At 49.2% G+C, this 57671-nt stretch carries 52 protein-coding genes (2 of these 52 running past the window's edge); 48 read left to right on the plus strand and 4 right to left on the minus strand.

Features of this window, described 5'->3' with window-relative positions; all coding sequences use genetic code 11:
• The 3 genes from ACFQ3J_RS04900 to ACFQ3J_RS04910 all read left to right on the plus strand — a co-directional run.
• Window positions 1–25: the end of a class I SAM-dependent methyltransferase gene (locus ACFQ3J_RS04900; protein ID WP_251581457.1), read on the plus strand. The gene continues 707 nt to the left of window position 1, outside the view; 25 of the gene's 732 nt are visible here — the last part of the coding sequence; the start codon falls outside the window, past its left edge; its stop codon occupies window positions 23–25.
• 293 nt (window positions 26–318) lie between these two features.
• On the plus strand, window positions 319–501 hold the full coding sequence (locus tag ACFQ3J_RS04905; RefSeq protein WP_091157000.1) for a hypothetical protein: 183 nt from the start codon (window positions 319–321) through the stop codon (window positions 499–501).
• Entirely contained in the window at window positions 489–785 is a 297-nt protein-coding gene (locus ACFQ3J_RS04910; RefSeq protein ID WP_251581458.1) for a type II toxin-antitoxin system RelE/ParE family toxin, read from the plus strand. Before ACFQ3J_RS04905 ends, ACFQ3J_RS04910 begins: the two co-directional genes overlap by 13 nt.
• A gap of 690 nt (window positions 786–1475) precedes the next feature.
• Here ACFQ3J_RS04910 and ACFQ3J_RS04915 read toward each other — a convergent pair.
• On the minus strand, window positions 1476–2285 hold the full coding sequence (locus ACFQ3J_RS04915; RefSeq protein ID WP_248551615.1) for a hypothetical protein: 810 nt from the start codon (window positions 2283–2285) through the stop codon (window positions 1476–1478).
• 454 nt (window positions 2286–2739) lie between these two features.
• Here ACFQ3J_RS04915 and ACFQ3J_RS04920 point away from each other — a divergent pair, with 454 nt between their 5' ends.
• The 35 genes from ACFQ3J_RS04920 to ACFQ3J_RS05100 all read left to right on the plus strand — a co-directional run bounded on the left by ACFQ3J_RS04920 (window position 2740) and on the right by ACFQ3J_RS05100 (window position 46835).
• A complete protein-coding gene (locus ACFQ3J_RS04920; protein ID WP_260067518.1) occupies window positions 2740–5226 on the plus strand; it encodes a hypothetical protein in 2487 nt (828 codons plus the stop codon).
• 62 nt (window positions 5227–5288) lie between these two features.
• Window positions 5289–5999 (plus strand): hypothetical protein, encoded by a 711-nt coding sequence (locus tag ACFQ3J_RS04925; RefSeq protein WP_260067519.1) that lies wholly within the window; start codon window positions 5289–5291, stop codon window positions 5997–5999.
• A gap of 835 nt (window positions 6000–6834) precedes the next feature.
• Window positions 6835–7662 (plus strand): ParA family protein, encoded by an 828-nt coding sequence (locus tag ACFQ3J_RS04930; RefSeq protein WP_169284793.1) that lies wholly within the window; start codon window positions 6835–6837, stop codon window positions 7660–7662.
• Window positions 7610–8554 (plus strand): ParB/RepB/Spo0J family partition protein, encoded by a 945-nt coding sequence (locus ACFQ3J_RS04935; protein WP_240908720.1) that lies wholly within the window; start codon window positions 7610–7612, stop codon window positions 8552–8554. The genes ACFQ3J_RS04930 and ACFQ3J_RS04935 overlap by 53 nt, the downstream gene beginning before the upstream one ends.
• 83 nt (window positions 8555–8637) lie before the next feature.
• On the plus strand, window positions 8638–8808 hold the full coding sequence (locus ACFQ3J_RS04940) for a hypothetical protein (RefSeq protein ID WP_169284792.1): 171 nt from the start codon (window positions 8638–8640) through the stop codon (window positions 8806–8808).
• A 2-nt stretch (window positions 8809–8810) separates the two neighbouring features.
• Complete coding sequence (locus ACFQ3J_RS04945; RefSeq protein WP_169284791.1) at window positions 8811–9422, plus strand: hypothetical protein; 612 nt, start codon at window positions 8811–8813, stop codon at window positions 9420–9422.
• 47 nt (window positions 9423–9469) lie between these two features.
• Complete coding sequence (locus ACFQ3J_RS04950; RefSeq protein WP_169284790.1) at window positions 9470–10591, plus strand: SAF domain-containing protein; 1122 nt, start codon at window positions 9470–9472, stop codon at window positions 10589–10591.
• Window positions 10592–10602: 11 nt separating this feature from the next.
• Window positions 10603–11310: a hypothetical protein gene (locus ACFQ3J_RS04955; protein ID WP_169284789.1), complete on the plus strand. Its 708-nt coding sequence runs from the start codon at window positions 10603–10605 to the stop codon at window positions 11308–11310.
• A complete protein-coding gene (locus ACFQ3J_RS04960; protein WP_379292286.1) occupies window positions 11304–12164 on the plus strand; it encodes a hypothetical protein in 861 nt (286 codons plus the stop codon). The genes ACFQ3J_RS04955 and ACFQ3J_RS04960 overlap by 7 nt, the downstream gene beginning before the upstream one ends.
• On the plus strand, window positions 12161–14023 hold the full coding sequence (locus tag ACFQ3J_RS04965) for a Flp pilus assembly complex ATPase component TadA (RefSeq protein WP_169284787.1): 1863 nt from the start codon (window positions 12161–12163) through the stop codon (window positions 14021–14023). Before ACFQ3J_RS04960 ends, ACFQ3J_RS04965 begins: the two co-directional genes overlap by 4 nt.
• Window positions 14020–16089 (plus strand): hypothetical protein, encoded by a 2070-nt coding sequence (locus ACFQ3J_RS04970; RefSeq protein ID WP_169284786.1) that lies wholly within the window; start codon window positions 14020–14022, stop codon window positions 16087–16089. Before ACFQ3J_RS04965 ends, ACFQ3J_RS04970 begins: the two co-directional genes overlap by 4 nt.
• Before the next feature lie 73 nt (window positions 16090–16162).
• Entirely contained in the window at window positions 16163–16642 is a 480-nt protein-coding gene (locus tag ACFQ3J_RS04975) for a hypothetical protein (protein WP_028598712.1), read from the plus strand.
• A gap of 67 nt (window positions 16643–16709) precedes the next feature.
• Window positions 16710–17102 carry a hypothetical protein gene (locus ACFQ3J_RS04980; protein ID WP_169284785.1) on the plus strand — a complete coding sequence of 131 codons (393 nt, stop codon included), beginning with the start codon at window positions 16710–16712 and terminating at the stop codon, window positions 17100–17102.
• On the plus strand, window positions 17099–17647 hold the full coding sequence (locus ACFQ3J_RS04985) for a hypothetical protein (protein ID WP_169284784.1): 549 nt from the start codon (window positions 17099–17101) through the stop codon (window positions 17645–17647). Before ACFQ3J_RS04980 ends, ACFQ3J_RS04985 begins: the two co-directional genes overlap by 4 nt.
• Window positions 17634–18617, plus strand: coding sequence for a hypothetical protein (locus tag ACFQ3J_RS04990; RefSeq protein ID WP_169284783.1), 984 nt, complete (start codon window positions 17634–17636; stop codon window positions 18615–18617). The genes ACFQ3J_RS04985 and ACFQ3J_RS04990 overlap by 14 nt, the downstream gene beginning before the upstream one ends.
• 185 nt (window positions 18618–18802) lie before the next feature.
• A complete protein-coding gene (locus tag ACFQ3J_RS04995) occupies window positions 18803–19657 on the plus strand; it encodes a hypothetical protein (protein ID WP_379292287.1) in 855 nt (284 codons plus the stop codon).
• 183 nt (window positions 19658–19840) lie between these two features.
• Window positions 19841–20896: a copper amine oxidase N-terminal domain-containing protein gene (locus tag ACFQ3J_RS05000; protein WP_248551616.1), complete on the plus strand. Its 1056-nt coding sequence runs from the start codon at window positions 19841–19843 to the stop codon at window positions 20894–20896.
• Window positions 20897–24730 (plus strand): DUF5704 domain-containing protein, encoded by a 3834-nt coding sequence (locus tag ACFQ3J_RS05005; protein ID WP_248551617.1) that lies wholly within the window; start codon window positions 20897–20899, stop codon window positions 24728–24730.
• A gap of 30 nt (window positions 24731–24760) precedes the next feature.
• The gene (locus tag ACFQ3J_RS05010) at window positions 24761–25249 is read left to right on the plus strand and encodes a hypothetical protein (protein ID WP_169284780.1); all 489 of its coding nucleotides are present in this window, start codon (window positions 24761–24763) and stop codon (window positions 25247–25249) included.
• A 14-nt stretch (window positions 25250–25263) separates the two neighbouring features.
• Window positions 25264–25530: a helix-turn-helix domain-containing protein gene (locus tag ACFQ3J_RS05015; RefSeq protein ID WP_084781212.1), complete on the plus strand. Its 267-nt coding sequence runs from the start codon at window positions 25264–25266 to the stop codon at window positions 25528–25530.
• 13 nt (window positions 25531–25543) lie between these two features.
• Window positions 25544–31762 (plus strand): N-6 DNA methylase, encoded by a 6219-nt coding sequence (locus ACFQ3J_RS27065; RefSeq protein ID WP_427411133.1) that lies wholly within the window; start codon window positions 25544–25546, stop codon window positions 31760–31762.
• Between the two features lie 591 nt (window positions 31763–32353).
• Entirely contained in the window at window positions 32354–34168 is a 1815-nt protein-coding gene (locus ACFQ3J_RS05035; protein ID WP_260067520.1) for a reverse transcriptase/maturase family protein, read from the plus strand.
• A 75-nt stretch (window positions 34169–34243) separates the two neighbouring features.
• Window positions 34244–35296, plus strand: coding sequence for a hypothetical protein (locus tag ACFQ3J_RS05040; RefSeq protein WP_260067521.1), 1053 nt, complete (start codon window positions 34244–34246; stop codon window positions 35294–35296).
• Between the two features lie 78 nt (window positions 35297–35374).
• Entirely contained in the window at window positions 35375–35662 is a 288-nt protein-coding gene (locus ACFQ3J_RS05045) for a hypothetical protein (RefSeq protein ID WP_169284779.1), read from the plus strand.
• Window positions 35663–35762: 100 nt separating this feature from the next.
• Window positions 35763–36698, plus strand: coding sequence for a DUF3991 and TOPRIM domain-containing protein (locus ACFQ3J_RS05050; protein ID WP_169284778.1), 936 nt, complete (start codon window positions 35763–35765; stop codon window positions 36696–36698).
• A gap of 757 nt (window positions 36699–37455) precedes the next feature.
• On the plus strand, window positions 37456–37821 hold the full coding sequence (locus tag ACFQ3J_RS05055; RefSeq protein WP_248551620.1) for a plasmid mobilization protein: 366 nt from the start codon (window positions 37456–37458) through the stop codon (window positions 37819–37821).
• 14 nt (window positions 37822–37835) lie between these two features.
• Window positions 37836–39227, plus strand: a complete 1392-nt coding sequence (locus ACFQ3J_RS05060; protein ID WP_260067522.1) for a relaxase/mobilization nuclease domain-containing protein — start codon at window positions 37836–37838, stop codon at window positions 39225–39227.
• Complete coding sequence (locus ACFQ3J_RS05065; RefSeq protein WP_169284776.1) at window positions 39169–40131, plus strand: PcfB family protein; 963 nt, start codon at window positions 39169–39171, stop codon at window positions 40129–40131. The genes ACFQ3J_RS05060 and ACFQ3J_RS05065 overlap by 59 nt, the downstream gene beginning before the upstream one ends.
• Window positions 40128–41042, plus strand: coding sequence for a hypothetical protein (locus ACFQ3J_RS05070; RefSeq protein WP_049868196.1), 915 nt, complete (start codon window positions 40128–40130; stop codon window positions 41040–41042). Before ACFQ3J_RS05065 ends, ACFQ3J_RS05070 begins: the two co-directional genes overlap by 4 nt.
• Before the next feature lie 46 nt (window positions 41043–41088).
• Window positions 41089–41280 carry a hypothetical protein gene (locus ACFQ3J_RS05075; protein WP_021877380.1) on the plus strand — a complete coding sequence of 64 codons (192 nt, stop codon included), beginning with the start codon at window positions 41089–41091 and terminating at the stop codon, window positions 41278–41280.
• Window positions 41267–43036: a VirD4-like conjugal transfer protein, CD1115 family gene (locus tag ACFQ3J_RS05080; RefSeq protein ID WP_169284775.1), complete on the plus strand. Its 1770-nt coding sequence runs from the start codon at window positions 41267–41269 to the stop codon at window positions 43034–43036. The genes ACFQ3J_RS05075 and ACFQ3J_RS05080 overlap by 14 nt, the downstream gene beginning before the upstream one ends.
• A gap of 11 nt (window positions 43037–43047) precedes the next feature.
• The gene (locus ACFQ3J_RS05085; protein WP_248551689.1) at window positions 43048–43341 is read left to right on the plus strand and encodes a glutamyl-tRNA amidotransferase; all 294 of its coding nucleotides are present in this window, start codon (window positions 43048–43050) and stop codon (window positions 43339–43341) included.
• Between the two features lie 68 nt (window positions 43342–43409).
• Window positions 43410–44252: a hypothetical protein gene (locus ACFQ3J_RS05090; RefSeq protein ID WP_260067523.1), complete on the plus strand. Its 843-nt coding sequence runs from the start codon at window positions 43410–43412 to the stop codon at window positions 44250–44252.
• A gap of 564 nt (window positions 44253–44816) precedes the next feature.
• Entirely contained in the window at window positions 44817–46658 is a 1842-nt protein-coding gene (locus ACFQ3J_RS05095; RefSeq protein WP_260067524.1) for a reverse transcriptase/maturase family protein, read from the plus strand.
• 54 nt (window positions 46659–46712) lie between these two features.
• On the plus strand, window positions 46713–46835 hold the full coding sequence (locus ACFQ3J_RS05100) for a hypothetical protein (RefSeq protein ID WP_260067525.1): 123 nt from the start codon (window positions 46713–46715) through the stop codon (window positions 46833–46835).
• 21 nt (window positions 46836–46856) lie between these two features.
• Here ACFQ3J_RS05100 and ACFQ3J_RS05105 read toward each other — a convergent pair whose 3' ends face one another.
• The gene (locus ACFQ3J_RS05105) at window positions 46857–47192 is read right to left on the minus strand and encodes a helix-turn-helix domain-containing protein (RefSeq protein WP_094869229.1); all 336 of its coding nucleotides are present in this window, start codon (window positions 47190–47192) and stop codon (window positions 46857–46859) included.
• A 164-nt stretch (window positions 47193–47356) separates the two neighbouring features.
• On the opposite strand from ACFQ3J_RS05105, the gene ACFQ3J_RS05110 reads away from it, so the two are divergent.
• The 8 genes from ACFQ3J_RS05110 to ACFQ3J_RS05145 all read left to right on the plus strand — a co-directional run bounded on the left by ACFQ3J_RS05110 (window position 47357) and on the right by ACFQ3J_RS05145 (window position 54724).
• Complete coding sequence (locus ACFQ3J_RS05110) at window positions 47357–47542, plus strand: hypothetical protein (protein WP_094869228.1); 186 nt, start codon at window positions 47357–47359, stop codon at window positions 47540–47542.
• Between the two features lie 25 nt (window positions 47543–47567).
• On the plus strand, window positions 47568–47897 hold the full coding sequence (locus ACFQ3J_RS05115; RefSeq protein ID WP_094869227.1) for a hypothetical protein: 330 nt from the start codon (window positions 47568–47570) through the stop codon (window positions 47895–47897).
• 24 nt (window positions 47898–47921) lie between these two features.
• Window positions 47922–48287, plus strand: a complete 366-nt coding sequence (locus ACFQ3J_RS05120; protein WP_101808189.1) for a PrgI family protein — start codon at window positions 47922–47924, stop codon at window positions 48285–48287.
• On the plus strand, window positions 48280–50613 hold the full coding sequence (locus tag ACFQ3J_RS05125; protein WP_169284774.1) for a VirB4-like conjugal transfer ATPase, CD1110 family: 2334 nt from the start codon (window positions 48280–48282) through the stop codon (window positions 50611–50613). The genes ACFQ3J_RS05120 and ACFQ3J_RS05125 overlap by 8 nt, the downstream gene beginning before the upstream one ends.
• Before the next feature lie 144 nt (window positions 50614–50757).
• Entirely contained in the window at window positions 50758–51507 is a 750-nt protein-coding gene (locus ACFQ3J_RS05130; RefSeq protein WP_169284773.1) for a C40 family peptidase, read from the plus strand.
• A 276-nt stretch (window positions 51508–51783) separates the two neighbouring features.
• On the plus strand, window positions 51784–52731 hold the full coding sequence (gene lgt, locus ACFQ3J_RS05135; protein WP_169284772.1) for a prolipoprotein diacylglyceryl transferase: 948 nt from the start codon (window positions 51784–51786) through the stop codon (window positions 52729–52731).
• A 219-nt stretch (window positions 52732–52950) separates the two neighbouring features.
• Window positions 52951–53637, plus strand: coding sequence for a response regulator transcription factor (locus ACFQ3J_RS05140; protein WP_049868189.1), 687 nt, complete (start codon window positions 52951–52953; stop codon window positions 53635–53637).
• Entirely contained in the window at window positions 53624–54724 is a 1101-nt protein-coding gene (locus ACFQ3J_RS05145; protein ID WP_169284771.1) for a sensor histidine kinase, read from the plus strand. The genes ACFQ3J_RS05140 and ACFQ3J_RS05145 overlap by 14 nt, the downstream gene beginning before the upstream one ends.
• Before the next feature lie 37 nt (window positions 54725–54761).
• Here ACFQ3J_RS05145 and ACFQ3J_RS05150 read toward each other — a convergent pair whose 3' ends face one another.
• Window positions 54762–56195 carry a bifunctional metallophosphatase/5'-nucleotidase gene (locus tag ACFQ3J_RS05150; RefSeq protein WP_169284770.1) on the minus strand — a complete coding sequence of 478 codons (1434 nt, stop codon included), beginning with the start codon at window positions 56193–56195 and terminating at the stop codon, window positions 54762–54764.
• Window positions 56196–56331: 136 nt separating this feature from the next.
• On the opposite strand from ACFQ3J_RS05150, the gene ACFQ3J_RS05155 reads away from it, so the two are divergent.
• A complete protein-coding gene (locus ACFQ3J_RS05155; protein ID WP_169284769.1) occupies window positions 56332–56568 on the plus strand; it encodes a hypothetical protein in 237 nt (78 codons plus the stop codon).
• Window positions 56569–56586: 18 nt separating this feature from the next.
• On the opposite strand, the gene ACFQ3J_RS05160 is transcribed toward ACFQ3J_RS05155, so the two are convergent.
• A complete protein-coding gene (locus tag ACFQ3J_RS05160) occupies window positions 56587–57348 on the minus strand; it encodes a C40 family peptidase (RefSeq protein ID WP_248551621.1) in 762 nt (253 codons plus the stop codon).
• A 175-nt stretch (window positions 57349–57523) separates the two neighbouring features.
• On the opposite strand from ACFQ3J_RS05160, the gene ACFQ3J_RS05165 reads away from it, so the two are divergent.
• Window positions 57524–57671, plus strand: partial view of a hypothetical protein gene (locus tag ACFQ3J_RS05165; RefSeq protein WP_248551622.1) — the 5' portion only. 533 nt of this gene lie beyond the right edge of the window; the window shows 148 of its 681 coding nt (coding positions 1–148); its start codon is at window positions 57524–57526; its stop codon lies off the right edge, out of view.

Genomic DNA, 57671 nt, shown 5'->3' on the forward strand with positions numbered 1-57671 from the left:
AATTAAGGCAAAAAGAATTATGTAGGTAAATCAATGTAACATCATCTAACAAAATTTTCACGCTGCGGGCTAAAGCCCTTGGTCCGACCGAAGTTTTAAGGAGTGGATTCGTTAGAAGTATTTCAGTTGCATGGAAGATAATTAGTCGGACACATCCCTCACCCTAAGATAAGAGCTATCTAAGGGTAAGGGACGTCGTGAACACGGGAACGTTATGCGAAACATGAAGTAGGGCATAAGATCAATAAGCGTCTAACAACGAAATGATTTGTGTATTATAATAAGGAAAGGCATTAAGATCTAGAGAGGTGATCTAACGTGAGTGTAAAGGACGAAGTAATTAAATTGATTCAAGATCTTCCTGATAATGTAACAGTTGAAGACATCTTATATAAACTATATGCCCGAGCAAGAATTGAAGAGGGAATCAATGAATTAGATGCAGGGCGAGGGATATCTCATACAGAAGTAATGGAGAAAATAAAATCATGGCTGAATTAGTATGGTCACCAAGGTCATTAAAAGATCTTGAAATCATTTATGAGTACATTAAACAAAATTCAATTGAACAAGCCAGAGAGTTTGTTAATGAATTGATTTATGAAACGAGTACAATAATTGATTTTCCTTATAAGGGACGACTAGTACCTGAATTAAATAGAGACGAAGTAAGAGAAAAGATTTATAAGAGTTATCGAATTATTCATAGAATTACAGAAACCAATATCGAATTGGTTACTTTTTTACACCAATCAAGACGATTAATTAAACAAGAATATAAGTGACATCATGATTTATTAGTTTGTACTTCATGATGTCTTTTTTATCGAATGAATAGAGGGTTGGCTAATTCAAGTATGCTTCGTATAACAACATATTATACGAACCTTTTTTTGCCCCTTCAGAAATGCCCGAATCCCTTTCCCCGCAAGGCGTTCTCCACTTTTCCCACTTCGCTTTTGTCGCTTTGACTTCGCATAACTTGAATTTTCTCAGCTAAGATATACGAACCAGGCGCTGAAAAGATAAGCGAAAAACGAGATATACGCATCTGTTTTTTTCGAGATATACGAAGCTGATAATTACAATATATCTTGTATCAATGAGTCTTTCAAAGGTGTGGAATTGAAGCGGTATATTAATGTCATATGAAAATAAAGCTATAAACTGAGGGTGATGAGATTGAAAATCGTTAGTCTTCAAATTGTAAGTTTGAGACTGGAAAAATCAAACAGCGGTAGACCAAGACTTGAAAAATAAAATCTTAGACTGCCGCTGTTGTTATTGAACTAACGTTACTCGTTAGCGGAACGTTAGTTCAATAAATTTCAAATTCAAAGTATTTTTGTGCCCGCGAGTATACCTGATAACGTTGTATCTTCACGAATCCGAAAGACTGAGACAATTTAATTGCCTGATGGCTTCGCCATCTTGCCCTGCAAGATTTTCTGCCCGACTCTACTACTTCGAAAAACTTAGTTTAGTTCTTTCAAAGCAATTTTTGAAATGTATATAACATAAGATAAAATCCTATCAATAAAGTACCTTGATTCATCCAGTGTAATAGAACTTATATCGAAATCACCATGTCTAATATCTGTGTAGTCTTCATGAAATAACTTCCATAGCTTATGACCTTCTGTCACTATCACTTTGGGTCCCCATACTTCACGGTTGTTTACCATATGATTATTGGCTCCACTTACATCTTTTGTATCTGTTATCCGCTTCATAAGTGCTTCCATTGCTGATAAACAGTCTCTAATAGCATCTTTTCTTGCCCTTGGATTTTCAGATCTTTTTAATTGTTCTTTTGCTTGTTCTATATGATCAGCTGTTTGCTTACACAGCTTTCTTGTTAATTCTGCTACACTTTCAATTTCAATAGTTTTTGTAGTATTGTGATTGATACATATCCAAGGTTCTTCCAAATTGTCACTTAATCTATATCCGAAATTAACAAATTCGAATATCTCGTTAAGATCATCAACTATAAAGGCTTCAAGAAAATTAAACGTGATATCACTAACTGCATCCATAAATCTTGCAAATGGTACTTCTCCGAGCGAATCAATATTTCTCTCAAGATCGCGTATTAGATAATCCCAGCCCCAGTTTTTTGTTCTTTCAACGTAAGAATATTCTGCAATTTTATTCACTATTACTTCCATTACTGAATCATTAACAAGTCTTCCCGGTCCTGAGTAAGAGTCAATTTTCAAACGAGCTCCCTTTATCAAGATACTGGGCATGCTTGTTAACAGCTTATTAGGTACTTCATTCATTATGTATGTCTCGTTATCATACGACATATGGTCTGGGTAAGATTCTTTGAATTTTTTCATATTTACCTCGCTATCTTCATATTTCAAATACGCTTTAGTTAAGTACTTCACAAAATTCCATATCCGAAGTATTCGCGAAATCATAGTAAGACACCTGCCGCAGGTAGGAGAAATGGTATAAATTGAGCATAAGGAGGTAGCAGATCAGGTTTGGTTCTGCGCCTCCTTTTTGTTTGATATTTCCAATTGTGATTCGCCGTGTTAAAATTTATGGAATGGTGTATTTAGGTTACTTCTCTACTGAAATAAAAAAGTTATTAAAGCAAGAGCAGATGAAGTTTTTGATCCCGACTTCCCTTATGATGAAAAGTTTCCAGAGATTAAATTTCAATGAAGTCCAAAATAAAGAAATAATGTGCAAGAGAAAAGAAAATGTTTGGAGGTGAGCGATGTAATGAAAAAATCCATATCCCCATATGAGCTTTTAAAAGCTAAAAGACCTGAAAAATACTCCGACTCTACAATTATCCGTAAAGCAAATTTAAATAGAGAAATATTTGACTTTTATCTTGATAGCTTAACAAGCAGAGGACAAGAAAAGAATTTTGAGGTATTCTGCAGACGCATGGCAGAACATGAAATATGTCCAAACCTTCTACCTCAGACTGGACCAACCGGAGGAGGAGATAGTAAGGTGGATTCGGAAACATATCCGGTATCCGATGATTTATCTTTATCATGGTTTAGTGGTATAGGAAGAGAAGCATCTTCCGAAAGATGGGCTTTTGCGATAAGTGCAAAAAGGGACTGGAGATCCAAAATCAAATCAGATGTTAAGAATATCGTTTCCACATCCAGAGAATACAAAAAAATCTTTTTTATAAGCAATCAATATATTCCTGATAAGAAACGAGCAGCTATAGAAGACGAATTATCCAATCAATATAATATTGAAACTAGAGTGCTTGATAGATCATGGATATTGGATAAACTGTTTTCAAACCATCGTGAACAAATAGCGGTTGAGTCTTTTGGGCTTTCAGATTCATTTGCTGATGAACGGAAAGTAGGCCCATTAGATTATAAACGTCAGTCAGAGTTGGAGAAAATAGAAAAAGAGATAAGTCAATACATCGTTGAAGGAATAAACAGTATTGCTCTTGTAGAGAATGCAACACAAGCAGCAATATTAAGTAGGGAACTAGAACTGTCGTTTGATATTACAAAGGGACGTTTTGAGAGAGCTATTGCGCTTTCAGATAAATACGGAACGATCATTCAGCAAAAAGAATGTGCTTATCAATGGGCATGGACTTTGTATTGGTGGTATGAAAAGTTCGATCTGTTCTATGAAAAGTATTGTATATATGAAACTATTATTCTTGATGGTAATAATTTCTTTGACCTTGAACGATTAACAAATCTATGGATGAATCTATATACTATAACTGGAGGCAAGTTTGAAGTAAGCAAGTTTGAAGTACACACTAAAACGTTGATAGAAGAATACAGAAGATTTATTGACAATAAGACACGCCCTAATGCTGCTTTGGAAGCTAGGGCTAACTTTGTCTTTGTAAAATTAATGCTTGGGGATAATGTCGATGAGTTAGTTGATGAACTAACGCAGATCATTAATGATTGTGATGGGGTTCTTGATTTTAGCCTTGATACACTTTCTGAATTGATTATGAATGTTAGCCCAAATTTAAAGGATAGTCCCCAATATGATTCCTTATTTGATACAATAATTTCAGCTTCAAGCAGCAGAAAACAAGAATTAGTTTCTGCAAAATTACTCTTAAAACGAGGAGAGCAACTAATTGAATCAAAACCATATAGCGCTATACGTTATATTGGTCGTGCCCTCCAAAAATTATATAAAGATGAGAGTAAAAATGAGTACTTGTTGGCAATGACTTTAATGGCTCACGCTTGTGAAAAAGCTGGCTTATTGTGGGCGGGACGTGGTTATTACCTTAATGCTTTCTTTATCGCCTTTATTGATTACATGAAGTTTGGAAATGTCAGTCCCTTATTAGTTGGTTGTTCTACCGAACTAAAGATGATTGAACTTCGGCATGGGAGAATTCCTCATTCGCTAGAATGGTATAAGTTAGATCGACTGGTAAAAGGTCTCCTAATATCAAGTGGTTACGATGCAACGAGACTAAACGAAATCGATGATATCAACTTATACGATGCAATATTGGGAATGCTTCTTTTAAGAACATCTTTTGAGGATCTCCACTCACTTGCATCATTACCAGATGTATTAGATCATGAAGGTCTTCATATGGCTGCCATTGGATTGAAATATGCACTAGGCTATATAGATGAAGAGATTCAGAAATCTTACAACGATGATAAAAAGTCTATAGAAGAATTTATGCAGCAATGGTATAACCAACCAGCAAAAGAGCAAATACCGGATATACCGATATTTGTTATCGATGGCACCCAGTATTTTTCTTCAAAAATAATGGGATGTCTGATTAATATTGAATCAGATGCCAAATTTCCATGCATCGAATTAGCCGAAAGTATATTAGCTGCAATCGAAAGCTTCCTTGCAACGGCTATTTTAGATGGATTGGTAGGGATGATTCCCCGAGCAACGATTAAAGTTAAATATGTTGAGTCGGTAAAATACCATCTTGACTTCAAAAATGAACCCAGTGATATTGAACCTATATTCACTATTACTTGCTCTGATTTTGGTGAGGAAGAATTTTTTGAAGCGCAGCAACAAACTAAACAGTTTATTCTTAATTTCTTTGCGGCATTTATTGCTCAAATAATAATGTTTAGAAATACAGAGCAGCTTGAAAAACTGATAATTGAGGATCAAGCTTTCGAAAGATCATTGAATTTTACAAGCAGTATTTTTATCATTGCTGATTTATTCGGTAAGAATATGCTCTCTTTAATAAATGGCTAAATCCTGAGGGGAATAATTATCCGTTAATACGAGATAGCACAATTAGATTTCAGTTAGATAAGTTGGATGTAGGCCAGACAGATAAGAAAAAAATAAACCGTGGAAAGTCGGATAATAAGGAGAAGTTTGATACTGAATCAGTAAGTCAAAAAGACATTGAAATTACAAAAATAATAAATATACCATTATGGAACAGGGCACAGTGGAAAGGAATTTTCTTTGGTTGGACTAATGATAATGGGCCTCCTTTATTAGCTTTAGCATTTAATAATAAAGAAGCAGCTATTTCGATTTTCAAACAATGGCATACCTTAGTGGGTAAGGCTGATGAAAATGATAAAATACGAGTTGGAATAATAAAAGGAATTGATAATAAAAATCCCTTCTTTTATAAGGCGATATTAACCGCAAATCTTGAGAACTCATTAGATTCGCAAAAAGCTGGATTGATTACTGTTCTTTCAAGGTTTCATACAATGGATGTTGACAATGATTTTAATCTTAGAAATTTCGAAAGTGCCCTAAAAAAGGTAGAGTCAACATGGAAATACATTATACTTCCTGCTTATATAAATCCCAAGAACCAGAGGCCAGAATTGTTATTTGACTATCATATCCTGAAAAAACATATTAAAATAAAAAATGCATGGGAATTAGAAGAAGATGACTGGCTTACTTACGCTATTACTCCTGATGATAAGCCGATTATTCCGCCATTCGTTAAACATGCTCGGATTATGGATTATATTGAAAATTTAAAGCGAACCCATTAAGTCATATGAGTTGTTATATGAAAGGCCACCTTTGATAGGTGGTCTTTCACTTTCTTGGCTATGATCATCAATCACTTGCAATGGCAAGTGAACCCTCATTAACCCTTAGCTAAAGCTGCTGAAAATGTAGACTTAACCTAAATTTAGTTCTAACCTCAATTCAATTAAATTGCCCATTAATAAATTGTCGCAGCACCAAGCTCTATTTCGAGTTTGGTGCTGTTTTTTTTTATTTTCGATTTTTTTTTGAAAGAAGGGTCCGGTTTGACCTCAAAAATGAAAAGGATGGTAGAGGGACACGTCCTCGACCGTTCTTTGACAATAACATAACTTCTCATCCGGTACGTTCCCCGCATGCCTGAAAGGGAAAGCCATTTTGCAGGTACGCCACGACCATCCTTATTTATAGGGTGCTAGCGATCATTACCTAAGCAAAAATAAATGGTGGTATCATTTAGGCGATAATCCGTGCGGAGGGGATAATGATACATCCGTCTAGCCACAGTTATCGCAATGGGGGCGGCTTGCAGTGATCCTGGGAGAGGCGACAGCCTATGAGGACGGCTAACCACTGTCCGCCGGACGAGATTATTTTTGTTATGCAAACCCCTGTTTAAAAACATTGGCATTGTGACCATTGAAAAGTGATGAGAAGCAGATTTGGATTTCAACACTTTACGACGGTTTAAGACCTCCGCGAAACGACGACAAATTAAAATAGGAATATCCAAGAGAACGATTTTTTTGGCGTTCTCTTTTTACATAGATATTCTTTATAAGCCGGTTGCCCTGAATGCCAGAGCAACCGGCTTTATGCGTGAAAGGAGATTCTAACATGTCCAAAGTAATCGCCCTCGCCAATCAGAAGGGCGGCGTGGGCAAGACGACAACTGCAGTTAATTTGGGAATCGGGCTGGCTGCCGAGGGCAACAAGGTTCTGCTGTTGGATGCGGATGCGCAGGGCAACCTGACGGATTCGTTAGGCTTCCATGAACCGGATAGTCTGTCCATTTCACTCGCCACAATGCTAGTGAAAAGCATGACGGAGGAGCCGTATGAACCGAAGGAAGGCATTCTGCATCATCATGAAGGTATTGACCTGATGCCGGGAAACATCGAATTATCGGCAGTCGAAGTGGCACTCGTCAATACGATGAGCAGGGAAACGATTATGCGTTCGTACATTGATTCCGTAAAAGCAGATTACGATTTTATCCTGATCGACTGTATGCCGAGCTTGGGCATGATGACGATCAACGCATTGGCAGCGGCGGATAGCGTCATCATCCCGGTACAGGCACACTATCTGCCCGCCAAAGGCATGACGCAGCTTTTGCAGACGGTTGCCCGCGTTCGGCGTCAAATTAATCCGAAGCTGGCTGTGGACGGTGTGCTGCTCACGATGGTAGACAGCCGAACCAATTTCGCCAAAGACATTTCTTTAGTTTTGCGCCGAGATTATGGGGATAAGCTGCGTGTATTCAATACAGAAATCCCCCTGTCCATCAGAGCGGCGGAAACAAGTGCCAAAGGCAAAAGCATTTATGCCCACGATCCGAACGGACAGGTTGCTAAAGCCTACGCTGCACTTACGAAGGAGGTGCAGGATATTGGCAGCGAAAGAAGATCGGCTCGCCAGCATAAAACTGACCAAAGTCGATGATTTATTCTCGACAGAGGAAAGCCGCAACGATTCGCAACGGGAAAAGGTGATGGATATTCCATTGGCTGAAATTAGTGAATTTCCCGGTCATCCCTTTAAGGTAAGGGCGGATGAAGCGATGTTAGAAATGGCGGATAGTGTCAAGCAGTATGGTGTCCTTGTTCCCGGCTTAGTTCGGCCAAAGGTAGGCGGTGGATACGAGATGGTATCCGGACATCGTCGAAAGAAGGCAAGTGAATTGGCTGGTATGGAGACAATTCCATGTCTCGTTCGCGAGTTGGATGACGATCAGGCGACTATCATCATGGTGGATAGCAACCTGCAACGGGAGTATATTTCTCCGAGTGAAAAAGCTTTTGCCTACAAAATGAAATTGGAAGCTATGAACAGACAAGGACAACGAACAGATTTAACTCGTTCCCAAGTTGGGAACAAGTCTGCTGCAAAGAAATCAAGCGAGATATTAGCAGAACAGATGGGTGAAAGCAAAAACCAAATATTTAGATACGTTCGCCTAACCGAACTCACTCCTCACATTCTCGAAATGGTAGACGACAAACGGATTGCCTTTAATCCTGCCGTTGAGTTATCTTACTTGGCCGAGAAAGAACAGCAAGCCCTATTCGAGACCATGCAGGCCGAGGACTGCACGCCTTCACTTGCTCAGGCTCAGCGTATGAAAAAGATGAGTCAAGAAGGGAGGCTGAATACAGATGTCATTTACACCATACTGACGGAGGAAAAGCCGAATCAGAAAGAAAAAATGAGTATTCAGCGAGAACGAATCGACCGCTTTTTCCCACGAGATTTCTCGGAAAAACAAAAGGAAGACCTAATCGTGCAACTGCTGGAAAGCTGGTACAAAAGGCGGCAGAGGGAGCACGAACGGTAATTCCCCCGTTGCCGTCCTGTTCATGCGCCCTCTCCCCTGACGGAGAGCTTTTTTTATGCCCATTTTCGGGGAGGAGATCATCAATGGACTTTACGAAAGGAAAACGGCGTCAGTATGAACGTCTGATGAAAGAAAAGCCGGGTTTTGCGCGTAGTAGGCCATCCGAGGAGGAAGAAGCACAACTGCGCAAGCAGGCTCAGGAAGCCGAAGGCTGGCACAAGAAACGTGACCACAAAAAGAACCGGGAGGGCTGACGATGGAGCAAGAGAAACGAATGGCCGGTGACTACGAAGTCTATCAAGCGCTACCCATTGGCAGGGTGGAGGTTGTTTTAGGCATCGACATCACGAATACCGAAAAGCCCTATTTGGTTTGCTACTGCTCGCAGAATAATTTGTTTGGCATCGATCAGTATTACGGTGCAGAAGGATATGCGGATTACCTGGTCGCAATGCAGGAATTTACTAAGCTATTGCAATGGGAAATCGAGAAACTCCAGACCGAGCGCGCTACGATCACGGAGCCGATGCCTCCCATTCAACCCGACCAATGCCTGCCCATCAAAAGTGACGATGATCTCGGCGGCAGAATTGTTGTGACCCGTTTGGATTGGTTGCGACCGGAATTTCGCACGGCAGACCATCAGTTGATTTGGGTAACGGGAGGCTTCGGTGCCTCCGGGAACTCACGTGGGCGGGCGGTCTATGCGGAAACCCTCTATTCCGGCGATGAATACCGCTATAACCGGGAAGACCTGATGGGGTTCCTGAAGCCGGAGCATACGCCCACATGGGCGGCCGAGAAGCTGGCACAACGACAAGCGGATCAAGTCCCATCAAAGCCGCGTCCGCGAGGCGAAGCGCGTTAAGAGAAGCGCTAGGTATCTTCTATATAAATGAAAGGAGATCGTGAACGATGTCATGGACGTATCGACACCGCAAGACGCTCATCATGGGAGCCATCGCGATCAGCGTGGCGCTTCTGGTAGCAGCGGCCTTGTATATGCTGATGCAGCACACCGATCAGCAGCAAAAGCAGCAACAGATGAAAGAGGAGTATGAGCGGCAGATTCAGCAATTGAAAAAGGAGGAGCAGCAAAACAGCCGAAATGTCTGGACGACTGCAAAAACAATACCGGCAGGCGTCTCGCTCAAAGCGGATGACCTCAAGGCTGTTCCGATGCCCGTCAGTTTGGTTCCGCCGGGCGTCATCACCGACCGGGAAAGCATCATCGGCAAAAACGCCAAGATCGAGCTTGCATCAGGAACGCCGCTACTTTCCTCTTTATTGTACGAAGGGCAGCCCATTCCGAAGGATTTGCGCATACAGGAGTTTCAGGTCATTCAGCTTCCCTCTAATCTCAAACCTAACCAATATATAGACGTTCGAATCGGCTTTCCAACCGGCGAGGACTTTGTTCTCTTATCTAAAAAGAAGGTACAGGAGCTGTCCGGTACGGTTGTGTGGCTGGAACTGAATGAGATGGACATCCTCCAAACGTCCAGCGCAATTATTGATGCGTACTTGCAGGGAGCGCGGTTGTATGCCCTCCCGTACATCGAGCCGGGCTTACAGGAAGCGGCTGTGGTCAACTATCCGGCCAATCAGAAGGTATTGAACCTGATGGCGTTCGATCCCAATCTGCTCGAAACTGCAAAAATCGAACTTGCCCGCGCGCTGCGTCAAACGCTGGATGGCAATTTGAAGGCGGTCAGCGACTCGGACAAACTTCGCGTCACCAGCGGTAGTGTAACCGTGCAGCAGCAGTTGCAAAACGAACGGATGACGACGCGGCAGGGCAATGCCATGAGCGGAACACAGCCAGTAGGCACACCGCAGTCTGGAGAATCAGCAGTTTCGACGAATGGTCCCCAGCCTAGCGTGAGTGATGCTGCTGGTGCAGCAGCTACGCAATCTCCGAAAAATCAACAGACGCCCCCTCCTGCCGTTTCGCCGTCGCTGCCATCGAGTATGCCTCCTGCAACCGAAGCGCCTCCGGCAAGCGAAGATAAGTGGGAAAACATCTTCAATCAATGAGGAGTGCGGATATGAAAAAAATTGTTTTTATCGGCGTAGCGGACAAGACGCATGCTTTGTTGGTGCTTGGTCGCTTGTTTGTGGCATTGGGGAATAAAGTGCTGTTGGTGGATTCCACCGTCACGCAGTCGATTCGGGGTTATCTGCCGCACGCCTATGCCAATAGCGCCGTTCAGGATTATGAAGGTATGGATGTGGCCTACGGCTATCTCACTCCCGAACAGCTTGAACGAGGCTTGGCACAGGCAGGGACGACACCGGCATACGACATCATGCTGGTGGACACTGACCATACGGAATTTGTTTTCCACCACAACCTGTCCCAGTTTGATAAGCGGGTGTGGTGCTGGGATGGAAGGCGGTTATCGCTGGAGAAAAACGAGGAACTGATGCTTCGTCTCGGCTTACAGAACACGGAAGAGCCTATCTCTTTTTTCGAGTTGCTCTCCCCTGACATACCGGGAAAGTTGGCAGCGTGGCGAGCCGAAAAGCGGTTGCGGCATATCCAGTTGGAGGATACGGTGTTTCGCTTCCCTTTGGACGAACGCGATGCAGCCGTCGATTTGAACAATCAACACCACGGCCGCATCGACCTTCGCGGGCTGACCGGGGCGTTTCGCGAGATGCTGCTGACGATGCTGGAGCAGCTTGGCGATTGCGACCGCAAGACAGCGCGACGAGCCTGGGCAACCGCCCGTAAACGGGTGCGGGTGTGGTAGAAAGGAGAACGTTTATGGGAGCTACCGTTGTATTTTGGAGTCCTGTATCCGGTCAGGCCGGGACAACGACTAATCTGCTCGCCGCGGCGACGTGCATGGGTTTGGAATATTCGGCGCGATTGCTGTTGCTTGGGCATTTGCTAAGCAGCTACGCCGCTGTCGAACGAGCCTATTTTCGACCTGCCGGAAGAGAGGACATGCAAAACCCGGACACGGGAATTGATGCGCTCTTGCGTCTGCTGAAAAACCGCAAGCTGGAGCCTGTCATGCTGCGTGACTATGCCCATCCGTTACTGCGGGATCGCCTGGATATTTTGCCCGGCTCCATCAAGCAAGAGGATATTTTTATTGAAACGGCAAAGGAATGGCTCACACCGCTGCTTGCGGTTGCCCGCCGCGCTTACGATGTAGTGCTGTTGGATGGGGGGAGCGGCAGCGGGTCGGCTTGGGACGAAATGCTGCGGCAGCAGGCCGACGTATGGGTCGTCTGCCTGCCGCAAAACCGTCTCCTTCTAGAGCGATTTTTTCAATCGGCAGAAGCAGCGATGCTGCAAGGCCGAAGAACGCTGCTCGTGTTCGGACAGTACGACCCTTATTCGACGCTTACTTCTAAAAATCTCATGCGTCAATTCCGTATAGGACCGACCGTGTACCCTGTTGCACATAATACAGGCTGGATGGATGCGGCACAGCATGGCGAAGCGAATCCTTTCTGGTTTCGCAACAGGAAGATAGCAAGCGGTCATGAGAACCACCTGTTCGTGCAGCAGGTGCGACGATTGGCGCAGGCTGTGATCGAAAGCGCAGGCGCAAGGCAGCATCTTTTCGGAGGGAAGGAGGGCGACACGCCATGACGGCTATGCTCAATGCCTTCATCCTGATCGCGCTCTTGTTGCTTTCAATCTTCTTTCTTTATTTGCGCCTGAGCCGACGATTGCCGGAACGGACGGACGACACATCGGTATATACGCTGGAAGCGATGACCACTTTCGTAAAAGCAACGCTACACGAGTTAACCAGCAGCAACCTGGCCGACTTCGGTTTGTCGGAGGAAGAATACCGCCGCCGAAAAAGCAAACGGGCGGAGCTGAAAAAGGCGCTGCGGGGCTGCACCTCCGGTGATCTGCGGGACAAGGAATACGTCAAGGAGATCATTGCCGACCTGCTCGCGCAGCGCTATGAGTTGGACGATGCGCATTTGAACCTCCTGCTGCCTTTTCATCAGCCGGAGTCCCTCTCCGCGCAAGACCAGTTTGATATTCTGCTTTACACATATAAAAAGGAAGCCGGGCTTCATGCGCTCGACCGGCTCGTTCAAACCTATGAATGGGATCGGCAAAGACGAAACGAGGAAGGCCAGCTTGAAACGTACCGGATTACGGCGGAGGATATTCGTAGCGTCTTCGCCCGTGAAGCGCCGTGTTTGACGACGGACGATAAGCTCCAACTTGTCGTCCAGCGGATTTATCAGCATTACAAAGGATTCAGCGTCGTGGACGAGCTGCGCGACATGCGTGTGGACGGCGTATCCGGGGGTGTATCTGGTCTGCCGCCGCTCATGTGGGAGGGCGAATGGTCGCTGGAGGAGGACGCACAACTTCAGTCGCTGCCCCGTTCGCATGATAGCGTATGGCTGTTTTACAAAGGGAAGTCCATCCACCTGAGCTTCTTGTCCTTCGGCTCCGAGCAGGAACTGCGACGCGTTTGCCAGATCATCTATAAGCACAATTTTCCCGGCCAGTTGTCCGAGGCGAACGGATTTAAGGTCAATGAAATGGCAGACGGCTCCCGCGTCGTCGTGCTGCGCCCCCGATTCAGTGAATCGTGGGCTTTTTTTGTGCGCAAATTCGACGTGCAAAGCGCGACGCTAGAGCAGTTGATTCAGGACGAAGGCGCGGAATTGCCGATTGGCCTCATTCGTTACTTGGTATCGGGTGCGCGGATCACCGCGATTACCGGCGCTCAGGGCAGCGGCAAAACAACGTTGCTCATGGCGATGGTGCGTCATATTCCAGAAGTGCTGCCCATCCGGGTACAGGAAATGAGCTTCGAGCTTCAGTTGCGCAAAATTTACCCGGAACGCAACATCGTCAGCCTGCGCGAAACCGAGACGATTTCCGGTCAACAGGGGCTGGACATCCAGAAGAAGACGGACGGCTCCGTCAATATTTTGGGAGAGGTAGCGACCGATCCGGTCGCCGCTTGGATGGTTCAGATGGCACAGGTGGCATCATTATTCACCTTGTTCACGCATCACGCCAAAACCTTCCGTGACCTTGTGCTATCTCTCCGCAATTCCTTGTTGAAAACAAAGGTGTTTACGAACGAGCGTGTGGCAGAGCAGCAGGTCGTCAGCGTCGTCAACTTCGATATTCACCTTCGCCGCGACCTGGACGGACGACGGTATATCGAGCGCATTACGGAATGCGTCCCAGTGCCGCAGGAGACGGCGTACCCGGAAGCCTTTCGCGGGAAAATGACAAAGGACGAACGGATGGCAGCCTTTATGGAAACGACGCTCGAATACTTCCGCCGCTCGACGGATCGCCCGCTGTACACCGCCCAAAATCTCGTCGAATACCGCGACGGTCGTTACGTTGCCGTTCATCCCCTGTCCAAGCAAAGTCGCTGCGAGATTGCGGAATACCTGAGCGGCCCCGATCAGGCCGTCTTTGATGCGTTTCTAGCATCCCATTGGGGGGATGAGACATGATTCGGGAATGGCTCTCCCCTCTGCTTGGCATCGCAACCGTGCTCTTTTTTGCCGCTGTCGCGGCCTTCCTGTGGCTGTCCCGGCGTGATTCGGAGGTGGCGGCAGTCCGGCGCTACGAAGCGCTGCGTAAGCCGGGGCAAGCGCCTCGCAAGCAGGCGGTTTACAGTTTCATGCAGCGGCTATACAGCGTTTGCGAGCAGATGCCGGTTCTAAGGATGTACTTGCAGCACCTTCGCAGGCGATTGGTCATCCTGCGGCTCGGGGACGAATGGAAGCTGCGGCTTGAGGTGATGAAATCGGCGCTCTTGATGTGGCTTGTCCTGCTTTTGGCCGCGATTCCGCTTGTTTTGGCGGTGCGCGACCCTTACACGCTGGCGATGCTCGGCATTGGTCTTTGGGTCGGCCACGGCATCCTCTCGGATATGGGTGTTTATCGGCTCGAAATGAGGCTGCTGCGACAACTTCGTCTGTTTCTTGGGGATGTGAGACATCATTACCATCGTCACGGGATGGTGGATGAAGCCGTCTATGAATCGGCGGACAGCGCGCCGTATGAAATGGCACTGCACGGGCAAGAGCTGTACGACATGCTGACGGACAGCGACGCCGAAGATAAACTAGCGCAATATGTGGAGCATGCCCCAAATCGCTATTTGCAGGGCTTTGCGGGATTGTCGTATCTCATCAAGGAGCATGGCGATCAGCAAACGGAAAGCGGTTCGGTCTACCTCAAGGGACTGGAAAAGCTGTCCATCGAACTGAATCTGGAATTGCTGCGTCGCGAGCGTCTCAGCTTCTTATTACAGGGGCTGACCGTTATCGCGCTGCTGCCGCTGCTATTTACCCGTCCGATTGAAGCCTGGGCCAGCCACTTTTTTCCGGCAATGGACACGTTCTACGCCAGCGCTTTCGGTTGGGCCGTCAAACTCTGTCTGCTTGTCGTCGTGTGGCTATGCTACGTGCTGCTGCGCAACCTGTCGGAGCTGGGTGCGACCGCAAGGCCCACCAGCCGAAAAAGATGGGAGCAACGGGTCTATGGCTGGCCGTGGATGCGCTGGCTAGCCCACAGGCTGGGGCCGGTTCCCGGCTCGCGAGAAGCGGAACGGATAACCCAGCTGCTCAAGGATACAGCCTCTCCCTTACGTCTCGAATGGTTTTACGTGCAGCGGATCGTGGCCGGGTTCGCAGCCTTTTTGACGGTGCTGGGCTTGTTCGTGTCCTTGCATGCAGCGGAGCGGCATCAGGTGCTGTATGCACCAGTGAAGCCGGGAACACTTTTCGGGCAGTTGTCTCCGGAGGAGGAAACGAAGGCGCGGGAAGCCGCCGCTCTGGATCGCAGGATGCTCGATCAATTAAAGGAGGTGAGGCCGCGAAGCGAAAATAGCGTCATCAGTCTGCTGCGCAAGGACCCGGCTGCACAGATCAAGGAGGATCAGCTTCGAGAGGCGGCGCGGCGCATCCTGGGCAAGCTGGAGAAGCTGAATCAGCCTTTTCTGGCGTGGTGGGAAGCGTTTTTGGCGTTCGCCGCAGGATGGGGCGGGTACACGCTGCCAGTTGGTATTCGACTGTTCCAGCGGCGTATGCGGCAGATGGAGATGAAACACGAGGTGGATCAGTTGCAGGCCGTGATTGCCATGCTGGCCGGGATGGAACGGATGTCGGTTGAACAGCTTCTGCTATGGATGGAGCAGTTCGCGCAGGTCTTCAAGGAGCCACTGCAATCCTGCCTTCTTCATTTTGAACAGGGTGAGGAGCAGGCGCTTGCGCAGCTCAAAGAAGATGCACCGTTTCTGCCTTTTGTTCGGATCGTGGAAAAGCTGGAAATGGCTTCGCAGCATTTGACGATCCGGCAGGCATTCGACGATCTCGAAGCAGAGCAGGGGTTTGCGCGAGAGCAGCGCAAGCAGGAGTATGAACAGTTAATTGAACAAAAGGCAGGCTGGGGCCGCTGGATCGGGTTTGCCCCCTTGATGACGCTGATATTCGGGTATTTGGTCATTCCGCTTGTCGTCGTCAGCCTGCATCAGATGACCGTGTACTACGATCAGCTTCAACGCATCCAGTAACCCATACAGACGCTTTCCTTCATCAGCGGGAAGGCGTTTTTTTTATCCCCCCAATCAAAGGAGAGAATTGTACATGTCCAATGCGCAGAAGGCACTTGTCATGGCAGCAGGAATTTTCCTTGCCATCGCACTCATTACACTGGCTGTCGTGCTGTTTATTTCCGCCCAGGATTCGACCAAGGCGGCTCAAAGCAATTTCAGCAATATCCAGACGGAGCTTTCACAAACGGCGTTTACGGTGTATGACAATACGACGCTTTCGGGCAGTCAGGTTGTCAACGCGCTTCGCAAGTTCCGCGATCAGGACCAATTTGGCATCCAGATCGTTACCGGCAAAAACCCGACCGGTCAGTGGTACGGCAAGGTTGTCAATACCGGTGTGCCTCTGGATAGCGTCACCTACGGCGCAATCGTCGGAGCCGCACCCGGCCAGATTAGCCAGACCGTAGACGAAGCGGACATCAACTACGTTAATCCAAGCGGCAAGTTCCGCAGCACGCTGGTGCTGGACAGCAGCAATGTCATTCGCGGCATCATCTTCCGGCAGCAATAAGGTCGGATGAAGTTACGAAAGCGTCCGGCCCAGGTTGGACGCTTTCGTCATGAAGGAGGTGTAACGCATGAACTATGTGCCTAGAACGATGCTGGAGATGAGCGCAGCATTGCTCGTTTTCCTCATGGCCGCAGGAAGCGGTCTGATTTTGTTTCAGACCGGTGCCTCACTCAATTCGCTCGCCTATGTAACCGGCCAATCGCAGGATCGCAACTTGCAGCAAATCGCTGTACCGCTCTCGGGCGACGGTTCGGTATCCGGTGCGGAAGTGCTGCAAGCTATCGCTCGCCTAGATGAAGGAGATGCGGAAATGGTGGTAGACGGCATTCGATTCGCGCCGCCGCTGGAACGGGAGCAGCTTTCGTCCGCAGGCATACGTCTGAAGGGGCGATATCAGCCCGCCTATGAGCGGGACGCTTCCGGTCACTTGCAGCGCCTGACACTAAGGAGCCTGCCATGAACAGTTTGATCAAAATTTTCGCCGTATTGATCGCTATTCTGCTGCTCTACCTCTACCCGCTCTCTGCCGCCTTTGATCAGCAGGACGATATTTCGGAACTGGTTGCCTTGCGCGCGACGACAGCCTTCGTTGATGCGGTTCGGGACAAAGGCGGCATCACGCCAACGATGTATAACGAATTCATGACCGCACTTGCGGCGACCGGCAATAGCTTTGACGTTCAGATGGAGCATGACAGCAAGAAGTATGTACCGGTTTACGACGATCCGACACGGCCCGAAACCTTTAAGGGCAACTACGAGGTACAGTACGATGCGTTTTTCAATTCGCAGATCCTGCCGGTGCTGTTCCCTGACAATCGGGCAGCAAAGGATGACCCAAGCCGACGTTATCGGATGCGCGCGGGTGACAGCTTCACGGTGATTGTGCGCAATACGAACCGAACGGCAGGCACGCTGCTCTTCGATTTTCTGAATAATACCATCAGCCCAAATGAAAAAATCGTGATTCCGTATGGCGGGGTGGTGCGCAATGAAATGGATTGAATGGGCAATCGTCGGTGCGCTGTTGTTTCTCCCCCTCGCGATAGTCAACCGGAATGAGACAGATACCCTGCGACGGACGGTGCTGACAGAGATGAGATACGACGCTGCGCTGGATGCCGCGGTGGACGACGCCGCGAGGTTGCTCGTCGTTAACGCAAGCCAGCAGCAGGAAGCGCAATATGCCTCGGCCAAACATGTCGCGCTGAACAAGGAAGAAGCACTAGCGGCGTTCTACCGGACGCTGGACGCAGGCTTCGGCGCTGGGGATGATCCGGTGTCGCAAGGTGTCCTGCATCGCTACATTCCGGCTATCGTGATCATCGGGTACGACGGCTTTTACGTCTATTCCGAGCAAGAATGGACGGGGACTGACGGAAAAACCGTCATGAAACCGGCTTGGGGAACGAAGAAGCCTTATGCGTATTCCGATTCGGCGGGTAACAGCCTTTCCTTTACGCTCGACCAGCAGGTACTCGCTTACGATGCGGTCAGCCGAAGCTGGCATGAGGGCTTGCGTCAGGACATTCGGCAGCAAGCGACGATTCCGCTTTTGCAGGATGCTGCGCTCTTCGAGCAGGTACGACGAAGCACGATTGTCCGGGCGATCCAGGACGAGTTGGCCTACCGGATCAATCGATATAACGAAACGGTCTCTCGAAATGGCCTGTCCTACACGTTCACCCTGCCTCTGATCTCTGATGAGGACTGGCACAATACGGTGGATGATGTGGGCGTTTTGGCTTTTGTACAAGGTATCCCGATGGGAGCAAAGGTGTACAACAACTATGCGCTTGGCGGGAGCCGCATCGTGAAACGTCCAACGATCATCGGGGCCAGAAAAGGCAGTATGAAGGTGTACTACCGCAGTTCCTGCGGTTACACCTATCCGGCCGAAGAAACGTTTGCCAGCGGGCAAGCAGCCGCGCGCAAGGGATATATGCCCCTGCCTTGCCTCGGCTCGGCCTTCTAGCAGGAACGTAGCCTATTCGCTCATGTGAGCGATGGCAAGCGGAATAGAAGTAAAGGAGTTCATCAATCATGTGGATTCGACTGTTGCTGGCGGCAATCGTTTTTTGTATAGCCGCCGGATTTACAAACCCTATGGATGGGCAGCAACTGGTCATCAGCGGGGATTCCGACCGGATCAATCCGGAGTTGGGCGCATATGTCGAGGATATAGTACCCGGCGATAAGCGCGAGTACACGGTTCACGTCACGAATCCCACAGATGAGGAAATAACAGCGCTGCTCTATGCGGCCGATGCCATGCCCGCATTGGGCGGCGGTAAGGATTTTACTTTACCGAGCGATCCCGATACCGGTTCGGCTGCATGGTACAGGGCGCCGGATCGCAGTATAACCCTCAAGGCTGGCGAGACGCAAAGCTTTACAATGGAAATGCAGATACCTGATAGTGTGGAGCCGGGCCAGTACGTGTCCGTCATCGGCGTCTACGATCAAAGTATGAGGGAATCGGCGGCACGTAAAATCGGGTTGCGGGTCGTCCTCAACTACAAGTTGGACGAAGCGAAGCCTCCTGAGGCTGTCCCGCACGCAGCCGTATACACGCTGGAGAACGGAAAAGCGAGCTTGACGATTTTGCTGGTCAATGAAGGCGAAAGCTTGTCCGAACCGGAGATCGAGGTGCAGCTCAAACAGCAGGACGATGTCAGCGAGCTTTTGATTGAAAGGAAATCAACGGTTGATTCCATTTATGCAGGCACGGTCGCACAGTACATGGCGGAGCTAAACAGGCCGCTTTCTCCCGGTTCTTACACGGTGGAAGTGAAGACTACGCTGGGTAACCGTATAGAACAGAAGGAATTCCCTTTTGAAGTAACGGACGGTCGGACTATGCCATCAGGAACCGTGATTCAGGCTACTGGGGACGGTTCTCCGCTTCATGAAGGTTCATTTGGACTGCGCCCATCCTGCGTCTACGGGAGCTCGCTGCTGATTCTTGTCATCGTCGTTGTTGTTATAAGAAGAAGAGCTTCACGCACGGAATAACGAGCGGCTCCTGGTTCCTGCTGAGGAGAGGCTACCGGACAGTGGACAGGCAACAGAATCGGCACTATGATGTAGGCAACAGAAAGTTTTTCCAGTTTCGCACATTTTCTTTAGGGAGTGAGGCATTTGAAAAGAAGGTTAGTATCCCTCCTCATTGTGACACTTTTCGGAAGTATATTCAGTTTGACGGCAAGCGCAGCCAGTAAACCGCCAACCTTTGTCAGCGTCGTCATGGACGGCCAAAAAATCTGGTTTCCAGACGCGCAGGCGTTTATTGATGAGAACGGGCGAACGCTCGTCCCGGTACGCTTTGTCGCCGAATCGCTCGGAGCGAAAGTCGGCTGGGAATCGAAAACACAAACGGTTCCGATTACGAGTGACGATCAATCTATCGTTCTGACGATTGACCAAAATGTTGTGCAGGTAGATGGCAAAGCGGTCACTTTGGATACGAAAGCCATCCTGAGCGGCGGTCGAACGTTTGTGCCGCTCCGTTTCGTCAGCGAGGTATTGGGTGCGAAGGTGGATTGGGACAATCCGACAGACACCGTGTTTATCAAGGCCAGCGAAGATAGCACGGCGCAGACCGACCAATGGGGGCGCTTGATACGCACGACCGACTTACCGAAGAATGCGAGCGATTATCCATACATTCTTGCGGACGTTCCGAACGAAATGTACGAGATGGGCTATCCATTTTCGCATCCAACAGACAGCAAAGTTTCATCCGTCCTTTATTCGACGAAGCCGGAATTCAACAAGAAGAACGTGGATATTTGGATGGGAAGACTGAAAGCATTCGGTGTGCTTTGGCTGAATGTAAATTACAACACGATTGATGACGCGTGGGCGCAGGCGGTTTTTGCTACCAAAATGCAAAACTCTGATGCCGAACTGAAGCATATTCGCCGCTACGCAGAATGGGTCAAAGAGAACCAAATCCAGATGGAAGGCTATCTTGATCCCGAGCCATCCATGATTTATAAAGATGGGTTTGGCAACAACTTTGTGCGATCCAAGTTCAGGATTAAATTCGTCTCGTACAAGGCAAGCAATGACTTGCTTTACGATGAGTGGTTCCCGAAAAAACAAACGTTTGAGAAAGGTGTTTGGTACGAAGGCTACGCCGATATTTCTCTATCCACTAATGTAGGCGGCGATTGGGGAAATACGTTGAAGGTCGATCCGAATGCAAGTTTGTTCCGCAATCATATCATTAGAAAGGCGGACTCGAACTAGATGCGCAAACCTAAATTCATACGAATCACGTTGAGCATGCTGCTGGCATGCTCTTTTTTATTGTCGTGCTTTCCGTTTCTTACGAATGCCGCGACACCGGCTGTCCGGGTAGATGAGGGTAAGATCAAATTTGAAATCACTAGCACAGCAGCAACCTCGTCCATCCGCTACAGAACGGTAGGTTGGACGGTGCGTCGTGACCAACTCTGCACGAATACATCATCCAAACAGTGCAGTGATCCGCGTAACGGCAGTCACGCATCATTTGTCAATCAACAGGTGCGTCAAGTCGCGCAAAATCCGAACCCCCCAATTCCCGGAGAGCCGGTCACGACCTACTACGAAGTCAGTGAAGATTTAGTAACGGACGGCATGTGGCAAGCAGGCATGGGAGACATCAAGGACAACGACGACCTGTACTTGTACGCAATCATGGTTTCCGTCGATGGCAATGGAAACGTGCGCAAAGGCCCATTTTACACGTTAGAAGGAATCAAGAACGCTGAACCTTGGGCGCACCCGGATGATCTCGATGATTACTTTGGGATTCACGTCCCCTATCGCAGCGCGAATTTTCCTGTCGATGTCGTTGCGAAAACCGTGGGAGGAACGATCCTCAAGCAGCCTGAGGTCACGTTCCATAAGGGTGACTACAAAGTCGGCGAGACGATCAACCACGAGTTTCCTGCGACGATTGAGGATAACGGGAAAACGTACAGTATTGTCCGCTCCTACCTATCGCCGAAGAAGGACCTAACGCAGAAAAGCTGGTTACAGGAAAATCCGGATACAAATCCGAAGGTGCGAACGCGAAGCTTCACGGCGGCGCTTGGCGGAACGGACGCGATTGCCGAATACGCTGAAAATAACCCGGTAAAGGCGATCTATCAAAAGGAAGATGGTACGAAGCTCAAGGAAGTCGACAAAGGCGTCTACGAGACTGGAGAGGAAGTGAACTATACGTTTGATCCGCAGCTCACATCTGGCGGCCAGACCTATGAAATTGTTCGCACATATATCACAAACAACAAGAAGCCGGATGAGAAGCTATTCATACAAGAAAAAGGCGACGCGAAGCTGCTCGAACGCTCCATCTTGGTTGGCTCTGGCGGCTCCAATTTCGTCGGCATCTATAAAATTCCTTCCCCGATTACCGTGACCTCCCGTATCGACGCACCAGATAACGTCGAGGCTTCAGTTACCACGGTTGATGGGAATTTTGTATTTGAAGCGAAGTCACCCGTGCCGCTCAAAACGTATGAGATCACAAAAATAGAGAACGCAACATTCGTTACGCCTAACGATAAGTCCGGCTCACTCAGCGGGCTGACGGCAAGTAAATCGCTGCCGATCAAAATTCCATTCACATCCGGCTCCAGCATTACCGTCAAAATCACGGTCGTCGTGAAAGATGCTAATGGTAACAGCGGAGATTCCACCTCGGATCACACCGTACGCAAAGGCGACAGTGACGGCGGCGATACCTCGTTACCTGGCACGAGCCAGCAAGTCGAGGCGATGGATGCCACGGCATCGGCGATCATAAAGGCGGATTCTCGCGGCGCTGAACGATTTGACGTTTTAAAGGGAATACCGACCTCTGAAAGCCTTTATGTTAACGCGAGCGCCAAAGCGTATTTGTATCGCAACACGTTCACAGAAGTGAAAGGCTCGAAATCGTATCCGATTACAGTCAGTCGCACCTATACGCTGAGATGGACGGAATATGTTCCCGGCCCGCCGGATAGCGAAGGTCATTCGACCACGATTCCGGTATCCCGATCCGACACGCAAACGGTCACCCAAAGCTACAGTGTGGAACGAAAGTACAGCTATTGGCTGGTAGACCGTTTGGAAGTGTACGGCTTACAGAAGGCGACAGTCGCCAACTATGCCCTGCCCTCCGGTTCGGTAACGCTGCAAGCAAACGGGTATACCGCACCGTCTGTTTCCGCCACCCATGATGCAGCGGTCTCGTCCCATATTACGGACCCGGTGTATCGCAACGTTGTGCTTTCCGGTCAAACGGTTTACGGCGGCTCCAGTAGACCTTCGGTTCCAAGCGAGAACTGGAAGTCAGAGGCTGAAAATGCGGTCGGGAAAATCAAGGTCAAGAACGACACGGTCGTCTTTAATGGACAAACGATCATGGACAATCGGACGGTGGAGGAAACGGCTCCTGCTCCGGGGGCGATTCCCGCATCTCCCATGATCGGTCAGGATGTTTTATATGGTTCGGGATTTGTCATCGATGCGACTAAAACGAACAAGGGGAGCCAGCCAAGCACGGGGACGATTTATTATACGCTGGTCAAGGGCATCGGAGGCGGGTCGAACCAAAGCTTCCCGATCAACGGCATCAATCCGGTGACGGTGCATACCCCCGTCGTCAATCTGGCATCTGTAGCCGACGATCAGGCGCACAATCAGAAAACGGTGCCGACAGCCGATCGTTCGGCGCTTATTCTGGATCGCTCCTTTACCGTGACGATTCCTACCAGCGGGCCGCACCGAGACATTATCGGCTACGGCAATCGGGACTATGCCAAATATGTGCGAGACAAGCAGGTAAGGTTCCCATTCGATGTATACAAGGCTGACCACGCAACGTTGATTCCGAAGGACACCTGGACTTCGATTCCTGTCGGCCAGCTTACAACCACTTTTTACATGCCCGTTTGGGTAGATGAGGGAAATTATGATGTACTATTCCGAACGTTTGCCGAAAACAGTCCGGCTTCATTCACATCACAAAGTAATGCCAATTTGGACTTAACTAATCATGTGGCGACGCAAGTTGTGGCGGTTGAGGTTATTGGCCGTCTGTTCGACTTCCGAATTACCGATGTTGCCGACTACCAGTGGGAAAAGGTGTTCAGAACGGCGGCAGGCAGTGCGACGCCGACCGGAAATAGCTATTGGGTTGGTACAAAAGGTATCGACGGCGCGACGCGCGGCAATACGGCCCCTTACGTGCTGCCGATTCGGCCCGGCAGTCACCCGGAGAGCGGAAAGAAAAATGTTGTTGTAAAAACAGGCTATCACTTCAAATTTGAGGTCAAAACGCTCGGCAACATGTTCAGCGCGGGCGACGGGATTAAAATCACGCCTACCTTTTATTTCGTTGACAAGCAGGGCAAAAACCGACAACAGGTGGACTTGTACTATCATTCGGGAACCAAGCGGTTTATTCGGATCGGCTCCACGGAAGACACCGAGCAGCGGCTGGTGACGCTTGATACCCGTATGCGCAATGTGTCGCAGCAGGAGTTATCCAATACTGCCAGTTCACTTTGGAGGGTGAATGGTTCTTCTGGCAGTCAGACATCGTATGTACAGCAGTATTTGAAGGAAGCGGCGCAAAAGCGGATTTACGTCGGCGGCTACGACGGAATGTTACTTCCTTCGCAGCTTCGGATGTTTATCGGCAGTATGCAGGTGCCGTCCGGCATTGATACTGCACGAGCTAATGCCTCGGTGCAGCGCTGGTTTGGCGAGTATAGCCTTCCCGCTGCTCCCTATGCAGTGCCAGCAGGCATGAATCTGGCCGAGTACGGACGTACCCACCGGTTGGACGACAATGCGCCGATCTTCCTGCGTGACGGCTATTTTGTAGTCAATTTTGACATCGAAACCATTCGCAATAAGGACATTGCTCACCCGCATTTGCAGTATAAAAATGCGCCGCTGGACAACCAGTGGCAGATGGAAGGTTTTCAGCGCAGTTTTGTCGATCCTTACGGGGGGATGTTCTCTTTGCTAGACGGGGACGTTGTGTTTTATCACGCCGACTTGTCTAGCTACGACGATTTTGGTACGGGCGGCACCCATTAAAGACAGCATATCGTTTGGGAGGAAAAGAGCATGATTGAGAAGTTGAAGATTGCCACATCTGAGGATGAGGCTTATTTTTATTCCGCCTCCATCGAGAAGGATACAGAACGCGGTTGTATTGGGCATGTGCGCGGTGATTTCGGCAAAGATGGGGAGGCATTCTGGGCGACTTGGTTCGAACATATCTCTTCGTTGAAAACTCCTGATTTTCGGGAGGAGCTTGGAGCGGTCATTCAAGCGTTGACGGAACAGGGGCTGCTTCAAAACCGCAGTGGCATGCACGATTTTTGTATAAAACATCCAGAGGCCCGTCTACCAAGCGCACGGCACAGCGATGTCTATGGCTTTTGTTTACAGACGGCAAAGCATCGTTACTATCTGCGATGCTTTCCGCGTGCCGGCGACTATAACTTCTATTTATATTGCTTTGCCCGGCCGGAGCGAATGAATGAATTTTCGTCGCCCCTCCATTCCCCTTCATCGGCACCACTAAAGCAGAAGTCTGAACTGGAACGATAGGAGGATGCACTTCTATGAATGATCTTGCCCGTTACCGGTTGCTGACCGGAGCATCTATTCCCCCTGCAGCGAAGCTGCTGTACAGCTATTTGTTGGATCGTGCAGGCGGGCGAAACGGCGCGGTACTGCTTTCGTCCAGGCGACTTGCGTCAGAGGTGGGTCTTTCCACTTCTGCTGTGCGTCGCAACCTACATCGGCTTCAGCAAAATGGACTTATTCGGCTCACGCCAAGATATTCCGAGGAAGGCATTCGTCTGACGAACCAAATTACCTTCGTATAAGGAGGTGCGACCGGTGACAGCAAAGTTACAGCGAATCGCCGAGCTTGCCGCGAGTACGGCCCACGCGGTTTCAGATCATCCCGAGCGCTGGGCCGATTTTTTACGGACGGCAGCCTGGAACTACAAGTATCCGTTTCAGGATCAACTGTTGATCTACGCGCAGCGTCCAGATGCTACAGCCTGCGCGGCGATTGAAATCTGGAACAATCGGTTGAACCGGTGGGTAAAGCGCGGCGCAAAAGGCATCGCGTTGATCGAGGATCGGGGCAGTCATTTGGGGTTGCGTCATGTCTTCGATGTGTCAGATACGCAGAGCCGAAGCCGACAAACCGTCCCCCTGTGGCGCATGGAGGTGCCGGACACGGAGGCTGTCATTGAAACGCTGGAAAATGCGTTTGGCAGTGAATCGGGATCGGGGATGGAACTGGTTGACGCGCTGTTGTCCGCTGCCCGAAACGCGGTGGAGGATCATAGCGCCGATTACGTGCGGATGCTGCTCACCGAACGCGACAGCAGCCTGCTGGAAGAACTGGATGAGCCGCATGTAGAACTGCTGTTCAGGGAAGCCGCACAATACGCGGTCGCCTTTATGGCGCTGACACGCTGCGGTTTGGAACCCTCCCATTACATCAGCGTTGACGATCTGTCCGGCGTCGGCTATTTCAATACGCTCCCTGCGCTCTCTCATTTGGGCGCGGCGATCAGCGACGTAGCTGAAACCATGCTGCGTGAGATTGAATCCACCGTCCGGGCGATGCGCCGCGATGAGCAGCGAAAAAAAGAGCGTCAGGCCAGCCGTACCGTTGCAAGGCCAGAATCCTTGCCGCAAAATGAAGCTAAAGCACGCGAAAGGATGATGAAACATGGAACTGACCTACACGCCGAACGGGGATTACCTCCTGCCCGACCTGACGATGGCCGATCCGATGAGGTTCGGGAAATATGGGATGTTGCGCAAGACGTTTCTCAAGGACCAACGGAGGGGAACCTACGCCCATCTGATGCTGTCGGAGCAGTTGAATCAGCATCTGGCGGACATCGACCGGACAGCGCGGGAGCAGATCGACCTGACGATGCAGGAACTGATCCGGCAGTATCCAGCACCGGAGAAGGCGACCGACCCGATGGGCTGGATGGGTCACATGAACAGCCTGAAGCAACAGGCCGAGGAACTGATTCTCGCAGAGTTGATTTATCACTAAAATGGTACGACCGGGAAACGGAGGACAGAAGTCTTCCGTTTTTTCATGACCAGACGGTCATCAACGACATGCTCCGCGCTGCACCGCTTTCAGAGAGCAAGGCAGCTATAGAAGCATTTTACGGCATACATGAGGACAATCGGGAACGAACGCTGTATATACGCAACTTGTTCCCAGCAGGAATCACCGAGTTGACACTAGCCGACGGCACGCAAGCCGGATTTGAGCCGTACCTCAACGTGTTGCGTCTTTGGACAGGCACGGCAGAACGCAAGACGGCGCAGAGCTTTTACGATTGGTCGGTTATTGCCGGGCATATCGACAGCATGATCATCCTTAACGAGTTTGATCCTGCTCGAAAGTCGATGCCTTCTATTCAGCAACAGACCTTATGGGTGGAACAAGCGGAGAGCGATAAAGCCTCCGCTTTTTCACTTCCACAAGCTGCAATCGACACCGTTCTGCAAAACGGCAGCGGCATTGAGAACGGGAAACTTCGCGTTGCGCTCTTTTTCCAACAGTCGTTATCCGCGCAAGAAAACGCGGATTTTCTGAAACGGGAATATGGCACTGGCGGACGCCTTTCTGCCTTGATCGGCACGGATATTCATGAAAATCACGATAGTAAGGGGATTACGCTGACACGCGGTTCCATTATGAACCCGAATGTACGGGTTGTGTTGCCGTGGATCAAGGTACAGAAGCGTATCGGTGAGTTGCTGGCAGCAGGTCGCTACCTGAACCGTCAGGAAGAAGAGCGATTGCCTGCTTATGCCGAGCAACAGGAGGAGCAGCGCAGGCAACGAATATCGGAAACAACGGAACACATCCAACCGCTATCCGAATGGCAATCGAATGAATCACAGCAAATACAAACACCCAATCGGGTTCATGCGCATTATGCCTATGCCGAGGGCAGCAAAGTCTTTATCGGTGCGGATGAATTCGAAATTGCGCAACTGGAGCCGCGAAAGGTTGTGCTGCAGAACGTTCAATTTCCGTTATTCATGCAGGAAATGAACCGCCGGGATTTCGAACGCATGCTGCGCGAGAATCCACTGAACGATCATCTAATTTCCGGCCAGCAGGAATTGGATTCGGAACATGCGGAATGGGATATGGAACCGGTGGACGAACCGGAGCAAGCGACACAAGCAGACGAGGACAGGATATCTCTCGGCACTTCTTCTCCTGCCACGCCCGAGAACCAACTTGAATCGACTACAGCCAGCAACTACCGGATTACGAATAACGATTTGGGACACGGCGGAGCGAAAACCAAGTACAAATGGAACGTGGAAGCCATTCGGCTGCTCGGGCAACTGGAGAAGGATAACCGTCAGGCGACAGTGGATGAACAAACCGTGCTTGCCCGCTATGTTGGTTGGGGCGGGATTCCACAGGCATTCGATGAAGGAAATCCACAATGGGGAACGGAGTATGCGGAACTGCGAGATTTACTGGACCCGGAGGAATATGAGTCTGCCCGTGCCTCCACGTTGAATGCGCATTACACCTCTCCAATCGTCATCAAGGCGATGTACGAATGCCTGGAGAGGATGGGCTTCCGTAGCGGTAATATTTTGGAGCCGTCTTGCGGCATCGGCAATTTTTTCGGTCTATTGCCGGAGTCATTTCAGGACGCTCGGCTGTTTGGCGTGGAGTTGGACAGCATCACCGGGCGCATCGCGCGGCAGCTTTACCCACAAGTATCGATTGCTGTCAGCGGCTACGAGCAGACCAGCTTGCCGGACAGTTTTTTTGACCTCGCGGTTGGCAACGTGCCGTTCGGCAGCTACGGCGTGGCCGACAAAAAATACGATAAGCACAAGTTTCTGATTCACGACTACTTTTTTGCGAAGACGCTGGATAAGGTTCGTCCAGGCGGGATTGTCGCCTTCATTACGTCGAAAGGGACGATGGACAAACAAAACCCAACCGTCCGAAAATACATCGCGGAACGGGCCGCGCTGCTCGGCGCGGTGCGTCTGCCTAGCAATGCGTTCCTGGCGAATGCCGGAACCGAAGTGACCGCCGACATTTTGTTTTTGCAAAAACGGGACCGGATGGTGGCTGTCAGCGAGCAAACCGAGGAATGGCTTTCGCTCGGCGTTACGGCAGAGGATGTGCCGGTGAATAGCTACTTTGCAGCCCGCCCCGAAATGGTGCTTGGTACGATGGCCTACGATGACCGGATGTACGGCAATCAACAGGAAACGACCTGCCGGCCCTACCCGGACGCTCCTTTGGACGAGCTTTTGCGTGAGGCACTGACGAACATCCATGCGGAGTGGGTCGAGTTGGAACGGGAGGAACAGCCGGAGGAGGAAGAGGTCTCCCTGCTTGCCGACCCGTCCGTTCGTAATTTCAGCTTTGCGCTGGTCGAGGGACGAATCTATTTTCGGGAAAACAGCCGGATGCGGCCGGTTGAAACATCAGCAACTGCGGCGGGTCGTATCAAGGGCATGATTCAGCTTCGGGACACGGTGCGCGAACTGATCGAATACCAGACCGAGGATTACAGCGACGAAGCGATAAGGGAGCAGCAGCGCAAGCTGGATACGCAATATGAACGGTTCACAGCGCAATACGGCCTGATTAACAGTCGCGCCAATAGCCTTGCCTTTTCGGATGACAGCTCGTACTTCCTTCTCTGTTCGTTGGAAGTCATAGATGAGGAAGGACGGTTGCTACGTAAGGCGGATATGTTCACGAAGCGTACCATTCGGCAACGAGCCAACATCAAACAGGTGGATACGGCCTCGGAGGCGCTGGCGGTTTCCATCGGTACGAAAGCTCGCGTCGATCTGCCGTATATGGCAGAGTTGACCGGACTCGCGCAGGAACAGCTTGTGCAGGAGCTTCGCGGCGTGATCTTCCCGAATCCTGAGAATCTGGACGAAGAAGGACAACCGACCTACGAAACAGCGGATGCGTATTTATCGGGCAATGTGCGTGAAAAGCTGCGCGCTGCCAAACAGTTTGCGGCCTATGACACCGAGCGGTACGCTGAAAATGTTAGAGCGCTGGAAGCCGTGCAGCCGAAGGACTTGGACGCTTCCGAGATTGATGTGCGACTGGGCGCAACCTGGCTGCCGCCGGAAGTCATTCGGGCATTCATTTTCGAACTGGTGGATACGCCGTATATGTACCAAACCTCCATCAATGTGATGTATTCTGGCTACACAGCAGCCTGGAACGTCAAAGGCAAAAGCGATGATCGCAGTAACAATATTAAGGCTAATGTCACCTATGGTACGAATCGCATCAATGCGTACAAAATTCTCGAAGACACGCTGAATCTGCGGGATGTAAGAATTTTCGATACGGCCGTTGAGAACGGTGTGGAAAAGCGGGTGCTGAACAAGCAGGAAACGGCTATCGCACAGCAAAAGCAGGAAGCCATGAAGGAAGCGTTTCGAGACTGGATATGGCAAGATCCGCAGCGCCGGGAGCAGCTCACGCGACTGTACAATGATCGGTTCAATTCCATCCGTCCGCGCGAATATGATGGAAGTCATATCCGCTTCACCGGGATGAATCCGGAAATCCGGTTGCGGCAGCATCAGGTCAATGCGGTTGCCCGCACGCTCTACGGCGGCAATTCCCTGTTCGCCCATTGCGTCGGCGCGGGCAAAACCTTTGCAATGACCGCCGCGGCTATGGAAAGCAAGCATTTGGGCCTGTGCAACAAAAGCATGCTGGTTGTTCCTAATCATCTGACCGAGCAATGGGCAGCGGAATTTTTGATGCTCTATCCGTCCGCGAACGTGCTGGTCGCCACCAAGAAGGATTTTGAAACGAAGAACCGGAAGACGTTCTGCGCACGGATTGCCACCGGCGATTACGACGCGATTATTATCGGCCACTCGCAATTTGAAAAAATTCCGATCTCGGCGGAGCGCCAGCGGCAGCAGCTTTACGAGCAAATATCCGAAATCACAAGCGGCATCCGCGAGCTAAAGGAAGCCAAGGGCGAGCGGTACGCCATCAAGCAGCTTGAGCGGACAAAGAAGACGCTGCAGGTCAAGCTGGAGAAGCTGAGCGACGCGAGCCGTAAGGATGATGTGGTCACCTTCGAGGAACTCGGCATAGATCGATTGTTCGTCGACGAAGCAGACTCGTATAAAAATCTGTTCCTTTATACGAAAATGCGCAACGTCGCCGGGCTGTCGCAAACCGAAGCGCAGAAGTCGTCGGACATGTTTGCCAAGTGCCGCTATTTGGATGAATTGACCGAAGGACGGGGCATTATTTTTGCCACGGGTACGCCGATCTCCAACTCCATCACCGAGATGTACACGATGCAGCGCTACTTGCAATACGAGCGGCTACGCGGGCAAGGCTTGCAGCACTTTGATTCGTGGGCTTCGACATTTGGCGAAACAGTTACCGCCATCGAATTGGCACCAGAAGGAACGGGCTATCGCGCGAAAACGCGGTTTGCCCGTTTTTATAATTTGCCGGAGCTGATGAACGTTTTTAAGGAAGTGGCGGACATTCAGACGGCGGATATGCTCCAGCTTCCGGTTCCCAAAGCCTACTTCCACAACGTCGCTGTGCCGCCGAGCGATTTTCAGCGTGAGATGGTCGCGGATCTCGCCAGCCGCGCCGAACAGGTGAGAGCGAAGCGAGTAGAGCCGCATGAAGACAACATGCTCAAGATCACCAACGACGGACGCAAGCTGGCCCTCGATCAACGGCTGGCAAACGCCATGCTACCCGATGACGAAGGCAGTAAGGTAAGCGCTTGCGCGGATAACGTCTATCAGAAATGGGCCGATAGTCGTGAGCAGCGGCTCGCGCAACTGGTCTTTTGCGACCTTTCTATCCCTAAGCAAGACGGAACCTTTAATGTGTACGACGAGCTGCGGCGAAAACTGACGGAGAAAGGCGTTCCGGCAGAGGAGATCGCCTTTATTCACGACGCCAACACAGAAGTGAAGAAGAAAGAATTGTTTGCGAAAGTACGAACGGGGCAGGTTCGGGTGCTGCTTGGATCGACGTTTAAGATGGGCGTGCGTCCGTAAAGGTCAGCCAGAATCCTGGTCGATCTGCGGACGATTGAAAATTCTACCTTTGGCAAGGTAGTAGAGAAAGGTATGCACGGTGTGACCACACCACTCTATCATCAGCCTGCTTACTCGAAAGGGAAACCAGACGGGGACAATAGCACGCAGGAAAAGCCACAAGTCGGTAAACTATCGCTACCGCGACTGAATGGCGAGATGAAAAGCTGTGAACGAGGATAAAAGCTAAACTGCTTGAATGACAGTCCGATGGGCCCCATTGTGCAGCTACGGCGAAAGATAGTTGATACGCCGTATAACATGCGTAAATGTACGGTGTCCCATGTGCATTTACATGATACCGCATGTTTCCAAGCCGTAATTTACGGAAAAGGACGAACCGTCATATCCGACATCACAGCGAGCCATTTTCAATCGTCTAAACGGAGATTGCCTAAGTCGGAACGCTTGCAACAAGCTATGAGCGCAAGGCTCTGAAAATCCGATAAGGCAACGGAGTTTCCATAGTAGTCCGAGGACGGGAAAGCCGTCTACATGGCGAAGGGAAACAGGTATTCGTTTAATACTGAAAAAGGAAGGATGTGCGAGACATTGAGAAATCCTTTAGAGGTATTAAAAAGTCTAAGCACTAAGGCGTGTAACACCAAATATCGATTTCAACGGCTATATCGGAATTTGTATAACCCTGAATTTTATCTGATGGCCTACCAAAACATCTACGCAAAACCTGGCAACATGACCAAAGGCGCGGATGGAAAAACCATTGACGGCATGGGAATGGAACGTATCTCCAAGATTATCGACAGCATGAGAAATCATTCTTACCAGCCGAATCCCGCAAGACGGGTGTACATCGAGAAAGCAAACGGTAAAAAGCGGCCTCTCGGTATCCCGTCTTTCGATGACAAACTGGTGCAAGAAGTGGTTCGTCTGATGCTGGAAAGCATTTTTGAAAGTGCGTTCTCCCGCCTGTCTCATGGCTTCCGTCCGAACAAAAGCTGCCACACCGCGCTGGCGCAAATTAAAAAGGAATTCACAGGAGCGAAATGGTTCGTTGAAGGCGACATTCGCGGTTTCTTCGACAACATCGACCATCATATTATGGTGGATACGCTGCGGCGACGAATCGACGACGAATATTTTATCGCCTTGATATGGAAGTTTCTTAAAGCCGGATATTTGGAAGATTGGAAATTCCATAATACCTACTCGGGCACGGCGCAAGGCTCTATCATAAGCCCGATTCTTTCAAATATCTATCTCGACCGGTTTGATAAGCATATGGAAAAGTATATCAAATCGTTCGATAGAGGAACTGTTCATCAACGAACAAAAGAATATCGCTTCTGGGAATACAGACTCTCGGTCAAGCGCAAAGAAACCAAGGCGAGATGGAATGGTGTGTCGGACGAGGAAAAACAACTGGCTTTGCAGGAGATCAAGGCACTGAAAGCCAGCATACAGAGCGTGCATTGTCGTGATCCCTTCGATCCCACATTCCGCAGGCTCAAATATGTCAGGTATGCAGACGACTTCTTGGTCGGAATTATTGGTTCAAAGGAAGATGCCTTACAGGTTAAGCGTGATATTGGCAACTATCTTCGGGAAACATTAAAGCTCGAAATGTCCGAGGAAAAAACGCTGATTACGCACACAGCAACCAAAGCACGGTTCTTAGGCTACGATATCTGCGTCTGCCGCGATCAACAGACACACAACGGCAGGCGCAGCATGAGCAATCGAGTCTTGCTGTATATGCCGCAAGATAAGTGGCTGAAGAAACTGCTGGCCTATAAGGCTCTTCACATCAAAACGGATATAGACCATAAAGAAATCTGGAGACCTACGCATAGACGGTATCTGGTAGACAATGACGACCTTGAAATTCTGAAAAAGTACAATAGCGAAATTCTGGGGACATACAACTATTATCGATTAGCTCACAACGTCAGCAACCTCCAAAGTTTCAAATATGTGATGGAGTACAGCATGTACAGAACCTTTTGTCTGAAATATCAATGCAGTATCGGGAAACTCAAAAGAAAATACTGCATTGACGGGAAGTTCGCGGTCAAATACCAAACAACTGCGGGCGAAAAGACGCTGTTTCTGTACAATGGAGGATTCAGACGCCAAGAAATGCCGGATACGAGCCCATCCATAGACAACAATCCCGACAATATCTCGGTCACTATGGCTAGAACAAGCATGATGGACCGGATAAAAGCCCGCAAATGTGAATGGTGCGGTGGAGAGGGTGTTTCCATCCACATGCATCATGTCAGGAAACTAAAAGACCTGAAAGGCAAACGGGCTTGGGAAAAAGTGATGGTCGCTCGAAAGCGGAAAACGATGGCGCTCTGCGTTAGCTGTCATAAGAAATTACACGCCGGATTGTTAGACTAAGAATACTGGAGAGCCGTATACAGCGAGAGTTGTATGTACGGTTCGGAGGGGAGCGTTTGGAAACCTACCGCAGTAATGCGGCAAGGCGCTGGGCGCTTACCCTACGCGGGAACGAACGTTCAAACCAAGTTGATCGCGCTTCATGACCTCGATTGTCCGTGGCGACCACGCGACCTGGAGCAGCGCAGCGGGCGGATTATTCGGCAAGGCAACCAGAACCGCGAGGTTCACATCTTCCGTTATGTTACAGAGAACACGTTCGACGCTTATCTTTATCAAACGCTGGAGAACAAGCAGCGGTTTATCTCGCAGATTATGACCAGCAAATCGCCGGTACGGTCTGCCGAGGATATTGATGAGACGGCGTTGTCCTATGCCGAGGTTAAAGCGCTGGCGACCGGTAATCCGTACATCAAGGAGAAGATGGACCTCGACATTCAAGTGTCGAAGCTCAAGCTGCTCAAGGCCAATCATTTAAGCCAGCGATATGCGCTGGAGGATCGGCTGCTCAAAATGCTGCCGCAACAAATTAAGTCAACGGAGGAACGTATTGCCGGGTATGAGCAGGACGTGGCCTTGTTCATGCGCACCCAAGTGTCGGATAAGGCTAGCAGCGACGATTCCCGTTTTCCCGGTATGACCATCAAAGATTTTACGTATACGGAACGCGCTTCGGCGGGCGCAGCGCTATTAGAAGCCTGCAAGGGCATGACCTCTCCCGATCCGCAGGAAGCAGGCAGTTACATGGGCTTTTCTTTATGGCTATCGTTTGATAGCTTTGCAAAGGAATACAAAGTGACACTGCGCGGCGCTTTGGGCCATACGATTACGTTAGGACCGGATGCAGGTGGCAATATGAGTCGAATAAACAATACCTTGTCGGATTTGCCGAATAAGCTCGCTTATTGCCGTGAGCAGCTCGCAACACTCAAGCAACAGATGGTAACGGCGAAGGAGCAGATCGAGGCACCGTTCAAGCAAGAGCAGGAACTGCAAACCAAGTCCGCGCGGCTCGCGGAGTTAAATGTGCTGCTGAACATGGACAAACGGGAAAACGAAGCCGTGGACAGCGTGTCGGATGAAGAACCGGAAGCACCCGAACGGCGGGTTGCGGATCGAGAGCGATAGCAGCAATGGAAAGGTAAAATCACATGACGAAATGGACTCCGGCTTTGGGGTCCTTTTCGCATTTCTGGAGGAACGCACATGTTGTATGCCATCCCAAGCGGCGGCGGATGCTTTTGCCCAATTCTACCGCCTATTTGTTACGGAACCGATCCGACCGAGGAGGGAGAAACCGTGCCAGCATTAGAATTGATATCCAAAGGGAAGAACGGATTTGGCGACACGTATTATTACATCCGTGATTCGAACGGGGTGACCAGTCAAGTCTATGAAAGCGAGTTAGACGCATTCATGAAACAGAAAGGCGCTACAGAGTTGAGGGAAAGAAGTGCTTATCTGTATCCCAAAAAGAAGGGTAAGGCACGATGACCAAGTGCGGCAGGATGAAAGAAAATCAGCCTTACGATTAAGAGACACGAGTAATAAAGCCGTCGTCTCTTACTTACTTTTTTAGAGAGGAACTACGGTAATGAGCTATGTAAACAAGGAACAAATCGAACGTGCCAAGCAATGGGATCTGCTCACCTATCTACAATGTTTCGAACCATACGAACTGGTTCGTTGCTCACGCAACGCCTATTCGACCCGAACCCATGACAGCCTTAAAATCTCCAACGATAAATGGTTCTGGTGGTCTAGGGGGATCGGAGGTCGTTCTGCGCTGGACTACCTCATTAAAGTAAGAGGCATGTCGTTTCCCGATGCGGTGCTGCAAATTGACGGTAATCCGCCAGTTCACATGGCTCCGGCTACTTCTGCCATCCAGCAAGATGGTTCAAATGCGCGGCTGGAGCTTCCCGAACCGTATGAGACTTCGAATCGCGTCGTCGCTTATCTCTCCAAACGTGGCATTTCTCGCGATGTAATCGATTTTTGTCTCAAAACGGGACGACTGTACGAAAGCCGAATGTACCACAATGCGATTTTTGTTGGGTTTGATTTGCAAGGCACTCCGCGCTATGCGGCAATTCGCGGGACAACCAACACTCGATATCTGGGCGAAGCGCCAGGCAGCGATAAACGGTATTCGTTCGCTATACCGGCCGATGACAACGGCACCGAGCTGCATTTGTTTGAAAGTGCAATTGATCTCTTATCCTACTGCACCCTTGAGACAATTGCAGGGAAAGACTGGCGACAATCGCATCAACTGTCGCTGGCCGGGATATACAGCGCTAAGGAAAGCATCGCACCGGCTGCACTCACTAACTATTTGCAAAGCTACCCGGAAGTGAAGCGTCTGGTGTTTCATTTGGACAACGACGAACCGGGCCGTTCTGCGGCAGCGATGATTCGGCAATTATTCAGTCAAACTTATGAGATTTCTGACGAGCCGCCCTTCGTGAAAGATGTAAACGACGACCTGATGGTCTATCGTAAACAGCGCGAAGAGCCAACTCGATAAGGTATTCTGTATTTTGCTCGGCGTCGGGTGAAATCGCTGGGAACACAAGCGGTTCTGTGTTCTATTAATCTATTTCTTTGTTTGTTATAATACGGATGTACAACTGACTTGGGTGGGAAAGTATCGCCTCCAGAGCGGAGGTGATGCTTATGCAATTTTCGCTTACAGAAGTGATTATGCTCGGCATGTTCTTGCTGGCATTGCTCACATACCTGAAAAAGCGAAAATAACCCGCCCAGGTTAGCGCCGAGGGTACGGGTTATTTTCGAATAAGTCTTCTCTGGGAGGCTTCCCACCCAAATGTTGTACAGGGGAGTCGGATGGCGTCCGACTCCTTGTTTCTATTCTTATGATAGCACGGGACAATTATACGTGCAACTGATGCAAAGCATTGCGCCAATCAGACGCCTCTTTCCACCGTCAGATTATGGAATATTGCGCCATGCAGCAAAGGATGTGTGAACAACTTTAAGTGACAGACGCTGAGCGATCAGCGTCTTTTTGTCGTTTCGATGCCCCTCCCTTTTTCCCGGCAGGTGCCTTGAAGGGCAACGCGAGACGAATGTCTCGTGTTGTAGCAAGCACTGAATTTGGTCTCCCAAATTCGCTTGTTAGGGGCAAACCCCTAATACCCCTACCTCAACAGCACGCTGTTTTGTCAAGAATATAGGTTCAACAATGATCGGTATTTTTCAGAAACAGCAGAAACCATTCAGCTATTTCATGCGGGCCATTTCCTTTGAAGAAAGAAGTGAACATGATGAGAAGACGAGCGATTCGCATTCAGGTATGGGTGAACTATGATGAAAACACTAGACTCCAAGCGAGCGCGAAAAAATCGGGACTTTCACAGGAGGGTTATATTCGATCTCTCATTAATGGCTATGTTCCGAAGGCGATGCCGCCAAAAGACTATTTCGCGATGATGCGCGAGCTCCATGCCGTCGGCAATAACCTAAATCAACTCGCAGCGAAGGCCCATGCGACAGGTCATTTGGATCGGGCAGTTTTTCAGCAGGAAGCAGATCACTTGCGCCGCGCCGTCCAGCAGATTCAACAGGCCGTGACCGCACCGGAACCGAGAATCGAGCTACAAGGAAATTCTAACGTACATCCACCGTAAAGGGGACAGCGTACATGGCAACAACCGCAATATGGGATATTACCGACCGCCTCAAGCGTGTGCTGGATTATGCCACCAATCCTGATAAAACCGATCAAGCGCGTGCAGCGCATGATGATTTACATCAGGTGCTCGCTTATACCAGCGCGGATGCGAAAACTGAAAAACAGCTTTACGTGAGCGGGATCAATTGCGATCCGCTCACCGCTTACGAGCAAATGCTGCGAACCAAACGACAATTTCAAAAGACCGATGGCATTGTAGCTTTTCATGGGTATCAGGCGTTTGCTCCGGGCGAAACGACGCCGGAGGTGGCACATGCCATTGGCGTCAAACTGGCACAGGAATTATGGGGGGAGCGCTTTGAAGTCGTGGTATCGACCCATTTGGACAAGGAGCATCTGCACAATCACTTCGTCTTAAACTCGGTGTCGTTTCTGGATGGTAAACGCTATTACGATAACAAAGCCTCTTACGCGCTGATGCGGCAAACATCCGATCGACTTTGCCGGGAGCATACCTTATCGGTCATCGAGCAGCCGGAACCGGGTAAGACCAAGCATTACGGCGAGTGGCGAGCGGAACAGGAGAGCAAGCCGACTTGGCGCGGGTTGATTCGCGAGGACATCGACGCCGCTATCGCCGCTGCCATGACGGTGACGCAATTCTTCGCGATCCTTAGAAAGCAGGGTTATGAAATGAAGTCGAACGTCAAGCATTTGGCGGTACGTCCGCCGGGCAAAGAGCGGTTTGTTCGATTGCGTAGTCTTGGCGATGAATATACGGAGCATGCGATAAAAGAGCGTATTCTGCAAAACCAGTTACCGCAGCGTCAGCCACCCATGCCGTTGCCGCGGCGCAGGCGAGCCGTCATCGTTCGCAGCACCCTGCACATCAGACGTAGATTTAGCGGTCTGCAAGCCTTGTATCTGCGGTACTTATTCAAGATGGGGATTCTGCCCCATTCCCGCGCGTCCCTCAAACGGACGTCTTTTTTATTGCGCGAAGACTTGCGGCATCTGACGGCCATTACGGAGCAGACCAGGCTGCTGTGTCGTCACGGCATTTCCAGCAAAGCACAATTGTTGGCTTACCACGCTGAGCTGCAAACAGAATTGCGGCAAGGATACGGCTCCCGCAAAATGCTGTACAACCGGCTTCGCCGCTGCCAGCATCCTGAGCAAATCGAATCGTACAAGTCGCAAATTGCCGAACTTTCCCGTCAGCTTGCGAAGCTCCGAAAGGAGGTGAGGCTTTGTACGGGCATTCTTGCCCGATCCAACGAACTGGCAAACAAGCTGCAACGTAACGAGGAAGACCAATCGACACGAAGGGAGGCCAATGTCCATGAGCAGCGGAACCGAAGCGGCCGATCAGGTCGTCAGCATGAGTCTTCGTGGCATTGAGGTCATGGCGAAAATCTCCGGCGAAGGCGCGAAGCATCTGGCCGTTTATTTGTTCGCCGCCCTGCAAGGGCAAAAACGAACAAGAGGCCGCATTCGCCTGGAAAGCTTGCTGCGCAGCGGCAAGGAGCTGAAGGTGTTTGCAGTACGAAATGAAGACTTGCCGACTTTTTGCAAAGAAGCGAAGCGGTACGGTGTCCTCTATTGCGCGCTGCGTGACAAGAAAAATGTGGACGGGCTTTGCGATGTCATGGTGCGGGCCGAGGATGCGTCCAAGATCAACCGAATCGTTGAACGCTTCAAGCTGGCGACCGTAGATACGGCCAGCATCAAGCAGGAGATTGTGAAGTCCCGCAGCGAGAAGCAGTCGGACGAGCGTAAAGGAGCGGCGCAACCACCAGAGCAACATGCCGTAACACCCGAAGAAGGAACCAGCGAGCCTCCAGCTTCAAACGAGGGCGCGGCAGTCAGTGAGGATTTTTTGGACGATCTGTTGGGAAAGCCCGAGCCGGCGGCGGAGGTTCAGCCGGTAAACGCGCAGCAGGGAGCCAATCAACCGGCGGCCGAGGCGTGGGAGGTCGAGCGAACGGAACCGGAGCGTCCGCTTCCCCTCCCGCCGACACAGGAGGAGAGGACAACGGAACCATCCTCTCCGTCCGCGCCTACCTCCGAGCGCAGCGCGGCATACGAAAGGGTTACGATTGACCCTGAAAAGCCGAAGGAAAAAGTGTCCGTCCGCCAATTGCTGCGTGAAATTCGGGAGGAAAACCGGGCGGCAGAGAGCAGACGGCGGAAGCAGGTGCAGGAACCGTCGTTGCCTAAGCGCAGAGATCGCGGGAAGTCGGCGTCCGGCAGTAAAGCATCCGTTCCGATGGCCGGGAGTCGAAAGCGAGGGAAATCGAAATGAGCGAACTGGACGAGTTATTCCAGCCCCAAGTCACGACGGCCTCCGGTCAGCGTGAGCAGCCGTTCGACAAAGAAGCATGGGCGCAAAAAAAGCAAGAACTGCGGCAGTGGACGTATGAGACGATTGATACTGCCACAGCCGACATTGCGCAAAACGGCGAACAATTTCAGCATTATCTGGACGTACAAAGCCGTTTTGATCTCTACAGCGTCGCGAATGCGCTGCTTATTCTCGCGCAGCGCCCGGATGCCACTCGCATTGCTGATTTTGATAGCTGGAAAGAACAAGGCGTCTATATCCGTCGCAAGGAAACCGGCCTCTACATCTTGGAGCCAGGCGAGGAATACAAGCGGGAAGATGGGAGTACCGCAATCAGCTACAACCCCAAGAAGATGTTCGATGTTGCGCAAACAACCGCACCGAAAAAGGAATCGCCGATCTACCCGGATGACCGCACGCGCATCAAGGCATTGATGGACCGGTCACCTATTCCGATTACGATTGGAGATAGCTTGCCTGCGGAGGTTCATGCGCTTTATCAGCCGGATACGCGAAGCATCGTGATACGTCGCGGACTTGGGGCTGGTGACATTTTTCGGGCGCTCGCACAGGAGCTGGCGCATGCGGAGATTGATCGCGGCCATAACGACTACAGCCGTTCACATTACAATTTTCAAGCTTACTGTGCTGCGTATATGCTTTGCAAAAAGTTCGGCGTCGAGACGGCTACTTTCCGCTTCGGCCGGGTTCACGAACGGCTCAAGGAGTTGGAGCCGCAGCATATTCGCGCCGAGCTGACGGTGATGAAGGATGCGGCACACGACATATCCCGTCGAATGCACCGTATGCTGGCCCAGCAGCGACAGCAGCAACAGCAGCAACAGAATCGCAGCGATTCCACCACCCGCTAGTCGTGGCATGAATCTGCTTTTCATTTTTCCGTTGGGAGGAGTGGCGATGAAAGAGGAAGAACGCATCCTGAGAATGGATCATTACGAGCATGGCATTGTCATCAACGCCTTAAATGCGCTCCGCAACGACTTGATCGGCCAGCAGCGGCCGACCGATCCTGTTGACGATTTACTGCTCAAAGCGATTGACGCTCCCTATCAAAAAATAAAGCGCCGGAGTCATCATGCGGCGCGCTGAAACCGCAAGGAGTAATCTTTTACTCTTTGCGGTTTTTTTTATTCCGGTCGTGTGGGCGGCGCTGCTTGCCGCCCCTGCTTTGTCAAAGGGATTACCTGCACTTCTGCTGCATCTCAGCGAAGCGATTAACCATCCCTTCCAGATTCAATGGGTCGAGGATACGCCGCGAAGCTTGTTGCTGTTCACGCTGACTTATGGGATTTCGGTCGGCATCTACTTGGCGTCCCCGCGCAACTATCGGCGGCGCGAAGAGCATGGCAGCGCACGATGGGGCAAGGCCGGACGGATAAATGCCAAGTATCGCGACAAGCAACCGGAACAAAACAAGATTCTGACGCAGCAGGTACGCATCGGCTTGGATGGCCGCAAGCATCTCCGGAACCTGAATGTTCTTGTCGTCGGCGGTTCCGGGTCCGGCAAAACAAGGTTTTACGCCAAGCCGAATGTTATGCAGGCGCATACGTCCTTTGTCGTGCTTGATCCAAAGGGCGAGATTCTTCGCGATACCGGCCATTTGCTCAAGTCCAAAGACTACGACATCAAGGTGCTGGACCTCATCAATCCGCACCGTTCGCATGGCTACAATCCATTCGCCTATTTGCAAGACGACAAGGATGTTCTCAAGCTGGTTACCAATCTGATTCGCAATACGACTCCTAAGGGCAGCAATACAAACGATCCCTTTTGGGAGCGTTCCGAGACCGCTTTGCTGGAAGCGCTCGTGCTGTACCTCCTGTATGAAGCGCCGCCGGAAGAGCAGAACTTTCCGATGGTGATGGATATGATCGCTGCTGCTGAGGTGCGGGAAGAGGACGAAACGTACCAAAGTCCACTTGATGAGCTGTTCGAGCGGCTGGCCATGCGCGATCCGGAACACCTTGCCGTCAAGCAGTACAACATTTTCAAGCTGGCGGCGGGCAAGACGGCCAAGTCCATTTTGATTGGCCTCGGCGTTCGGTTGGAGAAGTTCAACTTGCATACGATTGCGGGGATGAGCATAGTCGACGAAATGGAATTGCCCGTTATGGGGGAGAAGAAGACGGCGATGTTTGCCGTCATTCCCGATAACGACAGCAGCTTCAACTTCATTGTCGGCATGCTCTACACACAGCTTTTTCAATGCTTGATGTACGAAGCGGACTATCGGCACGGCGGACGTCTCCCGGTTCATGTTCACTTTGTGATGGACGAGTTCGCCAATGTAGCGCTTCCCGACGAATTTGACAAGCTGCTCTCCACGATGCGCAGCCGGGAAATTTCCGTTTCTATCATTTTGCAAAATTTAGCGCAGCTCAAGGCGCTGTACAAGGACGCATGGGAATCGATTGTGGGCAACTGCGACGAATTTTTGTACTTGGGCGGCAACGAACAGTCTACCCACAAATACGTCTCGGAGCTGCTTGGTAAGGAAACGATTGACACCAATACCTACGGCCAGAGCAAGGGGAGAAACGGCAGCTACTCGATCAATTACCAGCAATCAGGCCGCGAATTGCTCACACCCGACGAGGTGAGGCTGCTGGATAACCGCTTTTGCCTGCTCTTTATTCGTGGCGAACATCCAGTCCAGGACGACAAATATGATTTGCTCAAGCATCCTCATGTCTCGCTAACGACGGATGGTAACGGTCTTCCCTTTCAGCATGGCGGCGCGGAACACGCTTTGGACTGGCAATCCGTGTTCCTTCATGAAGACGGGGATTATGAACTTCTTTCGGAAGAAGAAGTAGAGTCGCTATTTATACGAAGGGAATGATGAACTTGAAAATGAAAACGAAACGGCTGCTGGCCCTGTACATCGTGCTGATCTTAGCGGGAACCGTATTCACCTCTACCGCTTATGCAGAAGGCGATCCAATGACGACAATCAACAACCTATCTACTTTTATATTCGGTTTAATCCGTGCGATCGGCATGATTATTCTCGGTTTTGGCATTGTTCAAATTGGGTTGTCGCTAAAGTCCCATGACCCTTCTCAGCGCGCAAACGGATTTTTGACACTCGCCGGCGGAGTCATTATTACGTTTACGAAGGAAATCCTTGCCCTGATTGCCGGATGAGCTTGAAGCTTTAGCATAAGGGGGGGCGGACGATTCGTCTGTCCCCTGTTTACGGAAGGGGTGAGAATATGGCAAAAAACAGTTGGGTCATCGACAATCTCGAAAATGCCTTGGATACCTGGAACGATAAGATGAATGAAATCTGGAGCCTCGTTACGCAATCGCCAGCGGATTTTAAGGGTGGCGGCGTATGGCGTGTGATTATTGATATTCATGGTGCGTTGCAAGCTACGGGATTGGCACTCCTGGTCTTATTTTTTGTGATTGGCGTTGTGAAGACTACCGGCAGCTTTGCGGAAGTGAAAAGGCCGGAGATGGCCGTCAAGCTGTTTATCCGCTTTGTGCTCGCCAAGGCGGTCGTAACCTATGGGCTGGAGTTGATGATGGCTCTCTTTACTATTGTACAGGGGATCATCTCAACGATGATGGGACGCTCCGGGTTCGGAACGTCAGAGGCTATGGCCTTGCCGGATACGGTAGCGCAAGCGATTGAAGACGTTGGCTTCTGGCAAAGCATTCCACTGTGGATCGTCACCATTCTCGGCAGTTTGTTCATTACGGTACTATCCTTTGTGATGATCCTTTCGGTGTACGGGCGCTTTTTCCGTATCTATTTGTATACGGCAATAGCCCCCGTTCCGCTGTCCGCATTTGCGGGGGAGCCAAGCCAAAATATCGGCAAGTCGTTCCTGAAAGGGTACGCGGCAGCGTGTCTGGAAGGCGCGATTATTGTACTGGCTTGTATCATCTATTCCGCTTTTGCCACCGCTCCCCCAGCCGTCGATGCTAGTGCGGGCGCGGTTACGATGGTGTGGACGTATATTGGGGAACTCAGTGCGTCCGTAAGCATGGGCAAAAAAGCCCGTGCGCGGGTTTATGTGAATCCTGCCTTTGGCAAGGCAGCAGCGTAAAGATATAACGGGCGCGGTACGCGCCGCGCTGTCATCGACCAGTTTATCCGAAGGGGAAACCTGACGGGGAGTGCAGCATACTGGTAAAGTCGCAAGTTGGAGAAATCATCTATCCACGACTGAGCGGCGAGATGAAATGTTGTGAACGAGGATGAAAGCTACACTGCTTTAAGGATAGCCCAAGGGGGCATAGCCAAGCCAACGGCGTTAGGATGATTGAGAAGCCGTGCGTCACGGCGGAAGGAACAATTAGTTTTCCAACCGCGGTATATCCGTGACGACCAATCGCAATAAGCGAGTAACGGGCGAAAATCCCATCCGACATCACAACAAGCTATGTTCAGTAAACCTAAACGGAGATTGCCTAAACCGGAACGCTGTTTTACAGCTATGTGTAATGCCACAAGGTGATAAATCTCAAGGCGGGAGCCAAGAGAGATGACGCTGAAAATCCGGCATGGCAACGGAGCCGCCGTAGTAGTCCGAGGGCGTTAATGGCGTCCACATGGCGAAGGGCGGCAGGAAATCATCCCATACAAGATAAGGAAAGGTGCGTGAGGCACAATGAGGAGTCCTAATCGAGTATTGGAAAGTCTACGGTCAAAAGCGTGTATCAGCGATTACAGCTATGAAAGGCTGTATCGCAACCTGTACAACCCGGAGTTCTATTTGCAAGCCTATCAGAACATCTATGCCACGGCGGGCAACATGACAAAGGGAACGGATGGGTCGACAATCGATGGAATGAGTATCAAACGGATCGACAAGCTGATTGCGTCACTCAAAAATTACAGTTACCAGCCGAACCCTGCAAGAAGAACCTATATCCCAAAAAACAGCGACTCGACAAAGAAGCGCCCGCTGGGTATTCCCTCTTTCGACGATAAATTGTTGCAAGAGGTTATCCGCATGATACTGGAAAGTATCTATGAGGGTACTTTTTCGCCACGCTCTCACGGATTCAGACCGAAAAGAAGCTGTCACACAGCGTTATTGGAGGTCAAAACCCGTTTTACGGGCGTGAAATGGTTTGTTGAGGGAGATATACGTGGCTGTTTCGACAACGTAGACCACCATGTTTTGGTCAGTCTGCTTCGCCGCAGAATCAAAGACGAGCATTTTCTGGGATTGATTTGGAAGTTCCTGAAAGCCGGATATATGGAAAATTGGGTTTATCACAATACCTTATCCGGCACAGCGCAAGGCTCCGGAGCAAGTCCGATTCTTGCGAACATCTACTTGAATGAACTGGACAAATTTATGGAGCAATACGCAGGGCAATTCAATTCCGGAAAGAAACGTTTGAGAAGCTGCGAATACAACCGTTATCGGGGACACCTTGACTATCTGCGCGGCAGGAAATACAGCAAAGAGAAATGGGAATCCCTGTCGGATGAGCAAAAGAAGCAGGCACAAAGGGAAATCCGCGAAACACGAGCCAAGATGATGAGCATAGACAGCACAGACCAAATGGATGAATCTTATCGCAGAGTGGTATATATCCGCTACGCGGACGATTTTCTGATTGGCGTCATCGGAAGTAAGCGGGATGCAGAAACCCTCAAGACCGAAGTGGGGTCATTCCTCAAGGACAGCCTGAAATTGGATCTATCTGCAGACAAGACATTGGTAACAAATGCAAAAGATACAGCGCGCTTTCTTAGCTTTGACATCTATTCCAACCGTTCCAGGGACATCAAGAAGGACAAAAACGGTATGACCCGCCGCGTGTACAACGAGCGGATTAAGCTGTATGTCCCCAAGGGAAAATGGATGAACAAGCTGATCTATTACGGCGCGATGAAAATCCATTATGACGCGAGAAACGGCAATCGTGAGGTTTGGAAACCGTTCCATCGGACGCACCTATTCCACAATGACGACCTTGAAATCTTGCAACAGTATAACGCCGAAATACGGGGATTGTATAACTATTACAAAATTGCCGACAATGTTTCCGTGCTGAGCGGCTTTGGCTACATCATGAAATACAGCATGTTCAAAACATTTGCCGCGAAATACAAGACCCGTATTGGCGCAATCAAGGACAAATACAGAATGGGCAAAGACTTTGGCGTGAAATACGAAACAAAATCCGGCTCAAAAGTGATGTTGCTATACAACGAGGGCTTCCGTCACAGTGACGAAGCCGCTGCCGAAAATGTTGACGCTGAACCAAAAGTCTACGCCAACAGCAGTCCGAACAGCCTGATTGCAAGATTAAAGGCGAAAAAGTGCGAATGGTGCGGAGCGGAAAATGTGGACATGGATATTCACCATGTCCGCAAGCTGAAAGACCTGAAGGGCAGGAAAAAATGGGAAAAAGCCATGATTGCGCGAAGGCGTAAAACGATGGCTCTCTGCGAACACTGCCACGTACAGTTACACGCTGGAAACTTAGACTGATTTCTGGAGAGCCGGATACATTGAGAGGTGTATGTCCGGTTCGGAGGGGAGTGCTTGGAAACCTGCCGCCGCAATGCGGTAAGGCGCCGGGCGCTTACCCTACTTTTCAACATGCTCGTTCTTGTCGGTACGGTAAAAATGGCAGATCGCATCGTGCGCGAAATGATGGGACTGTAACCACCTTGTGAATGATGGGAGTTATCGGATTGCTGTCAGAAAAAGCTTCAATAGCGCCAAAGCATCCTTACGCTGCTTTTCTGTGCATTGATTGAGCGCAGCCATAATCAATGCTGTTTCATCGTAAGGTGTGGAGCTCTCCTCTTGACCCAGAAGCAATTCATTAGGAGAAAGCTTGAGCAAATTGCAAATGCTGAACATCGTTTCAATGGACATCCCGGCTTTACCTCGTTCAATATCGGCGCAAAATCTTGGGACCCGTCCAATTCGTTCAGCCAGCTGTTCACGAGAAATTTCCAAAGCCTCTCGTTGCTTCCGAATGCGTTGCCCCACCTTCTTTTTATCGTAACCAATCATCAAGCGTCACCTCTTTAAAGGGGATGAGTTTATAACTCCCATTATGGAGAAGCACACAATTGACATAAATGAGATTAAAACTTACCATCGAAGTAGTCTTCTAACATACACCGTATTTCATTCAAAAATGTCGGCTCTCACAATAAAAACGGGAGGATGGATAAATGAACGAATTGTTAAGAAAGCTGGAAGAGGAGCGGCGAAAGCTGAATACGCTTGGTGAACAGTTAATAAAGCAATCCATTTCTTTATCCGGCCATCAAGCATTTCAAGAGCAAAGTCAGAAGGTCGATCAGCTAGTAGCCTGCTATCATCACATGAAAGCCAAGCAGAAGCAGCAGGTAAGGTAAAAGAGTTGTGGGGGGGAAGCAGGTAATGGAAATTCCACCGTGGTTTCGAACAGCTATTCAAGGTCGATTGGACTACGTTTCTGCACGATTCGAGCATCATCCTGATCTCAAGCGTGTTCGTGCTGAAGAAAAGAAGGCTTTTCAAGTCTTGTTTGTTGGTATGGATATTGGTCGTATGCCTGAATTTGAAGCTTGGGAGGACAGACATCATTTTAAACAATCGATTATCAATGAGTGGTTATATTTGCAAGGGATGAAGGATGGCTTTCAGCTTGCTGTGGAACTATTGAGCAATCCTGTGCCATTTGATGACGACACACTGTTCAAACCTGAATGCAACGAGCCTGAGGCGTAGACTGCTCATCCGGGAGGGATAAAAGTGGAAGTGAAAATCAACCGGGAAATCCGGGATTATACGGAAAGCTTGTTCTTCGGACTGTCCTTGCGGCAGTTCTTTTTTTCTGTTCTGGCGGTCGCTGCGGCGATTGGACTGTATTTCGGGCTGCGCAGTCATTTTGGACTGGAAACGCTCAGTTGGATGTGCATATTGGGGGCAGCTCCCTGCGCCGCGCTCGGGTTTATCCGCTATCACGGTATGACGGCGGAGCAACTATTGTGGGCGTATGTGAAGTCGGAGTTTCTGATGCCAAGACGGCTTGTCTTCCGCTCGACCAACATATACTACGAAGCGCTGAAAGGAAGCCTGCACAAGCGTGAGCAAGAAAGGATGAAGCGCAATGATTAAGACGCTCAGGCGGACCATGAAGCAGGACAAGGAGCGGTCTGTCATTCCCAAAAGCGTACAACAAGCGATCCCGATCCGCGCCATCTGGCCGGACGGGATTTTTGCTGTCGGCAACAAGTTCTCGAAGTCGTTCCGTTTCGCGGACATAAATTACGCTGTCGCATCGAGAGAGGACAAGGAGACGATGTTCCTTTCCTACTCCGAATTGCTTAATTCGTTTGACAGCGGCGCAACGACGAAGATTACGATTCACAATCGGCGGCTGAATCAGGCAGATGTAGAACGTTCCATTCTTATTCCGCTCCAGCACGACGGGCTGGATGTGTATCGGCAGGAGTACAACGACATGTTGCTTGGTAAAGCGACTGATGGCAACACAAATGGGACGATTCAAGAGAAATACATCACCATCTCCGTGGTTAAAAAGAATGTGGATGAAGCTCGCCATTACTTCGCGCGGGTCGGCACGGAGTTGACGGCGCATTTCTCTCGTCTCGGCTCGAAATGTACCGAGCTTGATGCGACTGACCGCCTGCGCATTCTGCATGACTTCTTCCGGATTGGCGAGGAAGCCGATTTTCGCTTCGACATGCAGGAGATGATGCGCAAGGGTCACGATTTCAAGGATTACATTTGCCCGGACACCTTCGAGTTTGCCAAAGATCATTTTCGGATGGGCGAATACTACGGTCGGGTCATCTTTCTGCGTGATTACGCCAGCTACATCAAGGACAGCATGGTAGCTGAACTGTGCGACTTGAACCGCAACTTGCTTCTATCGCTCGATGTGATCCCGATTCCGACCGACGAAGCTGTCCGCGAAGTGGAGAATCGACTGCTCGGTGTGGAAACGAACATTACGAATTGGCAACGGCGGCAAAATCGCAACAACAACTTTTCTGCTGTCATCCCTTACGACATGGAGCAGCAGCGCAAAGAAAGCAAGGAATTTCTTAGCGACCTGACCACACGCGACCAGCGGATGATGTTCGGACTACTTACGATGGTGCATGTCGCGGACAGCAAAGAACAACTCGATAGCGATACGGAGACATTGCTCACTACGGCCCGCAAGCATTTGTGCCAGTTTTCTACGCTCTCCTATCAGCAAATGGACGGTTTGAATACGGTGCTACCGTATGGGCTGCGAAAGGTTCATGCTTTGCGGACGCTCACGACTGAAAGTACGGCTGTCTTTATCCCGTTTCGAGCGCAGGAGATCGTGCATCCGGACGGCATTTATTACGGGCAAAACATCATCAGCAAAAATATGGTCGTCGCCAATCGAAAGCAACTGCTGAATGGAAACAGCTTTATCCTTGGCGTATCCGGTTCCGGTAAAAGCTTTGCCGCAAAACGGGAAATCGTCAACCAGATATTGGCGAGCGATGACGACATTATCCTGATTGACCCGGAGCGGGAGTATTCCGCTCTGGTAAATGCGCTGGGTGGCGAGACGATTCACATTTCTGCTACTTCGTCGAACCATATCAATGCGATGGATATGAACCGGGATTATGGCGACGGAGCCAATCCGATCATTCTTAAATCGGAATTCGTCCTGTCGTTGTGCGAGCAGTTGATCGGAGGACATCAGCTTGGAGCCAAGGAGAAGTCGCTCATCGATCGCTGTACCGCCGCTGTGTACCGCAAGTATTTGCGGAGCAACTATAAGGGACAGCCGCCGACATTGCAGGATTTTCGCGCGGAGCTGCTCAAGCAAGCAGAACCGGAGGCTCAGGACATCGCGCTGGCTATTGAATTATTTACTTCCGGCAGTCTGAATACGTTCGCCCAATCGACCAACGTCAACGTCCACAATCGGCTGATTTGCTACGATATTCTCGACTTGGGCAAGCAGCTTCTTCCCATCGGCATGCTGGTCGTACTCGACAACATCTTGAATCGGATTACGCAAAATCGCGCCAGAGGCAAGAATACGTTTATCTTTATTGATGAAATCTACCTTTTGTTTCAGCACGAATACAGCGCCAACTTCCTGTTCACGCTCTGGAAGCGTGTCCGAAAGTATGGCGCTTTTTGCACAGGGATTACGCAAAATGTGGACGATCTACTGCAAAGCCATACAGCCCGCACCATGCTCGCAAACAGTGAATTCATCGTCATGCTGAATCAGGCCAGCACCGACCGGATGGAGCTTGCCGAGTTGCTCAACATTTCGGATCTGCAACTGTCTTACATTACGAATGTTGACGCCGGGAATGGACTGATGAAGGTCGGCAGTTCCCTTGTACCGTTTAACGATAAGTTCCCGCGGCACACGAAACTGTATAACTTGATGACGACGAAGCCCGGCGAGCGGTAATAATCATTATGATCGTCGCGGCGCTGCTTTCCTCACCGTTCGGCATTTTTGTGGCTGACGAAAATACAGGACCCGACACAAAAAAATGATTCAAATCTTAGAGGAAATGGACGCCCAGTTTGCCGCTCGCATAGAGTGTTTACAATGGATCAACAGAGAGAGGAGTTGCTGCAGGCTGTTTTTTGGGATATGAATCAGATCGACTCGCAGCTCGAAACACTAGAGCATACAAGAACCGTTGCCGTTGAACAGAGTGATGGAAGTGTGGAGGAACAGTCGGTAACAGAATACGAGCACGTCCTGCAACTGTCGATTTCTACCCGAACAGCAGAGCAGCAAGCGACGCTCTATGGTTTTTCCACGGAACAGGTCGATTTGACGAATGAACTTCTATCGGTTGAATTTCGTCCCATGATGATGGCCATTCTTGGGAAGAACGGTGATACCGGATTAACGTCCGAACAGTCTGCGGCGGTTATATCCGATTTGCCCGCTGGTGTGCTTGGAAGCCAGGCTGTCGAACTGGCATTGACTCGGTTGGGCGATCCATACAGCCAGCTAAAAGCAGGAAAAGATAACTATACCGATTGTAGTTATCTAGTACAGTGGGTATATCGGCAATTAGGCGTTGAGGTGCCCCGAACGGCGGCAGAACAGGCGCGCTTTATCGCGGAAAACGAACTTTCCCTTACCTCCAATGAGCTAATAGCGGGTGATTTGATTTTCTGGAGCTATGAGGCGAACGGGAGATTTATGAATATTACACATGTTGGCATTTATGCCGGCGAAGGCAAGGTTATCGATGCCTCCTCCAGCCGGTTACAAGTTGTTTATCGCAATGTATTTGACGCCGAATTTCAAGTGATGTATGGGAGACCATATTATCAATCCTAATACGGGGATCGATACAAGAAAGCCGCTGTGCGTGCTGCAAAGATGCACACGGCTTTTTTATGTACAGTAAGAGACTTCCTTGTCACAGATTCGGCAAGTGTCTATATCATGTGTTATAATTCTTAAGAGGTAAGGCTTAAAAAACTTCCTTCCACTGTAAAATATTCACGAAAGAAATTAGGCTTGAGCCAAGAAGAACAAAATCCTATAAAGAAGCACGAGACTCGCACAACACATTTCAGTATAGGAGAAATAAAGATAGGAGAATGATCTCTCATGTTAGACCCGATAGCATTTTCGATAGGCCAGTTTTCTGTTCACTGGTATGGAATCATTATTGGATTGGGTGCTTTACTTGGTTTGATACTGATTTCTCATGAGGGAAAGCGATTTGGCATAAAGTCCGACTTTTTTATGGATCTGGTCTTGTATGGTCTTCCCTCTGCATTAATCGGAGCACGAATCTACTATGTAGCCTTTGAATGGGAAAATTATAAGAACAATCCCTTGGAAATGATTAACATATGGCATGGGGGTATTGCCATATATGGAGCTTTGATCGCTGCCATTGCGGCTGCTGTCATTTACACACGTAAAAAAGGCTATAATTTCTGGCGTATCGCAGATATATGCGCCCCAGGTTTAATCGTCGGTCAAATGATTGGACGTTGGGGAAACTTCATGAATCAAGAGGCTCACGGCGGTTCAGTATCAGAAAGTTTTCTGAGAAACACACTTCATCTTCCGAACTTTATAGTCAACCAGATGTATATCAACGGTCAATATTACCATCCGACATTTTTGTATGAGTCTGTCTGGAGCTTTGCAGGGCTCTTATTCCTTCTTTGGCTGCGCAGACGGCCGTTTTTGCGAGCTGGCGAGTTGTTTATGAGTTACTTCATTTGGTATTCGCTTGGACGTTTTTACATTGAAGGGGTTCGCACGGATAGCTTGGTTTTTGCCGGACCGGAATGGCTTGCCTCATTCCTTAAGACGACTTGGTCGCCAATGAGCTCGTTTGGTTGGGGGATGATGGAAGCAGGAAAGAACATTCGCATATCTCAGCTAATAGCAGTGCTGATAATTATAGCAGCAGTTGTATTCATCATAATTCGTCGAAATTGGTTCAAAGATAAGGTTAGATATTCCGATCCCATTGTTCCACAAAAGTCCATGAAGCATGCACCATTGACGATTGAAGGGAAACCAACGCCAGAAGGTTGACGTCAAGCATATAAACAAACCGGAACCATGGCAACTTTAGTTGCAAGGTTCCGGTTTGTTTTCTTTTAATTTCCGTGAACAAGGATCTATAGACTCACCGTAGAGCTATGATTACGACCCTGTCAGAAACCGATATCCAAATTGTAGTTCTGGAATGAACTTTAACGTTTCTTTAAACTATCCTTATAAAATGAAAACCTACTCTAGGGAGGGGAACGCATGCTGGGAAAAAACATATTGATCATCGAAGATGATCCGAAAATAAGAAAGCTGCTTAAACTATATCTGGAAAGAGAAGGGTACGAAGTATTAGAGGCTGAAAATGGAGAAGAAGGAAAGGAGGCTTTTCAAAAGCATGATCCTTGTTTCGTCATTACAGACCTGATGATGCCGAAGCTAAGCGGTGAAGAATTATGCACGTGGATTCGCTGCGAACTCAAAAGTGATATTCCCATTATTATGTTGACGGCCAAAATTACGGAATCAGAGCGGATTGAAGGACTTCAAATGGGTGCTGATGATTATGTAACAAAGCCTTTCAGCCCTCAAGAAGTGGTCACACGGGTGAATACTGTACTTCGACGAACATCAAATCGATGCAGCAAAATTAGTTTTAAAGGATTGACAATAAAACCTTTGCGTGGAGAAGTCAAATATAACGGGAACATTGTCCCTCTTACTCAGCATGAGTTTAAACTGTTGTACTTTTTTATGAGACATCCCAATCAAATCTTATCGCGTGAGCAAATTTTATGCGAGCTTTATCCGAACGAAGAGAAAAATGTGATCGACCGCACGGTAGATGTTCATGTGGGAAAGCTAAGGGAAAAGATCGAGACATCGAGCGATGTCCCGTGTTTTTTTGAAACGATCCGTGGAATGGGGTATCGCTTTGTCGCAAATTAAGCAGTTTAGTACATGGAAGCAGCATATAACTTGGAAATTAATTGCGGTTAACGTTCTGGTCATGCTCATTGTCATCTGGCTAGTAGGTGTTTCAGTCAAGGATTTTGCTTGTGTTCTTGTAGAAAAGTATCGACTTGTCGGTGAAGATAAGAACATTTTCTTTAACAGAACCATGCATTTTTATCTGATTCGGGCAAGTTTGCTAGCAATCGTTGTTGCCGCGCTCATCCATTTTGTGTTTATCAAGAAAATACTTTCTCCTTTAAAACGTTTGACCCAATTGACACGGCAGCTAATGGACGGATCATACCCAGAGCCCATTAAAGTATCGTCAGTGGATGAAATTGGCCAATTGACTCAGTATTTTAACGATTTGACTCAGACTTTAAAGCAGACTGAAGAAAATCGCAAAAGGATGCTAAGCAACATATCTCACGATTTACGAACACCTCTTAGCAATCTAAACGGCTACCTGGAGGCATTAAGCAGCGGTGTGATTGTCGGGGATAAAGACTTGTATCTGTCACTGCTGGAAGAGTCTCAGCATATTACCCGGCTTGTGGAGCAGTTGCATCAGCTTTCTGTATGGGAGGATCGACAAGCTGCAAGCATGACTTACAGCAATATACAAATCGATGACCTGATTACTCGGTGCACGCAGTCTTTTCAATGGGAACTTCAAAGCAACAATATGGAGTTGGAAGTATCTGTTTCACAAGACGTTGTCATCGGTGACGAAGGCGGATTAAGACAGGTGTTAAACAATCTGATACAGAATGCGATAAGCTATAATACGGGACGGATGATTTGGGTGATCGGGGTTATCGAACCTCTTCAGTATCGAATCACCGTCAGTAATGTTGGCGAGCCAATACCTGAAGAGGTGCGCGGATTTGTATTTGAACGTTTTTTTCAAGCGGATCCATCGAGACATCGCGGAGAGAAAGCAAAAGGAAGCGGGCTTGGTTTGGCTATTGTAAAAGAAATTGTGAAGAAGCATGGAGGCAGAGTGGGACTGGAGTCGGAGAATAATAAACATTCGTTTTGGGTAACACTGCCTCGCAACTCGAAAAAAAATTTGAAATAACAAAACAGACCGGCATGGATTGCACCGGTTTGTTTTGCTATATGCAAAAAATTTTGGGTGTATCACTGATTTCAATTTTCTTGTAAGACTTAAAATACTGTGTAATCACATCGTGAGCATGGATCCCTAGCTTCTTCTTAAGTGGATCATAGTGGTATAGAATTTGTTCACCTGCGCTCACAATTCGATAGGTGGTTCCTAGCTTCAATGGTTTTCCTTGGATAAGAAAATGTTCAATTCGATGGCCAGGCGGATTATAAGGTTTGTAAGCCATTGTGATGCCGCTTGCCCGCATGACATATCCCCCTTTTTGGTGGAAAGGATCAGGGGAGAAGACCTGTTCCAGATTAGATTCAAAAGCCTCCAGAATCTGTTTGCCATCCAGTTCTACGGTGAAAAGCTCTGGATTTGTCGGAATGATTTGATATAAGTCCCGCAAGGTTACGAGACCTGGCAGAATAGGGGCTCCGTATCTCCAACCATGTGATAAAGCAATATCGGCTTCGACAGAATGGAGATAAGCATCGGTAATTAGTCGATCCATTGGCGTTTCATTGAGGAACATGCGATGCAGCGGTGTCTGTAGTTCCCCAATGATCTCACTTAAATGCGTTTCATGCCTTTCGTTAATTTCAACAATTAATTTGGAGATTTCCGGATCTTCTTCGAATTCATGTGCAAATAGCGGAATAAGACGATGTTGAACCTTCGTTATCATGCCGGATTCAAAATTCAGTTCAAACTGCCCAAGAAACGAAGAACTGGCTCCGGATTGAATAATCCATGTTCCATTTTGTCTAATGGGATGGGTAAGTCGATCATGACTGTGACCGCTTAAAATAATATCGATTCCTTCGATATTGGAAGCGGCTTTCACGTCCAGGGGCAGTCCCATATGGCTCAATACGATTACGAGATCACACTTATCTTCCACCCGTAATTTTCGTATGTTCCGGCTCATCTCAGCTAGATCAAGTGAGAAAGACAATCCCTCGGAAAAAGCAGGTGGCATCGTTTGATCTACAAATGAGTAGGTCCATCCCGTCATACCTATACGAATTCCGCCCATTTCTTTAATCCACTGCGTCTTAAGCGGGGCGGCAGCGGATGAAGATTTCATATTCATTGCCAGGGCCGGAAAAGAAACCTGATCCAAGAGAGCAAACAACTGTGATGGGCCATACGCATAATCCCAATTTCCTGGAACGAATGCGTCAAGCGGCATCATTTTCAATAATGGGATAATGGCTTCTCCTTTGGACAATACAAGAGGAGCTGTGCCATGAAACAAATCGCCTCCGTCGACAAAAAGGACATGGGGACGTCTTTTTTTTAGTTCTGTTACATATCGATGTATGCGCGAAAACCCTCCACATGTCATATACGAAGGTTGTGTATCATGCCAAAAAAATTCAGGATGGGCATCCAAACAACCATGCGTATCGTTTTGCTGAATTATGGTAAGTTCCATCTTCTCTCCTCTTCTCTGCAAGTGATTCATACCTACATAGTAGTATAGGCAAACCAATCATTGCCAAACCTAGCTTTATTAAAACTTAACACCCCTCCGATAGTATTGAAGCACGGTGCTTAGGAGGTCGTTTAAGATGAATGAAGGATATCGGACTTTGATCTGTGAAATATTGATATTGACCTATTTGGATATATCCCCCAGACCAAAGAAAGGAGGGAAGAATTTTCAAAACCGACAAGAAGCGCTTGCTTTTTTGAATACGGCTTGGTTTGAAGTGCTATGTGCAGGTATAGAACTGGAACCTGAAATCGTGAGAAGGAAGATGCTTCAAATTTCCAATTCTGATAGTTTGAAAAGGAAGGGACAATAGCATCCCTTCCTTACACATCTATTTTATAGCGCTTCCGCCAAATACAAATCGGTACTCCCAATGCTTCCCTTCAATTTGATCGATTCGAACCCCGCCCGATTTCTCGGAATACGTATGCAGAATTTTCCCATTTCCTAGATAGATTCCATTATGGGTAATTCGCTGCGAGGATTTATTGATTCCGGAGTAGTCACTACTTTTACTCCCCTCGTAGGACATAAAGAACATAATATCTCCAGGATGCAGCTCCCTCCAGTTTGTCGTAGTAGCTCCAATTTTCTTTACATAAGCAGCCTGGGTTCTTGAATTCCCTGGAAGAATAACTCCGGCTCCATCTTTAAAGGCTTGTCTGACGAAATCAGAACAATCGAACGTTTGGGTATTGGAACGGCTTGAACCGAATACATAAGGCGTTCCCAAGTACTTCATACCCGCGTCAATAATGCTCTTGGGCGTCCCAGATACCGGTTCAGCAGGCTTGTCCGTAACGGAACCATTCGTTTTTATGAACTGACTTTGAGTGGTTACGTACCCAGTTTGACCACGCAGGTCCTTGATTTTAAACCAATACTGATTTACTTGTTCCAATATATCGACATGTTCACCGGCTTTTAGATAACGAATGCGGTCACCGCTTAGGGAAGGCTTCTCACGAAAGTTAACACTTTTTTCGATGATTCCTTCTTGACCCGCGGCCGAAACCGTAGGTTGTCCCGCTATAATTGAGCCACAAATTAGAGCAGAAGCGAGTAAAGACAAGGTCATTTTTTTCTTCAGCATTGTAATACCTCCTGTAGTTTTGTAATTTACCGTAGCGAAAAGGATGCGCTAACGGTTTAAGCAAAGCCTATCACAGGAGGTTAGTTGGACTTGGAGGTAATTTCCCCCAATGGAGAGCTTTATCATTTCTTTAAAGAAGAAGATTAGGCTTTACGTGAGAAGGAGGTGAAGAGAATTGCAAAATATACAGATCGGATCTTTCGTTCTAAATGGGCAACTGATTCTTTATCTGAGTTATGGAGCGGGAGGCTGGTTGATGCTGCAGTATCGGCTTAGAGGCAGCTTGGAGCGTCGGATATACTTGTCCGATGCAGCGAATGCAT

Origin of the sequence: Paenibacillus provencensis, from assembly GCF_042678545.1 — a bacterium.
Lineage (GTDB): Bacteria > Bacillota > Bacilli > Paenibacillales > Paenibacillaceae > Paenibacillus > Paenibacillus provencensis.

Bases quoted from the DNA above. Each gene is read 5' to 3' on its own strand.
- ACFQ3J_RS05055 (WP_248551620.1), top strand. From the start codon at position 37,456: ATGATGAGAAGACGAGCGATTCGCATTCAGGTATGGGTGAACTATGAT.
- ACFQ3J_RS05125 (WP_169284774.1), top strand. From the start codon at position 48,280: ATGATTAAGACGCTCAGGCGGACCATGAAGCAGGACAAGGAGCGGTCT.
- ACFQ3J_RS05160 (WP_248551621.1), bottom strand. From the start codon at position 57,348: ATGCTGAAGAAAAAAATGACCTTGTCTTTACTCGCTTCTGCTCTAATT.
- ACFQ3J_RS05010 (WP_169284780.1), top strand. From the start codon at position 24,761: ATGATTGAGAAGTTGAAGATTGCCACATCTGAGGATGAGGCTTATTTT.
- ACFQ3J_RS05065 (WP_169284776.1), top strand. From the start codon at position 39,169: ATGAGCAGCGGAACCGAAGCGGCCGATCAGGTCGTCAGCATGAGTCTT.
- ACFQ3J_RS05110 (WP_094869228.1), top strand. From the start codon at position 47,357: ATGAACGAATTGTTAAGAAAGCTGGAAGAGGAGCGGCGAAAGCTGAAT.
- ACFQ3J_RS05015 (WP_084781212.1), top strand. From the start codon at position 25,264: ATGAATGATCTTGCCCGTTACCGGTTGCTGACCGGAGCATCTATTCCC.
- ACFQ3J_RS05095 (WP_260067524.1), top strand. From the start codon at position 44,817: ATGAGGAGTCCTAATCGAGTATTGGAAAGTCTACGGTCAAAAGCGTGT.
- ACFQ3J_RS04940 (WP_169284792.1), top strand. From the start codon at position 8,638: ATGGACTTTACGAAAGGAAAACGGCGTCAGTATGAACGTCTGATGAAA.
- ACFQ3J_RS04965 (WP_169284787.1), top strand. From the start codon at position 12,161: ATGACGGCTATGCTCAATGCCTTCATCCTGATCGCGCTCTTGTTGCTT.
- ACFQ3J_RS05085 (WP_248551689.1), top strand. From the start codon at position 43,048: ATGAAAACGAAACGGCTGCTGGCCCTGTACATCGTGCTGATCTTAGCG.
- ACFQ3J_RS04955 (WP_169284789.1), top strand. From the start codon at position 10,603: ATGAAAAAAATTGTTTTTATCGGCGTAGCGGACAAGACGCATGCTTTG.
- ACFQ3J_RS05140 (WP_049868189.1), top strand. From the start codon at position 52,951: ATGCTGGGAAAAAACATATTGATCATCGAAGATGATCCGAAAATAAGA.
- ACFQ3J_RS04910 (WP_251581458.1), top strand. From the start codon at position 489: ATGGCTGAATTAGTATGGTCACCAAGGTCATTAAAAGATCTTGAAATC.
- ACFQ3J_RS05115 (WP_094869227.1), top strand. From the start codon at position 47,568: ATGGAAATTCCACCGTGGTTTCGAACAGCTATTCAAGGTCGATTGGAC.
- ACFQ3J_RS05040 (WP_260067521.1), top strand. From the start codon at position 34,244: ATGCGGCAAGGCGCTGGGCGCTTACCCTACGCGGGAACGAACGTTCAA.
- ACFQ3J_RS05050 (WP_169284778.1), top strand. From the start codon at position 35,763: ATGAGCTATGTAAACAAGGAACAAATCGAACGTGCCAAGCAATGGGAT.
- ACFQ3J_RS05045 (WP_169284779.1), top strand. From the start codon at position 35,375: ATGTTGTATGCCATCCCAAGCGGCGGCGGATGCTTTTGCCCAATTCTA.
- ACFQ3J_RS04990 (WP_169284783.1), top strand. From the start codon at position 17,634: ATGAAATGGATTGAATGGGCAATCGTCGGTGCGCTGTTGTTTCTCCCC.
- ACFQ3J_RS04945 (WP_169284791.1), top strand. From the start codon at position 8,811: ATGGAGCAAGAGAAACGAATGGCCGGTGACTACGAAGTCTATCAAGCG.
- ACFQ3J_RS05105 (WP_094869229.1), bottom strand. From the start codon at position 47,192: ATGATTGGTTACGATAAAAAGAAGGTGGGGCAACGCATTCGGAAGCAA.
- ACFQ3J_RS04970 (WP_169284786.1), top strand. From the start codon at position 14,020: ATGATTCGGGAATGGCTCTCCCCTCTGCTTGGCATCGCAACCGTGCTC.
- ACFQ3J_RS04920 (WP_260067518.1), top strand. From the start codon at position 2,740: ATGAAAAAATCCATATCCCCATATGAGCTTTTAAAAGCTAAAAGACCT.
- ACFQ3J_RS05130 (WP_169284773.1), top strand. From the start codon at position 50,758: ATGGATCAACAGAGAGAGGAGTTGCTGCAGGCTGTTTTTTGGGATATG.
- ACFQ3J_RS04915 (WP_248551615.1), bottom strand. From the start codon at position 2,285: ATGAATGAAGTACCTAATAAGCTGTTAACAAGCATGCCCAGTATCTTG.
- ACFQ3J_RS04985 (WP_169284784.1), top strand. From the start codon at position 17,099: ATGAACAGTTTGATCAAAATTTTCGCCGTATTGATCGCTATTCTGCTG.
- lgt (WP_169284772.1), top strand. From the start codon at position 51,784: ATGTTAGACCCGATAGCATTTTCGATAGGCCAGTTTTCTGTTCACTGG.
- ACFQ3J_RS04975 (WP_028598712.1), top strand. From the start codon at position 16,163: ATGTCCAATGCGCAGAAGGCACTTGTCATGGCAGCAGGAATTTTCCTT.
- ACFQ3J_RS05075 (WP_021877380.1), top strand. From the start codon at position 41,089: ATGAAAGAGGAAGAACGCATCCTGAGAATGGATCATTACGAGCATGGC.
- ACFQ3J_RS04980 (WP_169284785.1), top strand. From the start codon at position 16,710: ATGAACTATGTGCCTAGAACGATGCTGGAGATGAGCGCAGCATTGCTC.
- ACFQ3J_RS05070 (WP_049868196.1), top strand. From the start codon at position 40,128: ATGAGCGAACTGGACGAGTTATTCCAGCCCCAAGTCACGACGGCCTCC.
- ACFQ3J_RS04950 (WP_169284790.1), top strand. From the start codon at position 9,470: ATGTCATGGACGTATCGACACCGCAAGACGCTCATCATGGGAGCCATC.
- ACFQ3J_RS05005 (WP_248551617.1), top strand. From the start codon at position 20,897: ATGCGCAAACCTAAATTCATACGAATCACGTTGAGCATGCTGCTGGCA.
- ACFQ3J_RS05090 (WP_260067523.1), top strand. From the start codon at position 43,410: ATGGCAAAAAACAGTTGGGTCATCGACAATCTCGAAAATGCCTTGGAT.
- ACFQ3J_RS05155 (WP_169284769.1), top strand. From the start codon at position 56,332: ATGAATGAAGGATATCGGACTTTGATCTGTGAAATATTGATATTGACC.
- ACFQ3J_RS04930 (WP_169284793.1), top strand. From the start codon at position 6,835: ATGTCCAAAGTAATCGCCCTCGCCAATCAGAAGGGCGGCGTGGGCAAG.
- ACFQ3J_RS05080 (WP_169284775.1), top strand. From the start codon at position 41,267: ATGCGGCGCGCTGAAACCGCAAGGAGTAATCTTTTACTCTTTGCGGTT.
- ACFQ3J_RS05150 (WP_169284770.1), bottom strand. From the start codon at position 56,195: ATGGAACTTACCATAATTCAGCAAAACGATACGCATGGTTGTTTGGAT.
- ACFQ3J_RS05060 (WP_260067522.1), top strand. From the start codon at position 37,836: ATGGCAACAACCGCAATATGGGATATTACCGACCGCCTCAAGCGTGTG.